Annotated in this window: 43 protein-coding genes (1 of these 43 running past the window's edge); 28 read left to right on the top strand and 15 right to left on the bottom strand. The window is 49.5% G+C overall.

The features are described from left to right. Positions 1–167, bottom strand: the beginning of a protein-coding gene (locus ABEA14_RS17680; RefSeq protein ID WP_345341902.1) for a hypothetical protein. Its footprint begins 244 nt before the window's first position; only the first 167 of its 411 coding nucleotides appear in the window; its start codon is at positions 165–167; its stop codon lies off the left edge, out of view. A gap of 384 nt (positions 168–551) precedes the next feature. Between ABEA14_RS17680 and ABEA14_RS17675 the strand changes: the two genes are divergently transcribed. Beyond that, a complete protein-coding gene (locus ABEA14_RS17675; RefSeq protein WP_345341900.1) occupies positions 552–1409 on the top strand; it encodes a spondin domain-containing protein in 858 nt (285 codons plus the stop codon). Between the two features lie 76 nt (positions 1410–1485). Here ABEA14_RS17675 and ABEA14_RS17670 read toward each other — a convergent pair whose 3' ends face one another. Both ABEA14_RS17670 and ABEA14_RS17665 read right to left on the bottom strand, forming a co-directional pair. Next, positions 1486–4557: an efflux RND transporter permease subunit gene (locus ABEA14_RS17670; RefSeq protein WP_345341898.1), complete on the bottom strand. Its 3072-nt coding sequence runs from the start codon at positions 4555–4557 to the stop codon at positions 1486–1488. A 5-nt stretch (positions 4558–4562) separates the two neighbouring features. Then, positions 4563–5537 carry an efflux RND transporter periplasmic adaptor subunit gene (locus ABEA14_RS17665; protein WP_345341977.1) on the bottom strand — a complete coding sequence of 325 codons (975 nt, stop codon included), beginning with the start codon at positions 5535–5537 and terminating at the stop codon, positions 4563–4565. A 286-nt stretch (positions 5538–5823) separates the two neighbouring features. On the opposite strand from ABEA14_RS17665, the gene ABEA14_RS17660 reads away from it, so the two are divergent. The 4 genes from ABEA14_RS17660 (at position 5824) to ABEA14_RS17645 (ending at position 8713) form a co-directional block, all read left to right on the top strand. Beyond that, positions 5824–6393 (top strand): TetR/AcrR family transcriptional regulator, encoded by a 570-nt coding sequence (locus tag ABEA14_RS17660; RefSeq protein ID WP_345341896.1) that lies wholly within the window; start codon positions 5824–5826, stop codon positions 6391–6393. 110 nt (positions 6394–6503) lie between these two features. Next, entirely contained in the window at positions 6504–7493 is a 990-nt protein-coding gene (locus tag ABEA14_RS17655) for a hypothetical protein (protein WP_345341894.1), read from the top strand. A 34-nt stretch (positions 7494–7527) separates the two neighbouring features. Further along, positions 7528–8223, top strand: coding sequence for a hypothetical protein (locus ABEA14_RS17650; RefSeq protein WP_345341892.1), 696 nt, complete (start codon positions 7528–7530; stop codon positions 8221–8223). A 112-nt stretch (positions 8224–8335) separates the two neighbouring features. Continuing rightward, the gene (locus ABEA14_RS17645; protein ID WP_345341890.1) at positions 8336–8713 is read left to right on the top strand and encodes a hypothetical protein; all 378 of its coding nucleotides are present in this window, start codon (positions 8336–8338) and stop codon (positions 8711–8713) included. 25 nt (positions 8714–8738) lie between these two features. Here the strand turns inward: ABEA14_RS17645 and ABEA14_RS17640 are convergent, their stop codons facing one another. From ABEA14_RS17640 to ABEA14_RS17615, 6 genes are all read right to left on the bottom strand, one after another. Beyond that, positions 8739–9149, bottom strand: coding sequence for a VOC family protein (locus tag ABEA14_RS17640; RefSeq protein ID WP_345341888.1), 411 nt, complete (start codon positions 9147–9149; stop codon positions 8739–8741). Positions 9150–9236: 87 nt separating this feature from the next. Beyond that, positions 9237–9707, bottom strand: a complete 471-nt coding sequence (locus ABEA14_RS17635) for an HAD family hydrolase (RefSeq protein WP_345341886.1) — start codon at positions 9705–9707, stop codon at positions 9237–9239. A gap of 43 nt (positions 9708–9750) precedes the next feature. Beyond that, complete coding sequence (locus ABEA14_RS17630) at positions 9751–14745, bottom strand: C39 family peptidase (RefSeq protein WP_345341884.1); 4995 nt, start codon at positions 14743–14745, stop codon at positions 9751–9753. Positions 14746–14913: 168 nt separating this feature from the next. After that, on the bottom strand, positions 14914–15594 hold the full coding sequence (locus ABEA14_RS17625; protein WP_345341882.1) for a CBS domain-containing protein: 681 nt from the start codon (positions 15592–15594) through the stop codon (positions 14914–14916). Between the two features lie 90 nt (positions 15595–15684). Beyond that, a complete protein-coding gene (gene ovoA, locus ABEA14_RS17620; RefSeq protein WP_345341880.1) occupies positions 15685–17802 on the bottom strand; it encodes a 5-histidylcysteine sulfoxide synthase in 2118 nt (705 codons plus the stop codon). 23 nt (positions 17803–17825) lie between these two features. Next, on the bottom strand, positions 17826–19001 hold the full coding sequence (locus tag ABEA14_RS17615) for a hypothetical protein (protein WP_345341878.1): 1176 nt from the start codon (positions 18999–19001) through the stop codon (positions 17826–17828). 604 nt (positions 19002–19605) lie between these two features. Between ABEA14_RS17615 and pykF the strand changes: the two genes are divergently transcribed. The 22 genes from pykF to ABEA14_RS17505 all read left to right on the top strand — a co-directional run bounded on the left by pykF (position 19606) and on the right by ABEA14_RS17505 (position 52135). Continuing rightward, on the top strand, positions 19606–21015 hold the full coding sequence (gene pykF / locus ABEA14_RS17610; RefSeq protein ID WP_345341877.1) for a pyruvate kinase PykF: 1410 nt from the start codon (positions 19606–19608) through the stop codon (positions 21013–21015). Between the two features lie 893 nt (positions 21016–21908). Beyond that, complete coding sequence (gene recC / locus ABEA14_RS17605; RefSeq protein ID WP_345341875.1) at positions 21909–25379, top strand: exodeoxyribonuclease V subunit gamma; 3471 nt, start codon at positions 21909–21911, stop codon at positions 25377–25379. Beyond that, on the top strand, positions 25376–29053 hold the full coding sequence (recB, locus tag ABEA14_RS17600; RefSeq protein ID WP_345341873.1) for an exodeoxyribonuclease V subunit beta: 3678 nt from the start codon (positions 25376–25378) through the stop codon (positions 29051–29053). Before recC ends, recB begins: the two co-directional genes overlap by 4 nt. Beyond that, a complete protein-coding gene (gene recD / locus ABEA14_RS17595; RefSeq protein ID WP_345341871.1) occupies positions 29050–31008 on the top strand; it encodes an exodeoxyribonuclease V subunit alpha in 1959 nt (652 codons plus the stop codon). Before recB ends, recD begins: the two co-directional genes overlap by 4 nt. Positions 31009–31234: 226 nt before the next feature. Continuing rightward, positions 31235–32824 (top strand): methyl-accepting chemotaxis protein, encoded by a 1590-nt coding sequence (locus tag ABEA14_RS17590; RefSeq protein WP_345341869.1) that lies wholly within the window; start codon positions 31235–31237, stop codon positions 32822–32824. Between the two features lie 279 nt (positions 32825–33103). After that, positions 33104–34693, top strand: a complete 1590-nt coding sequence (locus ABEA14_RS17585) for a methyl-accepting chemotaxis protein (RefSeq protein ID WP_345341867.1) — start codon at positions 33104–33106, stop codon at positions 34691–34693. A 96-nt stretch (positions 34694–34789) separates the two neighbouring features. After that, entirely contained in the window at positions 34790–35200 is a 411-nt protein-coding gene (locus tag ABEA14_RS17580; RefSeq protein ID WP_345341865.1) for an ACT domain-containing protein, read from the top strand. Positions 35201–35493: 293 nt separating this feature from the next. Continuing rightward, entirely contained in the window at positions 35494–35949 is a 456-nt protein-coding gene (gene comJ, locus ABEA14_RS17575) for a competence protein ComJ (RefSeq protein WP_345341863.1), read from the top strand. Between the two features lie 105 nt (positions 35950–36054). Then, positions 36055–36507, top strand: coding sequence for a hypothetical protein (locus ABEA14_RS17570; RefSeq protein WP_345341860.1), 453 nt, complete (start codon positions 36055–36057; stop codon positions 36505–36507). 157 nt (positions 36508–36664) lie between these two features. Continuing rightward, positions 36665–37552, top strand: a complete 888-nt coding sequence (locus ABEA14_RS17565; RefSeq protein WP_345341859.1) for a M14 family metallopeptidase — start codon at positions 36665–36667, stop codon at positions 37550–37552. Positions 37553–37990: 438 nt separating this feature from the next. Continuing rightward, positions 37991–38428, top strand: a complete 438-nt coding sequence (locus ABEA14_RS17560; RefSeq protein WP_345341858.1) for a GNAT family N-acetyltransferase — start codon at positions 37991–37993, stop codon at positions 38426–38428. Positions 38429–38457: 29 nt separating this feature from the next. Further along, positions 38458–38883, top strand: coding sequence for a VanZ family protein (locus tag ABEA14_RS17555; protein ID WP_345341857.1), 426 nt, complete (start codon positions 38458–38460; stop codon positions 38881–38883). 115 nt (positions 38884–38998) lie between these two features. Beyond that, positions 38999–39886 (top strand): TolB-like translocation protein, encoded by an 888-nt coding sequence (locus ABEA14_RS17550; protein WP_345341856.1) that lies wholly within the window; start codon positions 38999–39001, stop codon positions 39884–39886. 81 nt (positions 39887–39967) lie between these two features. Beyond that, a complete protein-coding gene (locus ABEA14_RS17545) occupies positions 39968–40168 on the top strand; it encodes a tautomerase family protein (protein ID WP_345341855.1) in 201 nt (66 codons plus the stop codon). A 327-nt stretch (positions 40169–40495) separates the two neighbouring features. Continuing rightward, positions 40496–41359 carry a hypothetical protein gene (locus tag ABEA14_RS17540; protein ID WP_345341853.1) on the top strand — a complete coding sequence of 288 codons (864 nt, stop codon included), beginning with the start codon at positions 40496–40498 and terminating at the stop codon, positions 41357–41359. Further along, a complete protein-coding gene (locus ABEA14_RS17535; protein ID WP_345341850.1) occupies positions 41356–44385 on the top strand; it encodes a coiled-coil domain-containing protein in 3030 nt (1009 codons plus the stop codon). Before ABEA14_RS17540 ends, ABEA14_RS17535 begins: the two co-directional genes overlap by 4 nt. After that, positions 44382–45917 carry a hypothetical protein gene (locus ABEA14_RS17530; protein WP_345341848.1) on the top strand — a complete coding sequence of 512 codons (1536 nt, stop codon included), beginning with the start codon at positions 44382–44384 and terminating at the stop codon, positions 45915–45917. The genes ABEA14_RS17535 and ABEA14_RS17530 overlap by 4 nt, the downstream gene beginning before the upstream one ends. Before the next feature lie 17 nt (positions 45918–45934). Beyond that, positions 45935–46717, top strand: coding sequence for a condensin complex protein MksE (locus ABEA14_RS17525; protein ID WP_345341846.1), 783 nt, complete (start codon positions 45935–45937; stop codon positions 46715–46717). Positions 46718–46757: 40 nt separating this feature from the next. Beyond that, entirely contained in the window at positions 46758–48035 is a 1278-nt protein-coding gene (locus tag ABEA14_RS17520) for a hypothetical protein (RefSeq protein ID WP_345341844.1), read from the top strand. Positions 48036–48065: 30 nt separating this feature from the next. Next, entirely contained in the window at positions 48066–49337 is a 1272-nt protein-coding gene (locus ABEA14_RS17515; RefSeq protein ID WP_345341842.1) for a hypothetical protein, read from the top strand. Between the two features lie 40 nt (positions 49338–49377). Next, a complete protein-coding gene (locus ABEA14_RS17510) occupies positions 49378–49719 on the top strand; it encodes a hypothetical protein (protein WP_345341840.1) in 342 nt (113 codons plus the stop codon). A 259-nt stretch (positions 49720–49978) separates the two neighbouring features. Continuing rightward, entirely contained in the window at positions 49979–52135 is a 2157-nt protein-coding gene (locus ABEA14_RS17505) for a transporter substrate-binding domain-containing diguanylate cyclase (protein WP_345341838.1), read from the top strand. A 76-nt stretch (positions 52136–52211) separates the two neighbouring features. Here ABEA14_RS17505 and ABEA14_RS17500 read toward each other — a convergent pair whose 3' ends face one another. From ABEA14_RS17500 to ABEA14_RS17475, 6 genes are all read right to left on the bottom strand, one after another. After that, positions 52212–52736: a phosphoribosyltransferase gene (locus ABEA14_RS17500; protein ID WP_345341836.1), complete on the bottom strand. Its 525-nt coding sequence runs from the start codon at positions 52734–52736 to the stop codon at positions 52212–52214. A gap of 88 nt (positions 52737–52824) precedes the next feature. Further along, positions 52825–53718: an alpha/beta hydrolase gene (locus tag ABEA14_RS17495; protein ID WP_345341834.1), complete on the bottom strand. Its 894-nt coding sequence runs from the start codon at positions 53716–53718 to the stop codon at positions 52825–52827. A gap of 22 nt (positions 53719–53740) precedes the next feature. After that, positions 53741–54097 (bottom strand): hypothetical protein, encoded by a 357-nt coding sequence (locus tag ABEA14_RS17490; protein WP_345341832.1) that lies wholly within the window; start codon positions 54095–54097, stop codon positions 53741–53743. Positions 54098–54301: 204 nt separating this feature from the next. Beyond that, positions 54302–54580: a hypothetical protein gene (locus tag ABEA14_RS17485; protein WP_345341830.1), complete on the bottom strand. Its 279-nt coding sequence runs from the start codon at positions 54578–54580 to the stop codon at positions 54302–54304. A 281-nt stretch (positions 54581–54861) separates the two neighbouring features. Then, positions 54862–55923 carry a beta/alpha barrel domain-containing protein gene (locus tag ABEA14_RS17480; protein ID WP_345341828.1) on the bottom strand — a complete coding sequence of 354 codons (1062 nt, stop codon included), beginning with the start codon at positions 55921–55923 and terminating at the stop codon, positions 54862–54864. A gap of 190 nt (positions 55924–56113) precedes the next feature. Beyond that, entirely contained in the window at positions 56114–56704 is a 591-nt protein-coding gene (locus tag ABEA14_RS17475; RefSeq protein WP_345341826.1) for a TetR/AcrR family transcriptional regulator, read from the bottom strand. A gap of 196 nt (positions 56705–56900) precedes the next feature. On the opposite strand from ABEA14_RS17475, the gene ABEA14_RS17470 reads away from it, so the two are divergent. Next, positions 56901–57569: a peroxiredoxin-like family protein gene (locus tag ABEA14_RS17470; RefSeq protein ID WP_345341824.1), complete on the top strand. Its 669-nt coding sequence runs from the start codon at positions 56901–56903 to the stop codon at positions 57567–57569. Positions 57570–57671: the final 102 nt, after the last annotated feature.

Genomic DNA, 57671 nt, shown 5'->3' with positions numbered 1-57671 from the left:
CATAAGCCAGTTTTTAAAGGCTTACCGCTGCAAACAACTGCCTGTTCTTTAAGTGGGATATCCCGACCCAAAACCTCAGAAAACCGCGGATCTGTTGAAATGTCACTAATAGAGCTGCAACCTGACACACACAAGAGTGTCACTAACAAGATGGTTACGTTATTCATACAGAGTCCCCCTTTAGACCGACCTTATCAGCTAGTTTGCTATCGAAACAGGTGGTTAGGTCACTACTATTGAAATTAGTGACTCTCTCAACCGGGAAACTACACGATTGCTTTGGCTGTGTTCTAGTCATCAGTCCGCTATTGATGCTGTATCCAATATCGTTATCCCCTTGTGATACTTCTGCGATATTTGCTCCCTAATCTCAGTTTGGTTTTGCAGTAAACCCTCGTCAGTTCTGTTGTTGCGTGGTTTGCCAGATTGTCTGTGGTGTGGGTACTTCCGATGGTCTGGGTAGCGTATTAGCCGCCGGGTGGTTTTAAGCCCCTCATGCGCGTTTTATCACCTTGGATGGACGCATAGGTTTAAGACTTGGGACAAAAATTATGAACAGGATAAGCAAAACAATTGCGATGACGGCGGTTGCCGGGAGTGTCTGTCTGTCATCGGTAGCCAATGCAGCATATGTAAGAGTGGAAGTGACCAGTTTGTTTGATCAGGGAGGGCTGGCGATCACCCCGGTGTGGATGGGTTTTCATGACGGCTCGTTTGATAGCTTTAATGCCGGCGCAGCGGCATCAGCATCAGTGCAGGCGTTAGCGGAAAATGGCGATACCTCGGGCGTGTCTGGCGACTTTGCGGCCGCTCAGGCGAATGGTGTGCAGGGCACTTTGCTGGCAACCGGTGGTATGGCGCCGGTATTTGAACCAGGTGAGAGCGCCGAGTCGGGTGTGTTTAAATTGGATGCGGTCGACAATGCCTATTTCAGCTTCCTTTCCATGCTGATCCCAACCAATGATGCCTTTATTGGTAACGACAACGCTATGGCATACAGCCTGTTTGATGGCATGGGCAATTTCCAGGAACTGGACATTCTGGTACTGGGCTCTCAAGTTTGGGATTCAGGTACTGAGAAGAATACTGGCTATGGTGCCCCATTTTTGATGGGTGCTGATGCACTGCCCAGAGAAGATGAAAATGGCCTGATAGGCTTTCACCAAGGGCTAGATGTACTGCCCGGTGGCCTGGCGATTATCGGCGGTACTACCGCGACGGGTTACACCATTGATGAGATGGCGGCTGACTTTACCCAACAGGGTTTTGAAGTGGCGCGAATTCAGATCCGTGATGTGCCAGAGCCTGCGGCGTTTGGGGTGCTGGCGCTGAGCGGTTTAGGTTTGATCGCGCTACGTACCAGAAAAAACGGTCGCAGAAGAGATGGCAGTAGCAAGAGCCTTTCGTAAAAGATAACTAATATAAAAAAGCCTTCTCTTAACCTTGTGTTTTTAGCAGAGAAGGCTTTTCCTTTTCGAATAGATCTTAACTCTTAACCGCCTGTGCGCTCGGAGCGGGCTGCTTCCTAAAGCTCACCCTAAACATTATCGCGTACAACACGGGTACGGCGATAAGGGTAAGCACGGTGGCAAAGGCCAGGCCGCCCATAATGGTGACTGACATATCGGCAAAGAACGCGTCAAACAGCAGCGGCGCCATACCCAGAATGGTGGTGATTGCCGCCAGAGATACTGGACGTAAACGACTGAGGCTGGCGTCTACAATCGCCTGCCGAACAGGTTTGCCTTCCTCAATCTGAAGATCGATCTCTTCAATCAGAACAATACCGTTTTTAATCATCATGCCAAACAGGCTAAGGAAGCCGAGCAGTGACATAAAGCCAAATGGCATTCCAGTACTGATCAAGCCAGTGACAACACCTACCACGGCCATTGGCACAATCAGCCAGATAATCAGCGGTTGACGTACTTTGCCAAACAGCAGAATGGTCACCAATAGCATCACCAGGAAGCTGACGGGTAATCCGCCTCCTAAAGCTTTTTGCGCATCGCGACTGGATTCGTATTCGCCACCCCATTCCAGCGAGTAGCCGTCGGGAAGATCCATCGCTTCAATAGCGGGGCGAATCCGGGCCAGCGCTTTGGCGGCGGTTTCATGATCGCCGGGCTCAGCCAGCACACTAATGGTCCGAATTCGATTGCGGCGCTGCAGCAGTACCTCTTCGCTTTGCAGTTCTACCTTTTCCATTACCTGACTTAACGGGATGTAACGTCTTTGCTGCGCGCTCCACACCTGAGCATCACGCAGGCTATCGACGGTAGCGTTTTCAGAGTTCGGCACTTTTGCAACGATGGGGTAGTCATAGTCACCATCACGTAGCTTGCCCAACTCCAGACCATGGGTGTTGTACTGGATCGCATCGGCAAAATCGGCACGCGTCACCCCGGCGACACTGGCGTTGTATTCTTCATATTGCGGTGCCAGCGTGATCGCTTTTTCGCGCCAGTTGTGGCGCTGGTCCTTGAGATACGGGTCTTGTTCAAATAGCTGCAGAGCCTGTTCACCCAACTGTCTGAGTACCGTGGCATCCGGGCCAGAAATACGGGCTTCCAGTTTCGCCGCTGTGCCAGGGCCAAAGATAATGCGTTTCACAAAGATATCGGCTTCCGGATCAACCAAACGCAATTTAGGCCCGATTTCAGATGCATATGCGTCGATATCGGCAGGATCTTTCATCCGCACCATAAACAAGCCGTAGCTTTCGTTACTGGATTCCGGTGCGTAGGTGAGGGTGAATCTATCAGCGCCGCGGCCAATAAACGTGCTTACTGCTTCCACATTCTCGTTGTCACGTACCAGCTTTTCCGCTTCCACCATGAACTGCTCTGTGGTGCGGATATCGCGGTGCTGCGGCCCCCAATAGTGGATATAGAAGATGGGGGTATTAGAGGGTGGGAAGAAGCCCTGTTTTACTTTACCAAAGCTGGCGTAAGCGACCACGGTGATAACAACCAGCAGCAGTACGGTGATCCAGCGAAAACGAAGGGCACCGTTAAGTCCTGCAAGGTAGATGCGGTGGAACACTGAATTAAAACTTTCGTTGGCGCCACTGTTACCCACTTTATAGAAGTATTTTCCAAACAAAGGTGTGGCGGTTACGGCCAGGATCCAGCTCAGCATCAGAGAGATCAGGATCACTGCAAACAGCGAGAACAGGAATTCACCAGTTTGGTCATCGGACAGGCCGATACCGGAAAACGCTGCAATACCAATCACTGTCGCGCCGAGTAGGGGCCATTGGGTGCGTTTAACGATAAAGCTGGCCGCGTCTTTGGCGGACTTACCCTGCTGTATCCTCAGCATCATGCCTTCAGCCACCACGATGGCGTTATCAACCAGCATGCCCATTGCGATCACCATGGCACCCAGCGAGATGCGTTGAAGCTGCAACTTAAACAGCCACATGGTGAGGATGGTGCCCATGACCGTCAGCAATAACACTGAGCCGACAACCACGCCAGAGCGCCATCCCATAAACAGGCAGAGGGTGAGGGTAACCACCATCACCGACAGTTCCAGGTTCAGAATAAAGCCATCTACGGATTCATCGACCACCTTGCCCTGGTCATAAATGGCATCCAGCGTGATACCGGCAGGTAAGCGTTCAAGCAGTAACTTCACCTGGTGATGAACCGCTTTGCCGACCTCGACAATGTTGACGTCGCTCTGGGCTGCAACAGCGAGCGTTATTGCCGGATTACCCTGGTAGCGCACCAAGTTAGGCTGTACATCTTTGGTTTCTAAGCGCAGGTCGGCAAAGTCACTGATGCGAATGGTGGCGTTGCTACCGGGCACTGCCAGCATCAGGTTGCCTATTTCCTGCAGGTGGTTGGTGGCTGACTCCACTGGCACGCGGATCTGGTTGCCTTCAATTAACATGCGACCACTGTTAAAGGGACGCAGGTTGTATTGCAATAGGGCGGCGACATCGGGAAAAGAGAGACCTAACCCAGCAATATGATTGGGGTCCATTTCTGCGACGATCTGTTCCTGCATCACGCCGTTGACTTCCACCTTGGCGACACCTGACACCATCAACAGATCGCGGCGAATGATGCGAGAAAACTCGCGCAGTTGATACGGTGAAAAGTCTGGCGCAGATAGCGCATAGTAGAGGCCGAATACCTCACCAAAGTCATCAACGACTCTGGGTTTGCCTGCACCATTGGGTAGTGTGCCCTGAGCGTCTCTCAGTCGCTTGCGCAGTTCATCCCAGATCTGTGGCAGCTGGTCGGCATCAAAGCGAGTTTTTATCTCTACTGTGATCTCCGAATTGCCAGGTTTTGACACTGAAGTTACTCGGCGAAGTTGTGGCATCTGCTGGATAGCGATCTCCAGCGTTTCGGTGATCTCCTGTTCTACCTGTTCGGCGCTGGCGCCAGGATAGGCCGTCAGCACTTTGGCCTGCTTGATGGTAAATGCGGGATCTTCCAGCCGGCCGATATTATTCAGGCCCACCAAACCACCGATCAGACAAATAAGGATCAGCAGCCAGGTATTGACCGGGGTGTCAATTGAGTAACGAGCGATATCCATGTCGGTTACTCCGCAACGTAGCGTTGAACCAACAAGCCTTCGCTCATCTGCGATGCGCCTGCGGATACAATTTCATCGCCGGCACGCAGACCATTGGCAGTATCTTCTTCGACAATGATTGCGTGTTCGCCGGTAACGCTGGCAACACGCACTTTCTGTTTGTGTACCGTTTTGGCGCCTGGATTAAAGCGCCACACACTGAAGCTGTCGTCGGCTTCCGCCACCATGGCGGTCAGAGGCACGACAATACCGCCCTGATGATGAATGTTGGCGACGCTCACTTCGACGTAGGCGCGCAGTCCTGGTGTCAGGCGAACACCTTCGGGGGGCTCCATCTCAAACAGCACTTTGTATGTTTGGGTTACAGGATCGGGTTCAGTGGTGTGTTCGACGTAGTGGATATCAAAGGTTTGGTTTACGGCGCCATTAAGAAAGGCTTTGGCACTGACGATCTTGTTGTCGATATTGGCGGTCAGAATGCGTTCAGAAACGTTCAATTCGAAGCGTACTTTGGAGATATCCTGAAGGCGCACCACAGCCGTACCAGCACTGATGTAGCTGTCATTCTCCAGTAGGCGCTCGCTGACCAGGGCATCGAAAGGTGCTTCCAAACTGGAGTAGCTGAGATCCTGACGGCTGTTTTCCAGATCGACCAGGGTGATCTCAAACTGGGTTTCAGCATTGTCCAGATCGCGTTTGGCAGCCAGGTTCTTTTCATACAGGGAGCGGATGCGCTCCAGCTCCAGTCGCGCCTGTTTATGACGAGCGACGTTTTCACGAACGCGGCGCTCAAATGGTGCACTGTCCATGGTGGCCAACAGATGACCTTTCTTTACTGCTGTGCCTTGGGGCATATCAGTGAAATTTAAGCGACCAGAGACTTCAAAATTCAGCTCTACGGTTTTTACCGGTTGAACCGTAGCAGGAAACTGGTAGTGACGCTCAGCGGTTGCGGAGATCACTTTTGATAGTTGTACCACGCGTGGTTTTAGTTGTGACTGCTTATTTTGCTCTGCGTCGGAACCGCTGTTATTACAGCCAGTTAAAGTAACTGTTCCAGCCAGGATAAAGGCTAAAGCCAAGGCGGCCGATTTCGATATAAGGGGCGGTCGCTGGATAATCAATGTAACACTCACTGCATGGTTACTATACAAAATTGAAATAAAGTTAACATATTTACAAAAAGTGTAAACATGAAAATTGCACCTTGAGAACGAAGTCGTTAACCTACGCGCCGATTGTTTGATTCAAGTAGTACGGCAGGTTATGTCTCAGTCCCGCGAAATCATTCTTAATGCTGCAGAGCGTTGTTTCTTCCGCCATGGTTACAGTGCGGCGAGCATCGCCATGATCAGCCGTTACTCTGAGATCTCCCGTGTCACCATCCACAAACAGTTCTCCAGTAAGGAGGAACTGTTTCAAACCGTGGTATTGCAACACCAGAAACGCCTACAGGATCGCTTGCCTGAGTATCCCGCTAAATATGCTTCTGTTTGGGATGCAATCAAGGCGTTATTGAACGACTGGGGTCTGCCTATCTTCGAAGAGATTAGTGATTCACTGGTATTGCATGACTTGGTGCAGGCTGCTCAGCGTTATTGTGCGAAAGAGATGGAAGCTCACCGTCAGGTGATGGCAGAGTTTGTTGCTGAGTGCCTGAAACAGAGCGCTGAAAAAGGTGAAATCTCTTTTAGTCGAGTAGGTCTCACTGCTGAAGCGATCGCCAGCAGTTTGATTTTGAGTATCAAAGGCCTGTTTACCTCTGCGACTCAAGAGGAAAGCTGCGAGACCCTTGAACAACTCATCACTATTTATCGCACGGCACTCATCGACTGATGTCTCACAGTCTGAGTAACATCCGCTAAATAAAGCAAAACGTGATATGTCACCTTCCCGAAACGCAGGGCTTTCGGTAGGGTGAATGGCAAGAATGGAACTCGATGCCTATGTACATGATAAAGAAACTGATTGGCTGGGGATTAGCCTACTTCGTTATGCTGGCGTTGGCGCTACTGGCTGTACGTTTCTATTTGGATTATTACCAATCTAAAACACTTGCTCCTCACGACTATAAACTGGTCAAAGCCGTCTCTTCCGACCTAGCCTTTATTGGCCAAGGGTTAGAGGTCAGTGAAGCTGACCCCAAGTGGCAATGGTTGTTACCGGACTTACAGTCTTTGGCTCAGAAAACCGCAGATGAGTCACTTTTCAAGCCCGATCCCATTGCCAGCCAGGTGAAATACAAACGCAGTTACCGAATTAAACAGGATATAGGTTTTGTGTTCTACTGGCTGCATAAGGGCAAACCTGTCTACCTGTTCTATCAGTTCTTGGGCGACAATGGATTTACCCGTGTCATGGCGCTCAATACCGGTGATACATCGCTCGATGACCTTATTATTGCCACCTACTTCACTGACGAGAAAAACTGGCCCGTTAGCAACTTACCTTGGGATGAGACCTACCCTGACGATGACTACTACCCAGAAGCCTTGGGGTTTATTGGAGAAGAAGTGTTTCGGCGCAGCGATTACTTCAACCGATTTCCCGGGCGCATTGCTTCAGTGATGTGGGAGCGTCTGGATATTCGGACAAAGCCTTATGGCATTTGTCGATTGCACTACGACAACTGCTTGCCACTGCCTGGAGAATTCGAACAACAGCTGGAAGAGGCGTTAGACCTGACTGTGCACACGCCGGAGAAAGTAGATAAATACCTGGCCAGCATCAAAGTCCAATATGGTGAAAACGGCAAGTTTGAAAAAGTGATCTCATTGACGCTATTTAATGGTGACTTTGTCTATTTCGAAGATGAACACGGGACAGGGCGAACAGAGATGCAAGGCGAGTTCGTTCTGGCTATGCCCGTGCCTTCCCCCTCATTGGGAGAGGGGAGTGTAGCTTTTCATATTCAAGAGAGTGAGTTTGCTCAATAACAGATGGCAACGGTAGATTTTGGGAGTTAGTAGCGTGAGAAAAGTATTGATGGTTGTTCTGGCGTGTTTCTCTTTGCAAGGGGTAGCACTGGAACGCAAGGAACTGTCTGCGGTGTCAATTAATGAGATAACGGCAGATACGCAGGCGCAGTTTGAAGGTGCAGGTGATAGCCATGTTGCATTCAGCTGGTGGGTCCCTTACGAGTATTGGAAATCGGTGCTTACTCGTGACCCGAATATTACTCAGGCGATGAAGAAACAGATGCTGTCAGTATTGATAGATTACTCTGTCATTGCAGTTGTTCAGGCTGATATTTCCCCTCTCGGTGCGTTTAACTTCTACTCGAGAGAGGAGATGACCAAGAGTATGCGTGTGACATATACCGCTGCCGGTGCAGAAGAAGTCATTCTCAAGCCTGATCTAAATGTCGATCAAGAGATGCAGCTTCTGATGGCACAATTTGGCCCTATTCTTAAAGCGGCAATGGGCCAAATGGGAGCGAACTTTCACTTCTATATTTATCGAGACGTTGACGGCAAAGGTAAACGCCTGCTAGATCCTTATGCCACCGGGAATCTTGAAGTGACAGTTAAAACCAGAGAAGGCATCCCCTTGAACGCTAGCTTTGATACGCCGTTGAATTCGTTGTTTGTTCCGCGTGTGTGTCCGAACGGCGAATTGGCCCATGTGTCCTGGAACTATTGTCCTTGGTCAGGGAAAAAGCTGTAACAAAGCGCTTAAACTAGCTGTCAAATATGCGCGAAATACCTAGGGTGTTTCGCGCATTTTTTGCTAACAAAGAACTGTTTTAAGAATCTCCAAAACGGAGTGTGAGGTAGCAATGTCGTATCGTGCTGTTTGGGAAGAAAATGGCATCTATATCAGGTTTGCCGGCGTTGTCCCTTATCAGGATGTTTGCGGTGCTGACCACGAAGTTTTTGCTAGTCCACGCTTCCCTGATGCTGATTATTGTGTCTGGGATCTATCGGACGTTGACCGTTTAGAGTTGTCAGAAACACAAATCCTGATGTCAGCAGTGAAGGATATGGGACGCTCCATCGACAAGGCGTCTTTTAGAGGCGTTTTTGTTGCTTCAGATAAGGAGGTCCGCGTTAAGATCAAACGTTATATTGAGGCCATTTCCGACCTCGCTACTACCTGGACATTCAACCTTTATTCTAGCCTGGAAGAAGCCGATTCTGCGGTTGGGCGTGCTTAAACAGTTCCTTGCTGTCTGGTCGTTGTTAGAAATCACTTGCTGGTTCAATCAGATCCCATCGGTTGCCATATAAGTCTTGGAAGATAGCAACAGTGCCATAGGGCTCGACTCTGGGCTCCTCTTCGAAGATCACACCGTTTGCTTTCATCTGCTTATGGTCCCGCCAAAAGTCATTGGTTTGCAGCAACATCAACACTAATCCGCCAGCTTGATTTCCCACTGCTTGTTTTTCCGCGTCTGTCGTTGCCTGTGTCAAAACCAGATTTGTGCCAAGGCAATTGGGCGGCGACACCTGAACCCAGCGTTTGCCATCACCTATGTCGATATCCTCAACCAAGGTGAATTGAAGTTGGCTGGTGTAGAAAGCTATCGCATCATCATAATTTTCAACCAGCAGGGCGATATTGCCGATCCGCTGTGTCACAGGCTTTGTCATAAAAGAAAACTGCCCCTCTTTGGGAAAAATTTTTGGGTCGTGTGAGAGGGGGATTCTACACATTTTGCTAAGCAGGGATGAGGGTAATTAGAGTTCAGCCAGACTCTTTATCCTGCGAACGTTTTTAGGTGTATCGATTAGATTGTCACCATTCAACCAAACTACATTTAGGCCCGCGGCGAGGGCGGGCAATACGTCTTTGTCGAGGCTGTCCCCCACATAAATGATCTGCTCAGGCGCAGCATCTAGCTGCTCTATAATCCGCTGCAAAAACTCCGGTTGTCCTTTGCGCGCGCCGATATTGGTGAAACAGAAGTAGCCACTGATATAGCGAGCTAGGTCAACGCGGGAAAAAGCGTGTTCAATATCATCGGGAGTAGATTCGGCCGCATTGGTGGCGATATACAGATCCGCCTGTTGCGACAACTGGGCTAACGTTGTGGCCGCGTCAGGGCAGGCGATGACCTCTGGCCAGTCACACATTTTTCCCGGTTGGCCGGGGATATCCACCATCAGGGTATCTCCCCAATCAAACAGGTAGATGGGTTTAGTTGCCACAGCAATCAATTCCTCGAAAGATAATGGGGAAGCAAAATATCTATCATAATTTCATGCTCAAGCGTAATCGAATCCAGAGTTGTTTAAGTAATCCCCCAGATGCCAGGTTACTTGATGCTGCGGCAATAAAGTGACGGCGAACACGCGCAATGAACTGACAGTTGGGATCTTGTTTGCGGCGTTTTCTTACCTCTTTCATCAGTGGCAGTAGTTGCTCAAACTGCGTATCCAGAGGCGCATCCAGGATCGCCCCGTAAAGGTGGCACCACTGATAGAGGTGCTGCTCCGTGGTCGTAATGTAATCCTGATTCAAGTTAGAGAGTACGTTTTGGCCTTGCTCCTGTCCCGCCATCAGCAGATCCAATGCGCGCCAAAGCAGCGCGCTGTCATAGCAGTTATCCGGTTCGTTCTCTACCGCCAGCAGGTTGATACGCTTGGCATCTGTCCATCGATTCAGGTATCGCAAAGCCCACTGGTATTGATACCAGATGTAGCCAGGCACTTGCTCAGGTTTGCCTGTGGGCAGGTGTTTATACCAGTCGATGGCATCGTAGAAATGACCATTCATTTGTAGCAGGTAGGCGTAACTGCCCGTTAGCCTCACAGAGGCTTTCATCTTGGCCTGATGCTGTTCCAAAAAGGTTGGATGAGGAAGTTGGTGGTTCTCCTCTAAGCGTTCAAAATAACCTTCAACCAGCGCATCCCATACCGGACCGTGCAACTTATCAAACATTTTGAACAAGTTGACGCGATTCTTTCGAGGGTGCTGGCGTTTTGCCCATATATTAGCCGCAACAGGAGCCGCCTGGTTGTCAGATATAGCCGCTTCCAACTGCATAATTGCCTGTTTTGACACCGATGTGTTGGTCAGTGCCTGCAAGCCTGTTTGATATAGCCAGCCTGTGTCTTCGCCGCTTCTAAGAACCTCTTCCCAGCGGGCCAGCGCTTGCTCCGTTTGCTCCGTAGCGCAAAAACGTTTTATCTGTCTGGTCCAGAGCCAGGGATCATCTTCAAACTTGGCGATAACCTGTTCAACTTCCTGTGCCTGTTCATAGGCATTTTGCTCCAGCAGATGGTCAAGCCAATTGAGCGATACGTAGCTTTCCTGAGGCTGAATGGAAAAAGCTTTAGCCAGCCAATCGCCCACCTTAGGGTCACTGGGACGGAATTCCGAGAAGACATCGGCGGCAAAGGTCAGGTCGCTGGCATCATGAGGGTTGGACTTTGCCAGTTGATTAGCAGCATCCAATGCAATCACCTTGTTGTTCATGCGTCGGGCCATGGAGGCGAGCCTGCGCCAACCCGTGCTGTAGTTAGGTGAATCTGACAATATGGATTGCGCTTCGGCGATGGCCTGTTTACCTTGGCCTGTGCGCCAGAATGCCTCAACGCGCTTAAATTTCACATTTACATTGAGGGCGTTTTTGCCGGTCCATTCATCACAGGTGGATAACACTTCTGCGTAGCGATATTGGTCCAGCATCAAATCAAGCAGGGCACTCTGTGCGCTGCTGTATTCAGGGTTCAAAGACAGCGCCTTGCGAATGTTGGCTTCTACTTGCTGTTTATTACCCAGCTCACCAAATCTCGCCAGGTTCAACCAGGTGATCGGCGCGGAGTCGTTCTCCTCTACGAACCTATGGGCCAACTCGGAGGCGAGATTTGGTTTATTAAGCTCGTTGCCCCAGGTGGTTAACTGCTCCCACGCCCACGGGTAATCCATGGTACGTTCCAGCGCTTTCCCGAGGTTGCCAAGCGCCTCTTCACGTATCTCTTTGTTGCCTTCTCGCCATTGCATATCGGCAAGTAACCCATAAAGAATGCCATCATCGGGTTGATAGACGAGTGCACGCTTTAACACCTCGGTTGCCTGGACCAAATCGCCCTGGCTTTCATAAATCTCGCTGAGCTTTTTGTAAGCGGATGTCCAGTGTGGGTTCTGTGCCAGCGCTTCGTTTAGAGCATCTACCGCTAATTTGGACTGCCCGAGGTAAAAGGCGGTTTCAGCAAAGTCATAATGCACCTTAGGTACCAGTGGAAAGCGTAATCTGGCTTTGTTCAGAAGGTCCAAAGAGGTGGATAGATCATTTCGGTCTCTGTGATAAGTTGCGGCGCTGCTCCATGCCTCCCAGCAGTCTGGATAACGGTGCAGCCATAGTCGATGCAACTCTCCAAGTCGTTCATCAGAGAGCGCATTTTGAGCCCAATAACTGATGTTCCATAGGGCATCGCCAAACACTGACTGAGTGTCTAGCAGAGCAATGACCCGCTCCAGCACGTCAGTGCGCTCTTCCATATTGGCGCAGGTGCGCATCAGGGTGTAGATAGCGTCGTCATTGTCGACATTGATGGCCAGTGCCTCCAGCGCTGATTGTTTGGCTTGCTGAGTTTCTGAGTTAGCAAGCAGGGCTTCGGCTAGTACTGCATGAGCCAAAGAAATCTGCGGCATTTGCGCAACAAAATTGCGGGCGTGAGCCAGTGCCTGATCAAGGGCCTGTTGCTTGATCAATGTCCTCACCAGTTGGCTATGGACTTGCTCGCTATCTTCATTTCGCGCTAAAAGCGATTTAAGCGCTTCGATCTGTCGATCGGAATTAGTATGCCAATCGGCTACCAGCCATAAGGGAGTCCACTGGGTTGGGGCGTTTGCTAACTGCTGCTCCAACTCTTGGTCCAGAGTATTTCGGTCTTCACGCTGTGCCATCAACTGGCAGTAGTTATCGCCAAACTCTCGACTCAGCGGGCGTACCTTATGGAGTTCTCGATAGAGCGGTAACAACTCGTTGAACTTGCCTTGATACCTGAGCGCTTTGGTTTGCAGATGCTTCGCGGTGATCTCGTCCAGGTGTTGATGTTGTTCTGAGAAGGCTTTTTCAAACTGTTCAATATTGCCCGCCTGGATCAACTGACCCAGATAGAACGCCTGTAGCTGGCTGTCATTCGGCCTCAGTTCAATCGCATCTTCAAGTAGCGTCAAGCCTTTGTGCTCGTGGCCCATTAATTCATGGGCCTCAAACAGGGTTATCGCAGGGCCTGCGGCTTTGGCACCCAGCCTTTGATAGCGCTTCTTAAGGAATTCCAATCCTTCTTGCTCGCGCTTTTGGCAGCGCAGAGCCTTGAAATAGCTGATAGCACTGGTTTCACTGGTATCTTCCAGTGTGGCAGACCATCGGTAGGCGTTAAGCGCTTGCTCAAACTCTTGCTTTGCCCAATGCCAATGGCCCAGCGACCAGAGCGCCTCTCCCAGGTGCCAGCAATATTGCTGAAGCTGCTGCGTGTATTTAGCAACCTCAGCTTCGTATTTCTTCATGCTGTGCAGTTGCTGGGTTAGCATCAGCAGAAAGCTGGGATCCTTCCTCAACGCCAATTGATTTCGGCCGAAGTTCAGCGCTTCTTCGGTATCTCCCAGATTGAGCATGGAATGAAATGCGGAGCGTGCCAGTGAGCTCTCTTCGGGGTAGCGGTCAAGCAGGGCTTGAGTCTTCACCAACATGGTCCTGTGGTCGACCTGCTGATGAGCCAGCGATCGTTGCGCCAACAGTGTGAGCCTGTGGTCAGAGTGCGCACTCTCTAAAACAGCGAGCCTAGATTCAGCCGCGGTCAGGTCCCCTTGCTCCAGCGCATCAACGAAGGGGTTGTACAGCGCGTAAATCTCAGCTTCAGCCAATTCAAACTTTGCCAGCTGTTCGGCTTTGTCTGCCGGTGCCAGTGCCATTGCCCTCGGGCCGTTGTACTTCATCTGCTCGATGCCGGGATCGGCCAGCATTTCAACTTCAGAAGAAGACGAAGGGTCCATCAGATACAGCACCCGAGTCGTCGCGTTGTAACCGATCACCGCCTGCATATGTGAGCTGGTAGAGTCGTGAGTCACCAAAGCAAACGGGAACCCCGCATCAAGCAGCGTCACCGCCGATTCCCAGGTCATTGCAAAGCTTCTGTGGGGGATCGCATGTTCATTCAGCCACTTACGCTGCAGGTGCTCGGGGGTACCGTCGTAACAGATCTGATCTGCAATCTGTTTTGGACTGTAATCCATACCCCAGTAACGCAGCAATGCCGCCAGGGTGGTGGGCGCACAGGTCAGATATTCTTGGCGAATAAAAGGTACGTTTAGCTGTACTTTGTTCTGGTGATCGTCACTGCTGTTGAGTTGCTTGAGCAATGATTTGTGGTAACTACCGCGGCAAAGGCTTAAATGCACCTTGGCTTTGTCATAGTCGCCAAACTCCAGCGCCAGCCGGGCATATTGCCCCTCAAGATACTGCTCCAGTGACTTGTCGTGACCAATTCGGTATTGCTGGATTTTCGCTAGTGCTGCTTCTCCTTCAGACCATTGGTGATTGTTCAAATAGAGGCTCGCCAGATGACTCCATAAGCTGGCTGATTCAAACCTCTCAATATGTTGTTCAAGCAGGGCGATTGCATCGGATTTGCTGCTGGCTGCCGTGGTGGCATTCGCCCATTGGTTAAGCACTGACTCGACAGGATGAGACAGATATAGAGCGCGGTAGAATTCAGCTGCGCGCTCGAACTCCTGCTGTGACATCAGAATATAGCCTGGCAGTGAGATCACCCAGACGTCATCGGGTGTCATTTCTATTGCCTGTTCTGCCAATGACTCGGCTGTTTCAAAATCCCTGAACCGGATCGCTACCAGCGCGCGCATCACCAACCATTCGGCTCTGTCTTTGGTGTTGTCTCCAGCCAGCGGTTCATGGTCTTCAATAAACCTAAAGGTGGCCAGCGGTCCCTTGCTGTTTTGCAGGTAGATAGCGTATTTGATGGCAGCATCATTGTTATGTGGGAATCTGCGCCAGAGTTTCAGGCATAGGCTATCTGCCAGACGGTCAGCACCGAGTCGGCTAAGCAGGTGGGTTGCCAGAGACAGTTGTTTGGGCGTGTGCCAGTTCTGCAGCGGGCCCCAGCTATCAATCGCTTTCAGGTACGCTGTTTTGTACAGGCCCTGCTTGGCTGTGGCTTTAAGCTCTTTTACAAGCGCATCAATCGGCTGCGTCTCGACTTCACGAGTGACGTCCATGTGTATTCCTTGGAACAACTTCGAGATAACAAATCACCGCCGATGAATCATTGTTCAGACTTCAGTGATTAGGAAAAGCAGCAGCTTCTAATAAATTCGGACTATTTGCGACCAAGGTGGTCACAAAACCATACCTTTTATATGTATTAATTTGGTCCAGACTTTTCTTTAAGTCCAAAGAGAAAGCGGCGGGTCTTTGATGACGCAGTTCAGTATATCTGTGCGAGATAGGATCCCCAGCATAACGCCCTGGTCATTGACCACGGGAAGGGCCTCTATCTGTTCGCTAAGCATCACTTTGGCTGCACGGCGTATATCCGAGACGGGATCAATGCTTAATACCTGTTGTGGGCGTTGGGCCAACAACTCAGCAAGCGTGGTTTCTCGCGACACTGAAGGGTCACTTACCAACATCTGATACAAATGCTGCCGGGAGATGGCAGCGACAAGTTTGCCCTCATCTAGAATTGGGAGAAGTTTGTAGTTGTGCCGGTTAAATACGCCAATGAGTTCAGCTAGCGTAAAGTTGGGCGTGACACTCACCACTTTGCGGCTCATCGCCTGATACGCATGATAGACAGGTTCTCGCTGGCCCTGATCTTCGAGAACTTTTTGATAGGCCTGTAGCTGTGTGGGGCTGGCCTGATAGGGGGCGTCATCACCCGTGATCTTTTCATGCTGTTGTTGCTCAAGGGGGTCAGCGAAATTAGCGGATGCCTCTATCTCCTGCTGGAGAAAATACTCCTCGCGCACGCCCGTTCTCTGAGAGCTTGCGCCGCGGTCTACTTTGCGCAGTTTCTCCAAGGTACCGCTGAAGATCCGCCCTTGGGGCGAATAGATGTAGAACATGACGTCACTCCCTTACCAGAAAAGACTGGTGTATCACCCTATATTTCAACGAGATACACCAGCCACTTTATATATGACCCATGCCGTGAGTTATCGTTTCCTCCAAATGGTCATTTCAGCTTCTGCCACCAAGGCTCTGCGTTTAGAGTGGGGCACAACTAAGGGCAGGTTTTTTACCGACACCAGAGTGAAGTGCGGGATCAGTAACTCGGTGAGGCCATCGAGCGTAGTGAAGTTCTCGCCATTCACTTTAATGCCGCCGATCCAGTTTTCTGGCTTGGTGACTTCACTGTCCCAGTTATAGGTCGACGTGATCACCAGATAACCCTTACTGTTGATACGCTCACGGATCTGCTCAAGAAACCGAACAGGTAGGTTTAGCTTATCGATTAGGTCATTTGCTAACACCAAGTCGTATCCGGTAAAGCGGCTTTTGAGGTTGCAAGGATCGCCCTGAACAAAGTTCACTCGCTGCTTGGCTTCCTGGTAACCGAGCTCCTGCAGATTGATAGTGTTGAAGTTAACCAGTTCACCTTCTGTTGGGCTGGTATATCTGTGCTCACCCTGCTCAACAAGGGCGTAGCCCTGCTGAATATGGCGAGCGGTCATATCAATGGCGTCTACGTGGCCTGCGTATCTGGCTAACTCAAAGCTGGCACGGCCGACGGTACAGCCAATATCCAATACGCGACACTGATTGCCCAGCTCGATCTCTTCGCGCAGTTTATCCACGCTATTGACCTGGAAGTTAGGTAAGCCCAGTCTGGATTCCCCATAATGGGTTTCCAGCTGACGAGTGATCTCAGGATCAGTTTCATAGTTCAATACTGGCGATTGGTTGGGCTCGGCGTGTTGTGCGCGGATATAGCGGAAGCCCGCATGCTGGAAGAAGTGTCTGCGAAACGCATAGCGGGAGCTTTTTATCGCTTCATTGCCGGTGGAGATCCAACTACCGCCTTTAAACAGATTGTGTTTGCCATCGAAGGTAGGCGTAGAGAAGTCATCGTACAAAGGATGCACTTCAAATCCGGCAAAACCATCAATGGGTGATTCTGTCCACTGCCAGACGTTACCAATAATGTCGTAGAAGCCAGCGGTTTCGAACTTATCAACTGGGCAGGAACTGGCGAAGTACTCCAGGTTGACGTTGCCTGGGGCTTCCTGCCAGTAAGGCTGGTCGGTTTCAATCAGTTCGCGCAAACAATACCATTCAGCTTCAGAAGGCAGCCGGATAATCTCGCCGATCTTGTCTGCCTTCCAATTGCAGAACGCCTTCGCTTCCAGGTAGTTCACTTCCACTGGCCAATTCTTTGGTAACGGCACTTCCTCGAGCAGATTACGTTGGTAGTAATTGCCGTTGCGCTTGAGCCAGAAACGAGGCATTTCCGCCTTAGTAAATTTCAGCCAGCCTTGTCCTTCTTCGGTCCAAAACTCGGGAGAGTGATAACCGCCATCTTCGATAAACGCCATGAACTCTTGATTGGAAACCAGATAGGTGGAGGCATCGAACTGCTCAACAAGGGTGGTTTGCTCACCATACTCATTGTCCCAACCATAGGTTGGGTCTTCCTCAGTTTTTCCCTGAACAACAGACTGCGCGGCAACAGGACGCAGCGCATTTTCTGGCGCATCGCCAGCATAGGGGCAGGCTTGCCACGCCGCTTGGTTGTCCAGGTATTCGAGTGGCAACATGCGCATAATCACCGAGGATGTTTCTAAGTGGATACGCTCATGTTCGCTGCCCATCAGAATGATCCATGCCAGTGAGTCCTGAGTGATTGGCAGACTCAGTGGCATCTCATCAATGAGCTTCTCTATTGTTGCTGCGACGCGCTGACGATAACATCGCACTTCATCTGCGCTGGGCCAGTCGTAGTGGCGGCTATCCAGATCGTCCCAGCTCATCTCATCCACGCCAATGGCACACAAGCTTTCCAGTCGCGGGTCAATGCGTTGCTCCAGGTATTTACCCAGGATCAGTTTGTTGACGTAAAACACGGCGGTATGGCCGTAGTAAAAGATAAGCGGGTGACGAAGAGGCTCGGGTCTGAGTAAAAAAGCGTCGTCGTTATTTATCAGGGCAAACAGTGACTCATAGGTATCCCAGCTATTGCGAAAATAAGCTTTTAGTTCCGCTCGTTTTTGCTCTACGTCGGATCCCGTGAGCAAAGGGGTCTTCAACTGCGCAATGCGCGTAGATTGGATCATGCTTCTAACCTTGGTGTTTTCTTTTATATGGTTTCTGTCGGGTTGCCGTTAATGCTTGCCAAATTGGCTGTGGCATCTCCGATAGGTTGACGGCGCGTGAACGAAGCCATTAGCTCCTGTTTCAGCGCGGCGCCTATGTCGTTGTATTCAGTTTCTGGTTTTCTGTGTGACTGTATTCGCCACAGTATGGTTTCCAGCCAATCATCTTGCTGTAACAGTGCCAGGGCCGATGGACCGGGGAACTCGCCAAGACTGCTGTCGTAAAGTGCATGGGGTAATGGCTTGGCGTCTGCCTGTTGTTCGCTACAACGTTTTGCCGGCATGGTGCCGTGTTGTCTTTCAGCGAGTACATCAACCACATTAGCGAGCGCGAATACTGAATTAAGGTACGGATTGTAGTGAGGGCTTGATGCCCCAAGTCTGTGTTCAATGCGTGCACCGCGTCGCCAATCCTGGCGGGTTACCAGCGGTTGCTGTTCGCAGTCGAGCAGGGTGGTTTCTACGCCCATGGGCTGATTGTGTTTACCCCACTGACGATAGAGCGCGATACTGCCTTGATGTCCACCAGACAGATTCACTGGCGAGCTTAGTTCTTGGTCAAGTCCATAATGGCTCTTTAGCCGGATGCGCTCGAACGCTTCCTCTTCCGGCAAGAACAGGGCGCAGTAGTGATAGCTGGTTTCCAGCAGCTTGCATTGGATCTGTTCGGCCAGGGGGCCATCCGCCATTAAGTTGTTACCGTGGCTGTCTATTAAGCTTAGGTTGAGTTGCACCGCGTTTGGTATATGAATATCCCGCGCCGTATGGTGGAAAATTGCGCGGCTGCCTGATGCCATGCCGCCTCTGTCGCCATTCCAAATCACTGGACGGATATAAACCTGCTGCGCGCCATGTTTACAGAGCAGTTCGGGTAATAGTTGGATCGCTTTGTAGAGATTATCTGATTCTTGCAGTGGAGACTGGCCGTTAAATAGTGAAACGTACTCCCACTGACATTGCCAATACTCAGGCTTAAGTTCTGCCTGCAGAGACAACTTTGCCATCGATTTGTTAACAGCTTGGTAATCCAGTTGCTTGCCAGGGCGTGGCTTGTATCCGCCCTCAAGCTCGTAGTGGATCGCAGGTTTAAACCCGTAACTCAACACCTCCGCCTGTAATAGTTTCAGCGCCTCTCTGGCGATATGACTGAGATGGTCCAAACCCGCTTATTCCTCTGTTTTCACTGATGCTTTGTATGGATATACGTTGTCGACAATGCCGATCGATCTAAACGACCTGAATTTTTTAAGTTTTCTTTCGAAAATTCAGCCTATTCGGAGAAGTGTAGATGGGGATTATTGCAGTTGCTCGATTGCTGAACAGAAAGCGATTGGGCTGGGTTACTCAGCGAAAAGAAGTGCCGTAGGCGAGTGTTTGAGCCTCATTCATAAGGAATTCATCTAATCTTGCTAAACCTTGATCGAAATCTGCTGTTTCGATTTGTTATTAATGTTGTAATAAAACAAGAAAAGGACGTGACTACCCCGATAGGAATCGGTTGAATCTGTACCACGAAAGTAATATTACTACGATTGGGTAAAACCTGAGCACCAGGGCACCTCGTCAGATCTGCATTTGTGGTTGAAGCGACTACACTATTGGTTTGCCAATTTAACAATATTTGATCACGCTCATGTAAAACGCTGCAATGTGAGTTATCTCTCACGAAATCAGTGCAATTTTTCAGGAACGTGATAGGGTATCGCGCAATTTTTTGAATCCCTAAATCTTAACGTTAGTAGCCAAGACTACAGAGGCCTCGAAATGAGAAAGACCAAGATAGTTTGTACTATTGGACCTGCTTCAGAATCCAAAGAGATGCTTACCAAGCTAGTAAAAGCTGGCATGAACGTAATGCGTCTGAACTTCTCCCACGGTGACTACGATGAGCACGGTGCACGTATCAACGCTGTTCGCGAAGTATCTGCTGAAACCGGTCAGAAAGTAGCTATCCTGCTCGACACCAAAGGTCCTGAAATCCGCACTATGAACCTGGCTGACGGTGATGTTGTGCTGGAAGCAGGTCAAACTTTCACTCTGACTACTGATCAGAGCGTTGTGGGTGACAAGACTCGCGTTGCTGTAACTTACGAAGATTTCGCTAAAGACCTGAGCGTTGGCAACACTGTATTGCTGGACGACGGTCTGATTCAGCTGACTGTTACTGAAATCACTGGTAACGACGTAGTTTGCCGTGTTGAGAACACTGGTGAGCTGGGTAACAAGAAAGGTGTTAACCTGCCTGGCGTTAGCGTGAACTTGCCTGCGCTGTCTGAAAAAGACAAGAGCGACCTGGTATGGGGTGCTTCTCAGGGCGTTGACTTCGTTGCAGCTTCTTTCATCCGTCGCGAGTCTGACGTTCTTGAAATCCGCGAACTGCTGAACGCTAACGGCGGCGAGACTGTTAAGATCCTGTCTAAGATCGAAAACCAGGAAGGCGTAGACAACTTCGACGCGATTCTGGAAGCGTCTGACGGCATCATGGTTGCTCGTGGTGACCTGGGTGTTGAAATCCCAGTTGAAGAAGTAATCTTCGCTCAGAAGATGATGATCGAGAAATGTGTTGTTGCACGTAAGCCGGTTATCACTGCTACTCAGATGCTTGATTCAATGATCAAGAACCCTCGTCCTACTCGCGCAGAAGCGGGTGACGTAGCTAACGCTATCATGGACGGTACTGACGCAGTAATGCTGTCTGGTGAGTCTGCTAAAGGTAAATACCCAGCAGAAACCGTTGCTATCATGGCGAAAATCTGTGAGCGCACTGACGAAGTTATGGGCGAAGTTCAGCGCGAACTGCCAGAAGTAACTGGTGCTCTGCGTGTAACTGAATCTCTGTGTAAGTCTGCTGTTGCAACTGCACGTAACCTCGACGCTAAAGCCATCGTTGTTTGTACTAACGAAGGTAAGTCTGTGAAGTCTGTACGTAAGTACTTCCCTAAAGCACAGATCCTGGCGATGACTTCTAACGCTAAAACTGCTCAGCACATGTGTCTGACTCGTGGTGTTAGCGCGTCTGTTGTTGAAGATTTCGAAAACAGCGACTGCATCTACACTCGTGCTAAAGAGAAAGCGGTTCAGTACGGCCTGGCTAAGTCTGGCGACAACATCGTTGTTGTAGCTGGCGCGCTGGTTGGTACTACCAACACTATCTCTGTTCACTCAATCGACTAATCTCGATAAGTGAATAAGAAAAGGCGCCGTAAGGCGCCTTTTTTTGCTTTGGTGATCTGAGCGACTTTTTTTGCCTCCCTCGCAAGCTACTCTTGACCATCTTGGTAAGTTTGAGAGTGTCCAGAATCCCTTCTTAACAGTTTGTTTATCAAGCTTTTTCTAAAGAAATTATCTACTAAAAGGATTTAGTTAAATAGATATTAAGACTCTACGTATGGCGTGCATTCAGAGTTTTGGCGTGACATTTGGCATCTACTCTGGCGCATTCCTCTGGGCGTTTTATAAAGGCCGGGATACGGACTACCTTTTGTCTCCAACTATGATTGGTTTTCATATTGGGTTGCTTCTCGTCTGCACTTTTTTGTCCTATTTCAAGCAGCTACCCAGAAAATAGTTTTGGGCGGAGCAGTTTATATAGTGTGGACCAGACCCTTGAATGTTTGAAGGCGCCGAAAGGCGCCTTTTTTGATTCCGCAATACTGCTTTCTCCCTAGATTTCAGGCCCCATTTTTGGCCTTCGTCGATTCCGTTCTTATCTGTTTCCGTCTAACATCTTTCTCTTATACCAATCCGCATAAGAATATGATCTACCAGCGGGAATTTAGAGCACTTCAGGCAAGGCAGGTGATTGAAGGCATAGTTGTTCTACGCCGAAATCAGCTAACGCAGCATTAAGTGATTTAAAACCCGCCCTACGGGGAAGTCTGGGCAAGCCCACTTCTACGTTGCAGCCATTTGCAAGGGAACAACCATTGCTGCATAACTGCGCCTTGAATTGAACTTGCCCAGGCTTCCTGGTTGACCATATCTTTATGCGGATTGGTATTAACTGTTACCAACATATTTTTGGTAACCAGCTTGTTGATTTAACTGCGCTTTCCCAAGAGGCTCATGTGCTGACTGTATATCCTTCCAATCGTCTGGAAGATCTCTCCTTTTTGATTGAAGCAGTACTGGCTACCCGCCAGGGTTCTGTATTGCAGCCAGACACTATTCTGGTTGAAAGCCAGGGCATGCAGCACTGGCTCAATATGCAGTTGGCTGAGAGCCAGGGTATCGCCATGAACCTGCAGTTTCCGATGCCCTCGCGGTTTATCTGGGACACTGCCCGATTGTTGCTGGGACAGGACGCGATCCCCAAACAATCTCCGTATCGAAGGGAAGTGCTGGCTTGGCGCATTGATAGTCTGCTGGAAAGTGACGGCTTCAAAGCGCTTGCCGACGCCTCTGCGGCAACCCACTACTGGGGCGGCGATGGTAGCCAGCCAGATCCACTGAAACGGTTTCAGCTAGCCACCAAACTGGCGGATCTGTTCGAGCAGTACATGATGTTCCGTGCCGAGTGGATCCTGGCATGGGAAGGTCAGCAAACAGCAACAGATAGTGACGAGTTAGAAAACTGGCAAGCCTGGCTGTGGCGGGAGTTAGTCAGGGAAGAGCCTTACCATCCGGTTAAACTGCAAAAGATGGCATTGGAAGCGATGGCTGAAAATGCCTCTAAGCTGCCCAAACAGGTGATGATATTTGCCATCAACACACTGGCGCCGCAGACATTGGCATTTTTTGAAGCGCTGGCCGCTTACAGTGATATTCACCTGTTCCACCTTAATCCGTGTGTTAGCTTCTGGGGGGATGTTCAGAGTGACAAAGCAAAAGCTAAATGGCTACGCGAGGCGCAGGTAGATGCCTGGACCGCAGGTGCCACCAGTGGAGTTAATGGCACTGTCAGTGGAATCAATGGTGAGGGAAACCATCAGGAAGCAGAGCCTTCTAACCCTTTGTTAGCAAATCTGGGCCAACAGGGCAGGGAGTTCTTTAACCTGTTGCAGTCAGTGCAGGGTTACGAGATAAGCGCCTTTGCAGATTCACCTGAGAACCAAGAGCAACAACGAAGTCGCGTTCTTCAACAGTTGCAGAGTGATATTCTTAACCTAAGAGATGCGCGTGAAAACCCGCCAGAATCGGCCGTAGTCGACGATTCGATAGTGGTTAGCAGTGCGCACAGTGCACTCCGTGAAATCCAGTCCCTGCATGACTATCTTCTGCACCAGTTTGCGAATGATCCTGCACTCAAGCCGCAGGATGTGTTGGTGATGTGTCCAGCGATTGAGGATTACGCGCCTTACATTGATGCGGTATTCAGGCGTCCTTGGGACAAACAAAACCCTGATACGCCCAGATTACCCTGTTCTATTGCTGACCGAACCTTGCTGGATTCTGAACCGCTGATTTCGACATTCTCAGAGCTGCTGTTGTTACCTGACAGCCGTTTCGAGATCAGCCGTATCCTCGACTATATCCGTTTGCCCGCGCTGCAGAAAAAGTTTGGCTTTACCGATGATGAGCTATCCACCATCGAATGGTGGTTAAGGGATGCAGCGATCCATTGGGGCTTGGATAGCGCCCATAAACAGGCGATATCGGGTAACGAACAAAGCTCTGACAAATTCACCTGGCAGTGGGGGCTGAGCAGGCTGCTATTGGGTTTTGCTCAAAGCGATCAGGAGCAGATCAGTCACGGCCGATTGTTGCTACCTCATGTTGAGGGACAGCAAGCGATTTTGCTGGGGCGTTTAATGCAACTGCTTGAACGATTGCAAAGCCATGCTGCAACCTTGTTGAAAGCCAGAACTCCCGAGCAGTGGCAAAATTATCTGCTGCAGCTAAGAGATGGCTTCTTTGCGCCTGAACAGGGACATGAACAGGAAGCGTTTGAGCTGATAGGGCAAGCCATCAGCAGCCTGGGGGAATACACGGCGCAGGCAGGTTATGAACAAACCTTAGGGCTGGAAGTGGTCAGGCACTACCTGAATCACCACTTTACCCAGCCTGACGGCGGTAACCACTTCCTTACCGGGCAGATCACCTTTTGCTCCATGGTGCCGATGCGCAGTATTCCATTCAAAGTGATTGCGGTACTAGGGCTTAATGACGGGCAATATCCAAGGCAAAGCGTCCCCCTGAGTTTTGATTTGATGGCGGCAACAGGCAGGAAACCGGGCGACCGCTCCCGTCGTGGTGATGACAGATACCTGTTTCTGGAAGCGCTGATCTCAGCACGCCATTCGCTTTACCTGAGCTATCAGGGCAACAACATTCGCAACAACGCAGAACGCCAGCCCAGCCTGATCCTAAAAGAGTTGATGGACTATCTAACTCATGGCTACGGCTGGCAGTTAGATCCCGAAGCAGAAACCGTGAACGGAACTGAGACCAGAGCTGAAATCAGAGCTGAAATCAGTGGCAACCAGAATCAATTGTTGCTCAGGCCACTACATCCATTCAGCGAACACAACTACACCGGTCGTTTCCCCAGTTTTGACCCGGGGTGGATCCGCCTTAATCAGCCGCAAGCGTCGGTTGATAATCTGATTTCATTACCCGCGGAAGAGCCTACTGAAAAGCGGGTCCAGCTCGAACAACTGGTTAGATTCTTTGATGATCCACTGCGTGGTTTTGCCCAGGAAAGACTGGGCCTGAGGTTAGGTCAGCAGGTGGAAGCCTTGTCAGATCCCGAACCCTTCGCACCTGATGGCCTGACCGGGTACCAGATAAAGGATGCTTTAAGCGAAGCGTTTCTGTCAGAGCACTCTGTCGAAGCGGCGAACCTGATCCGAGAGCGTTATGAGCTTAGCGGGCTTTTGCCTGAGTCTCCGTTAACGCCGCAGTTTTTTGATGAATGCGAACAGATCTCATCGCTATATGCCGAAGCTTACCGTGGCGTTGGCCAAGCCGAATCCGAGCCTGTCACCATAGATGTTGGCGATTGGACACTGGAAGCCAATTTGAATTGGAACACTGCGGACGAGCAGCGTGGTTTGTTGATGGGGCGACCAGCCACCAGAAAAGCAAAGGATGATCTTAGCTTCTGGCTGCATCACTTGGTTGCCACCCTGGTAAAAGGTGAACCAGTACAAAGCCACTTTGTGCACCTGCACTCCACCGACCAAGGCAAAACGTTCAAAGCGCGGCGTGCTCAGTTCGAGGCTACTTTGACGCCGAAAATTGCGGGGGAGTATCTGTTGCAATGGATCTCTACTTGGCAGCAGGCGTTAACTCAGCCTCAGCTGCTGCATGGTGCCCTTGGCAAAACCACATCTCAGGCGCTGCTTAAACTGGCCGCGAAAGCGGGGATACCGCTTGATAACGAAACCGCAGTGGATTTTTATGGACCATTAGCAGGCAGCTTCGAGACAGCCTGGCAGCAGGCGCTTGCGCCCAGCGAACATGGTTTCGGAATTGCTGACAACCCCTATTTTCAGTGGTTTTACCGCCATACGCCTGAATTCTCAGAGCCGCAGCGCCAGCTGCTTTGCTCACTGTATCTGCCTATTTACAGCGAGCTTCAGGAGATCAAGAAATGATGCAGGACCTAAATGCATTGACCTTGCCCCTTGCCGGGCGACACTTGATTGAAGCGAGTGCGGGCACAGGTAAAACTTACAACATCACCCGACTTTATTTGCGTTTACTGCTGGAGCGTGAGTTGCCTGTTCAGCAGATTTTGGTGATGACCTTCACTAAGGCGGCTACTCAGGAAATTAAGGGGCGAATCGATAGCTTCTTGCGTGAAGCGCTGGCGGCGCTTTCTCAGCCTAAGCCCGATGATGACTTCATTGCAGCATTGGTAAAACGCGTAGATGCACAGCGAGCCAGAAACCTGTTAAAGGTGGCATTGCTGGAGCTGGATGAAGCGGCGATTTTTACTATCCATGGCTTTTGTCAGCGGGCCTTAAAACAGCAGGCGTTTGATTCCGGTATCGCCATGGAATTGAACATGGAAGCGGATACCAGTGACCTGCTAATGGAATCGGTCAGGGACTGGTTCAGGCTTATTAATCGTGATGAGCAGGCATTCAATCAACTGGCAGAACATGGCTGGCATACACCCGAAGCTTTCTACGACAAATTCCGTTCGGCGCTGTACAGCCGCCATTCGATCATTGCGGCTGACGAAGCCCAGGTAGGGCAGCATTACGAGTCTCGCATTCATCAGGCTGTTCAAAGTGAGTTTGGTGAGCAGAAACAATCCTGTTTGACTCTATTGCAGTCGGGCCAAGCTGAGATTTTTTCGCTTCTGGTTGATGGTCATAAAGACGCCGCGGGCCGACAGGCTGAATGGGCGCAGATCATTGAATGGTTGGAAGCGCAGGATGCCACCCCATGTCCAAAAGCGGTGGGCGATTTTATTAACGGCAATCGCTACCGAAAAGCGGAAATGAAAGAGGTGTTGCTGCCTTTATTCGAACCGCTGAAAGCCTTACGCACCGAGTTCGGCAAGCTGCTGACAAAAGCCGTATCAAGACGTGATAGCCAACTGTCAAAGGTACCAGCGTATCAACTGGCAGTCGCTGGAATTAGTGAGATACGCCGGCGCTTCAGTGATGCCAAACAACGTGCGGCGGTGATGGACTTCGATGACCTGATCAGTACCTTAAGTGACCAACTGCAATCTGCTGAAAGTCAGAACCTGGTAACGGCACTAAGAGCGCAATACCCGGTGGCCTTGGTCGATGAGTTTCAAGACACCGACCCAAGCCAGTACGCCATTTTCGATACCCTCTACCCGAAGGCTGATCCCCACCATTTGCTGCTGATGATCGGCGATCCAAAACAGGCGATCTATGCCTTTAGAGGCGGCGATATTTTTACCTATCTGAGCGCGCGTGACGGTGCTGACTACCAGTGGAAGATGGACACCAACTGGCGTTCAATAGCTCATGTAGTGACCGGCTATAACCGCCTGTTTTGGGGCCAACCGTTAGAGCAGGAATCACCTGCCGATGTGTTTGGTTATCAGATTGGCTACGAACGGATTGAATACACATATAAGGCAAAAGCCAATGCAACACCACTCACTGACAGTGCTGAGCGTGCGGCGCTCAACTATCTGTGGCTAAGCCAAGAACAGGCGCTGCGATTAAATGGTGTTGTTGAGGATGCTGGTGACAAGAATCAGTCAGTCTCCGTGACGGCCGAGCAACTGATGCAGGGCATGGCGCAAAGCTGTGTCGGTGAGATCGCTAGACTGCTTGCAGAAGCGCGTTTGGGTAAGCAGCTGCTGCAAGAGAAAGATATCGCCATTCTGGTGCGCCGTGGGGCCGAAGCGGAAGTGGTTCAGCAGGCATTGCAGCAGGCTGGTTACAAGTCGGTTTATCTCAGCGAAAAGGAATATATCTTCAGCTCGCCGGAAGCCATGATGTTGCAGGCTGTTTTGAACGGCATCCTGGAATGCGAAAGCGATAGCCTGTTGACGGCTGCGCTGGCGACAGACTTGATGGGGGGCAGTGCCGAGCTGCTGGCTAAATTCCGTCAGCCGGAATACGAAACCCTTTGGGAGCAACAACGAGCCTGGGCAGAATCTCTGAAACAGCTATGGCTGGACCGCAGTTGCATGACTATGTTGCTCGAGTTGATCCACAATAGCTTCAGGCCGCAGCCGGAAAGACATGAGCGAGCGCTGACCAATGTGTTGCATCTGGCGGAACTGTTGCAGCAGGCCTCCCGCCAGCACAAACATCCTCAGCAGTTACTCAAGTGGTTTAATGACCAGTGCCAACAGCAATCTGGCAACGAAGAAGCACAACTGCGTTTGGAAAGTGATGCCAACCTGATCCGCATCGTTACTATGCATGGCTCCAAAGGTTTGGAATACCCGGTGGTGTTTATTCCTTTTGCCAGCCATTACAAGGACCCTGTCAGGTTTAGAGGCGCGCTTTACGATTACTATGAATACCACCAGCCCGACACTGGCGAAGCAACCCGATTGCTGGGGCAGCATGACGAAGCGATCGCTTTGACTGCCAGTGAAGGGGAAGCTGAATCCATTCGTTTGCTCTATGTGGCTGTGACCCGCGCTGCACACCGCTGTTACATCGGTGTTGCGCCGTTCAGAAACAGTGCTCGGTCACCACTGGGATTGACGCTGAAGTTAGAGGGGGCTTCCGCTGGCGACAGCGTGTGGGCCGACAGCTTATCTGAGCTGGTAAATACCAGCCGTGGCAGCAGTGCATGGCTGCCAGCAGAACAGCTGATCAGCGATATGTCTGAATCCACAACAGACAGCGTTGAAACACAATTGCCGCAAGCACAGCGTTTGCAACGAGAGATTGATGATAACTGGAGTTTGAGTTCGTTCTCCGGCTTGGTCCGGAATGCACCTCACCAGAAGCTCAGCAACAAGGAGCGTAGTGATGACGAAATGAGCCCGGTTGTCGCCGTCGACAGAGGGCAGCTGCCGCTGCGTTTTCGACTTCGCAAAGGTGCTGACGCTGGTAACTTGCTTCATGACATTCTTGAGCATACTGACTTTGCCCAGCCCCATTGGGAATGGTCGCTACAAGCGCCAGTGCAGCGCTTTGGTAAGCTCGAAGAGGCCGAAGTTGAAGAGCTACAGGCCTGGCTCGAACAATGCCTGCACGCAGCTATGCCGATTCTTTCTCAAGCGCCATCAGATGATTCCTCGGAGCCTGAACAAAGCGAGCAGTTTTGTCTGGCCGACGTATCTTGGGGGCATACTCTGCGAGAAGCGGAGTTCTACTTCCCGATGGCGGGTGTATCGCTAACTAAACTCGCCGACTGCCTGCAGCAGCACCGAGCCAACCAACTGCCGGTGTTCCTGCCGGGAACAGAACAGTTACAGGGCATGATGCACGGCTTTATCGATCTGATTTTCGAGTATCAGGGCAGGTTCTACGTTGCCGATTATAAGTCGACCCATTTGGGTGACTCCTATGACGATTACCATTTCGACGCACTCAAGCAAAACAACCAGGAGCACTATTACGACCTGCAGTATCTGCTCTACAGCGTTGCCTTGCACAGATACCTAAAGGTGCGACTACCGGATTACGATCCCGCACTGCACCTGGGAGGCGTCTACTACCTCTATCTGCGCGGTATGACAGCAGAGGCAAAGTGCGCATCTGCGGACATAGGCTCTGCGTACCCTGGTGTTTTCTATGCCCCGATAGATATCGAACTGCTGACGCAGATGGACCAGCTATTTGCATCTGATAATCAAGAGGTACCGGCATGAGCTATCAGTCCAGCGAGCAGTGCATGGCGCAACTGAGCGATATTGAGGCCATTGATTATTTCTTTGCTAAACAGATGCTTGATGAACTATCTGCTGAGCTGACGCCTGAGTATGACGAAGAAGAGCAGGCTCTAAGCTTTCATATTTTTCTAGCGCTGCAGTGGTCGTTACGGCAGGGGCATAGTTGCTTGCCGCTATCCGCATTGGCTGAACAAACCTATTGGCAGGACCATGAAAACGATCAGCCTGGCTATCAGTTTCCAGCGTTAGCATTGCTGCAATCACTTTGTGAGCGATTGAACATAACGGGTGACGCCAATCTGCCCGTTGTGCTCGAACAATCAACTAGTGGCCACGTCTTGTACCTCCGCCGCTACTGGCAGTTTGAGCGGGAAGTCGCGCATGCACTGAAGCAACGGATGTTGCTTGATGATGTTAAGCCGGCGCAACTTCAGCGGGTGAAAACACTGTTCCCCAGCCTGTTTCCTAACGTGTTCCAGGCAACATCTGATAGCCAACAACCTGATTGGCAACAGGTCGCTGTCGCTAACGCCATTGGTCGTAAGCTCAGCGTGATCTCTGGCGGCCCAGGTACCGGGAAAACTTACACGGTGGCGCGATTACTGGTAGCGATGTTTGCAGCGGCCGAGCAGGGCGATTTCCGAGTGATGATGGCAGCGCCTACAGGTAAAGCTGCACAGCGCTTAAAAGAATCGATCATGAATGCAAAAGGGCAGATGCTGACGCAAGGTATTGATGCCGCCTTGGTGGCGCAGATCCCAGACGAAGCTTCCACCTTGCATCGCCTGTTAGGTTTTAGGCCACAAAGCCTGCAACTCAAACATGATCAGGAACAGCCGCTGCACTGCGATCTGCTGCTTATCGATGAGGTCTCCATGATAGATCTGCCGATGATGGCGCGGGTGCTACGGGCACTGCCTGAACACGCATCTTTGGTTTTACTGGGCGATTCACAACAGCTGCCTTCGGTCGAAACCGGATGTGTCATGGCCGACCTGAGCCTGTCTCAGGTCACTGGTTACTCTAAGCGCGCTGCCGCTCAAATAGCCGAAATATCTGGTCAAAAGGTACCTGTCAGCGAGCAGGGGGATTGCGCTTATGAAAACGCCTCCGACTATGACTACCTGACCCTGCTTACCGAGAGTCGCCGCTTTGGTGGTGAGATCGGTGAGTTTGCGCAAAAGGTGATTGGCGCCGACGCATCAGCATGTCGTCAGATGTTATTGGCTCGCCAACAAACAATGACCCCAGAACAAAGCAATTTCAGCTTCGCACATAAGCCGGATATTCAGCTGACCTATATCGATAACCCATCACTGGATAATTGGCTTAAGGCAGCCAGTTATCACTACTTCCAACCTATCGCGAAACAATCCTGTTTAGATGATGCCATGAACTACTTGGAAGGTTTCCGCTTCTTGGTGCCTGGCCGGCAGGGCGAGCGCGGTGTTGAAGGTTTGAACCTGCGTATTGAACAGTGGTTGGCGAAACGAAACTCTGCCATTACACCCGGAAGTCATTACCAGGGCAGGCCGGTGATGATTGTCGAAAACAGCTACAGCACCGGGTTGTTTAACGGTGATGTGGGGCTGATTTGGCCCGATGAGACAGGTCGGCTGGTGGCCTGGTTTGAACAGGAAGAGGGTGGTTATAAACGTATCAGTTTGGGCCGTCTGCCGCGGGTAGAAACCGTCTATGCCATGACCATCCATAAAACGCAGGGATCTGAGTTTAAACATGTCGCTATTGTGCTACCTGAGCAGGAGAGCCAACTGCTATCGCCGGAGCTACTTTATACGGGGCTGACCCGTGCCAGGGAACACCTGTATGTGGCGGGGGATTTGTCGATTTGGCTGGCGGCACTGAGTAAATCTGAACAGCGCTATTCTTTATTGAGGCAAAGGTTGTCGCAACGATTGCAACAGTTAATCTGAGGGCGTCGTCAGTCGTTGGTTTTCTTTTAGTTGGTTTTGCTAATTTTGTGAACTCAGCAAAACTATTTATTTACGAATAACCACGCAGATCCCACTATCGCAACATCTTCATATTTAGTGGATTTCTGTGTGGTAATTTGAAGCCAAGTCATAAGCTAGTCGACTGGACGTCAATCGCGCAACGGATCGCGGCAGCGTAACGCCATATAGTGAAGAAGGTCCACCAGTGCGAATAAACAATCCTGTAACTCAGAATAACTACGCCTTCCCAGACAGCGCCAATATCCTCTCTACCACAAACCTGGATTCCACCATCAAGTACGTAAATGCGGACTTTGTGGAGATCAGTGGCTTTGAAGAGAGCGATCTATTGGGCCAACCCCATAACATGATCCGTCACCCAGATATGCCGCCACAGGCGTTTGAAGAGATGTGGCGCTGCCTGAAAGGTGGTGAGTCTTGGATGGGGCTGGTTAAGAACCGCCGTCAGGACGGCGACCACTACTGGGTCGATGCCTATGCCACGCCCATTAAGTCCAAAGGCCAAACGACGGAATATCAGTCGGTTCGTGTTAAGCCTAAAACCAATTGGATTGAAAGAGCGGAAAACCTCTATGCCAAACTTCGTGGTGGCAATGATGCACCTTCAGAGATCCGCGCGGGTTTATCGCTAAAAGCGAAGTATCAAATCGGGCTGTTAGCATCGACCATTGGTGCAGGTGTTATTGGTTCATTGGTTGGTGACAGCAGTGTTGCCTGGACAACCGCGGGTGTCGCCTTGGTTGCCGGTGCTGTGGTTTACCAACTGATCCACAAGCCGCTGTTTGATTTAGCTAAACAGGGCAAAGCATACGCTGATGATCCTGTGGCGCGTTATGTTTATACCGGTCGCCAGGATGAAGTTGGTCAGATCCAGTTGATGATGAAGAATCTACAATCTGAACCTGTGGCGATGGCGGGACGCTTAAACGATTACGCCATCAACTTGTCTCAGGCTTCATATCAAATGGAGCAAAATCTGACTTCGACTATGGCCGATATCCAATCGCAGCATTCAGAAACCGATCAGGTTGCAACGGCGGTTGAAGAGATGAGCGCCAGCATTCATGAAGTGGCCAACAACGCCCAGGTAACAGCAGAATCTGCACAGGAAGCCGACCGTAAGGTGAAAGAGGGCGCATCGCTGGTGACGGATACGGTAGCCAGTATCCAAAGCCTGTCAGGCGAGATTGAAAACACCGCTGGCTTGGTTGATGCTCTGGCCAAAGAGAGTGAAAACATCGGCTCCGTGGTCGATGTGATCCGTGCCATTGCTGAACAAACCAACCTGTTGGCATTGAACGCCGCGATTGAAGCTGCACGTGCCGGTGAGCAGGGCAGAGGTTTCGCAGTGGTTGCGGATGAAGTGCGTACGCTGGCTAACCGAACCCATAACTCCACCGAAGAGATCATGCAGATGATCACACGCCTGCAGAGCGAAGCGAAAAGCTCTGCTGAAGCCATGCTGGCGGCGCAGGATCGCGCTAACAGCAGCGTAGAGTCGGCGCATCTCGCGGAAGAGAATATGGAAGCGGTAAGTATTGCGGTAACGCAGATTAACGATATGAACCTGCAGATCGCTACCGCGGTTGAACAGCAGAGTTCTGTGGCTCAGGAAGTGAGCCGCAATATTGCAAATATGAAGAACCTGGCTGATGAGGTGCTGGCAGATGCTCATACCAGCAGTGAGACCAGCCAACAGGTGACGCAGCTCTCCAACAATATGCGTGAATTGGCTGAGCAGTATTGGGACAACAAGCGAGACGTCCTGGCTTAGGTAATAATCGCTACCCATAACCAAACGCCCCGCAGGTCGGGGCGTTTTTGTATCTATACAAATCCTGTCGTTTTTGACGTTAACTAATCGTTAAGTCCGTACAAATATTCTACTGGTTTAGATCTAAGTCATTGTTATGTGATTCATCTACATCTTTAACAGGTTTGTCACATATTGACACCCTATGGCCGTGGTATTTTAGTCGTTTGTTTAAGGTAAATGGACATCAAATCAGCGAGGGAATTCGCACAAGCAGCATGTAGTTAAGAAGGATTTCCCGTGCGTATCAATAACCCAGTCACTCAAAAAGAGTTTCGTTTCACTGAAGGTGCAAACATTCTCTCTACCACCAATCTCGATTCCACCATCAAGTATGCCAATGCCGACTTTGTCGATATCAGCGGCTATGACGCGTCAGAACTGTTAGGCCAACCCCACAACGCGATCCGTCACCCGGACATGCCCAAGCAGGCATTCGCGGAAATGTGGCGGCGCCTAAAAGCAGGTGAATCCTGGATGGGTGTGGTGAAGAATCGCCGTAAAGATGGCGACCACTACTGGGTTGATGCGTATGCGACACCGGTACAGGGCAAAACCATTGAACCGGAGTATCAGTCGGTCAGGGTAAAAGCCAAAGACGCATGGATCGAACGTGCCGAGCATATCTACGCCAAGCTGCGTAACAGTGATGCGATACCAAGAGAGCTCAAAGCCGGGCTTTCTATCGGTGCCAAGTTCTCTATCACCGCATTGCTGGCAGTCACTGGTGCGGGTGCGATTGGTGCTGTCATTGGTGATGTCACAACGGCGGTGACTACGTCGGTACTGGGGTGGTGTGCTGTGACCGCCAGTTATTTCGCCATGCACAGATCCCTGATGAAGCTGGCCAGAAAAGGTGAAAGCTTTATCGATGATCCGGTCGCTCGATATATTTACACCGGCCGCCAGGATGAAGTGGGTCAGATCCAACTGATGCTGAAAAAACTGCAATCTGAGCCCGTGGCGATGGCGGGGCGTCTTAACGACTATGCGACGAATCTGTCGGCTGCGTCTTACAACATGGAACAGAATATCAATTCCACCATGTCAGACATTCAATCTCAGCACTCGGAAACGGACCAAATCGCCACCGCAGTGGAAGAGATGAGCGTCAGTATCAATGAAGTCGCCACGAATGCGCAATCTACCGCTGATTCAGCACAGCAGGCCGACCTGAAAGTGAAAGAGGGTGTGGGACTGGTTGCCGATACCGTATCCTCTATTCAGCAACTCTCCGGTGAAATTGAGAACACCGCGGGACTGGTCGATGCGCTGGCCAAAGAGAGTGAAAACATCGGCTCTGTGGTTGATGTAATTCGTGCGATCGCTGAACAAACTAACCTACTGGCACTTAACGCAGCAATTGAAGCGGCACGCGCAGGGGAGCAAGGGCGTGGCTTTGCCGTTGTGGCAGATGAAGTTCGTACTCTGGCAAATCGCACTCACAACTCTACCGAAGAGATCATGGAGATGATCAACCGCTTGCAGAGCGAGGCCAAGAGCTCGGCTGAAGCCATGATGGCCGCTCAACAGCGCGCCAATGCCAGTGTCGATTCTGCCAACCTGGCAGAGGAGAACATGGAAGCTGTGAGTGTTGCTGTCACTGAGATTAACGATATGAACCTGCAGATTGCCACCGCAGTTGAGGAGCAAAGTGCCGTTTCACAAGAGGTGAGCCGCAACCTCATCAACATGAAAGACCTGGCTGATGAAGTATTGAATGATGCCTTTGAAAGTAGCAAAGCCAGCAAGAACGTAACTGAGCTTGCTAACAACATGCGTGAGCTGGCTGAACAGTACTGGAACAGCAAGCAGGATGTACTGAGTTAATCCGCAGGCATACATTCAGTACTTGTAGAATGATAAAAAACGCCCCAATAATGGGGCGTTTTTTATCTGAACCTTATCAAATGAAAAGGATTTTCCATGACAGCATCCGGCATATTGGATCTGAAAGCTTTGCTGACAGGTCTCGAGCCAAAACTCCTGAGCGAAAAATATGTGTTTTGTATTGGCACCGAAGGTCAGGCACACAGACTCTCTCCCATCGCCACATTCAGAGAAGTTGAAGGGCTAACACTGGTACTAACCAAAGCCCAAGCCGACGAGGCAGGACTCGCTTACGAAGCAACGTTTCGCTGTATCACACTCACCGTTCACTCCAGCCTTGAGGCAGTAGGGCTCACTGCCGCCGTATCAACTGCCTTGGCAGAGCAGGGGATCAGTGCCAATGTGATTGCGGCTTATTACCACGACCATGTGTTTGTGCCGTCGGAACGAGCTGAAGAAGCGGTAAATGTGCTCCGTTCATTAAGCACAAGTCCCAGCCCCAGCTAAAACTAAGTTATTAAAGTGTGGCTAAAACAGTGTTTTAAGATGTTTTGGCAGGGTATATTGAATCCCAATCGCCGAAAGGAAGTGGCGCTCTCCGTTAGTTACTCTCTTTCCCCTTCCAATTCGGATACAAATTTAAGCCTTGTTATGTTGTTCGCTGATGCCCGCATCGAGTGGTGCGGTAGCCTGCGTGAAAGAGCGGACGCATAACAAGAAAAACCATTGGAACAAGTTATACAGCACGGCTTTGCCGCTAACTTGCTCCCTATTTTAGGCGTTAAACAGAAAGTATTAGTATGTTAGGACAACATCGAATTTTTGCAGACCACTACCAGTTCTACGTTTTTGATTCAGAATCCGACCCTCACGAAGTGGATGAAGAATGGTCTGATGAAACAGTCAAAAAGGGGTTTATAGGCGGTAAGAACTCAGTGCATGTGATTACTTATGGTGATTACAACGACCATTCCGTACGTTTGTTCCTTAGCGCTCCCAAGACTGAACTAGTAGAGAGAGACCACGAAGTAACGACAACAATTGAAGTCGCGTCAGGTAATGTGCGCCTATCTTCACCCGCCTACTCTCGTGAGGACGAGCCAGTATTCAAAGTTCCTGCTGGTAAATATGTGCTTACAGTGCGGTCTGTAAACTTGGGTAGTGAAGACCCTGATGCAGTCGACCTAAATGACAATGAATTTCTTAAACAAGAGCACCTGGAGCGCTATGAGCTCTATTTCCAGCTTGCTGTTTAACAAGCTTAATCAGGACGCTGCAAAACAACGCGACTGGACTCCCTTCGCGAGCTCCGGTCGCCCCTGTTGCGAGCGTTAGGCATCATCAACAAGGAAGTCCGAGAAATGAACAAACTCAAGACAATAGTGGCGTTAATGCTTTTCTTCTCATTACCCAAATATGTACTGGCTGGGTCGCCAGTTTTAGAGCCTGAATCTTGGTCTTTTCCAGATGTCATTGAGCATGCGCGAAAAATAAGCCCAAACAATATTGAAGGCAAACCATTTAATCAATTTGGTCTGGCATATTCATCAGAAGAGGTTTCCTCTCTAACATTATCCACTTTGCCAGCAAAAGAACTTCAAAAATATGCCGATATTGTAACGCATGCGTACCCAGACGCAGTTGCTAAGCAACTGCCAACAAAATGCGACAACTTGCCAGTTGAAAAACTAAATGAAACAGCTGTAGCTGGTGTTGCTTATGTTTCTATCAATGCAGCCGACTCAAATACAAGAAAACGGGCAGCGGAGTGTTTAGTAATTATTCAAAGCAACTTCGCTAAAATAGGCAGATAAAATGCCAAACAGGAAAAACCATTGGGACAAGTTAAACAGCGCGGCGTTGCCGCTAACTAGCTCGCTGTTTTAGGCGCTATGCGCATCATTAAAATCTTTCTGAAAGCGAGGATAGGAATCCTCATTCACAGTACAGGATCCGCAGGATTAACTTTTTATGATTTCTATTACTAGGTTCGAGACACTCACACCCGGCCCACACTTGATTGTCTTAGGGGCTGTTCATGGCAATGAGACCTGCGGTACGACTGCTATTCGCAAGTTAATTGATGAACTCAACAACGGGCTCTCTCTAACCAAAGGGACATTAACTTGTGTTCCGATTTGTAATCCTAAAGCATACGAAAAAGGCACCCGCTTCTTCGAACGTAACCTCAACCGGGCGATGTACATAAAAGAGTCGCCCAGAGATTATGAAGACTTAATCGATCCCGTACTCTGCGGTCTTCTCGATCAAGCTGATATATTGCTCGACATTCATTCGTATGCTTCCCAAGGTGGGCCCTTTGGATTCTTAGGCTTCACGAATGCACAAGAGATTGAATATTGTCGTTCGCTGGGTATCAATGACTTTGTATATGGCTGGGCTGACGCCTTCGGTGAGGTAGAAGAAGATCCAAGAGATAACATGGGCACCGTTGAATACGCAAGATCGGTGGGCTGCATTGCCACAACCATCGAATGTGGCAACCACCTTAACGACGATGCCGCGGATATCGCATACGACACCATTATCAATGCACTTACATATCTTGGTATGGTTGCCTCTGGAAGCGTCGAACAAGCTAAAGCAAAGCCAACGGATCAACAACGGTTCGTACAGATGAAGTCAGTTTTTTATAAAGAAAAAGAAGGCGACACCACTCAGCCCTGGAAGCATTACGATACAGTGGCAAAAAATGATGTGTTGGCAACCTATGCCGATGGTGAGGAACTTGTCGCCCCCGAAGACGGAGTAATCATACTACCGAAACTGCACGCCGAGGTGGGTGGGGAATGGTTCTACTTCGGCGTTGAAACAACTAGCCCTGAACCACAATCTTGATTCCCAAAGAAGGCAGCACTGTTTCATTGTCTGCTGCAAATGCAGTAAACCAGCAGCCCAATGCCAAACTTGTAAACAAAAAAATATGAAGATACCGGTTGGACTTGCAGATCATTCGCTTCTCCGATGAGGGCCGGCGCCTTGTTACTGCAGAGCACGCTAACTAGCTAATTATGGACAATATTCTGGTAAGTGCTTGTGTTCATCAGAGATAGTAAACCGAGTCTATTCAAAATTCTGGTTACTTATTTCTCAGTCTTCTTTTCTGGCGTTCTGAAATTGAAGCTTCGAGCTACTATGCGAGCGAGAGGTTCGGTGTTTAGAATGGGAGACCATGTCAGCTAAAAAATGTCAGCTAAAAAATGTCAGCTAATAAATGCCAGCTAATAAAAACCAGCACTCGAGCTTCATGTGTGGGCATAAGGATTTAGGGTGAATATGGACATTTCACTGGAAGAGATAGATCGTTCAAATTACGAAGCCGTTTGCGACCTTGATGTCACCAAAGAACAAGAGGCGTATGTCGCATGTAACATGTGGTCGCTTGTTGAGGCGCATTACAATCCGGGCCACACGTGCAAAGCCATCTATCACGAAAAGACCCCCGTTGGTTTCTTTATGTGGGTTCAGGAAACTGCTACCAAAGTATCTATATGGCGTTTTATGGTGGATAAACATCATCAAAACAAAGGCATCGGCAAGACTGCTTTAAACCTCGCCATTGACGCTATTAAAACAACCGTTGGACTAAAAGAAATTGAAATATGCTACAACCCAAAGAATCCTGTAGCGAAGGAGTTCTATGCCGGTTTTGGTTTTCAAGAAGTAGGGATGGATGACGAGGGTGAAGATATGCTCGCCCTTATCAAGCTATAAATAACATTCGATTCTGGAGTCGAGCTCAAGTGCAACTTTTATACAAGATTTCAGCTGCCATTGCTGTAATGTTTTTTGCCTTTATTGTTTGGGTTATCTATATGGCAAATACAGGAACCAGCAGTGTGTTTTTCGATTTTATCAGGTCAATTCCCTACGGAGATAAGTATGGGCATGTTGGTCTTTTTGGGTTTTTGACGCTGGTGTCAGTCATAGGTTTTAAGTTCAGGAGCTTTTCTGTTGGTAGATTGGATATCTACTATGGCGCAGCCCTTGTGGTTGCTTTTGCGCTGCTGGAAGAGCTTAGCCAGGCCTTTATCCCTTCCCGGACATTTGAACTCATTGATTTAGCCGCAGATGCCACAGGCATAAGCTGCGCATGCTTAATCTGTTTTGTGGTTAAGAGACAGTTAGCAAAATACGATGCAAATGAGGGTGAAGGCAGCGTTGTTTAGCTACGCCTTTAAGACCGGTTAGGGAGCAGGGACAACGAAGCTGCTGCATCTGCCCAATGCCTTGTGTTATCTGTACTAAGCTGACAAGCCCGTTGCTTATAAGATAGGGAGCTGTATGAAACGTCTACACATATTTATCGCGTTGTTGGTGTTCGTGCTATCCATGGCAAGCAGTGGTTTTGCTGAAGACGAATATCCAGTTCTCGAAGGCCCCTATTTAGGACAAAAGCCGCCGGGTATGGTGGCAGAGCCTTTTGCTCCTGGCGTTATTTCCAAAAGTGGTTGGGAACTCGAGGGCGTGTTTGCTCCCGGTATGAAGGAGTTCTATTTCACCACGGGCTTTAATGAAAAGTATGAACGTCCCACCGTGATTGGGTTTCGTCAGGAAAATGATATCTGGACCAAATTCATGGATTTTAGGCGCGATGGCGAGGTGACGTTTTCACCCGACGGAAAGCGTATGTATATGGCCGAAGGCTACAGGGAGCGCATTGAAGGGGGGTGGTCCGAGCGTAAGAGCCTAGGCCCTATGTTTGACCGAGAGGACTGGGGCATTATGCGCCTCTCGGTGTCTGCAAAGGGCACCTATGTGTTTGACGATTACAAAAGCAATGACGTGATCCGGATATCCAAGCTCAAGGACGGTAAGCGCCAAGAACCCACTCTACTAGGCCCGGTCGTTAACACGGGTAAGTGGACAGCCCATCCCTTTATTGCGCCAGACGAAAGCTATCTGATTTGGGATAGTGAACGAGAAGGGGGCTTTGGTGACTCTGATCTCTACATTAGTTTTCGCCAGGAGGATGGCTCCTGGGGGCCTGCAATAAATATGGGTGAACAGGTCAATTCTGATAAGTGGGATGCCTATGCCACCGTGACCCCAGACGGAAAATACATATTGTTTAATCGACGTATCGATGACGGCAGTGATAGCGAAAAAAGGAACATCGACATCTACTGGGTGGATGCAAAGATTATTGAGACGCTAAGGCCCAAAACATAATGCTGGGTCGCTGATTAATCGCCGGTTTTGTGTCTTTATCTGTCAGCAAACGCTATTCCCACTTTTGAATTCGAGGTCTACATGCCATACGTCAATGTTCAAATAACCCAAGGTGCAACGAGAGAACAGAAGGCAGAAATCGTTAAAGACATAACAGACTCCCTGCAGCGAGTGCTTGGTAAAAAGCCGGAACATACCCATGTCGTTATCCAGGAAATTGCAGAAGAAAATTGGGGATATGCTGGCCTGCTTACCGATGAATGGAAGAAGAGCCAGCCTTAAGCTGGTTACTCGTCCAGCAGCGGTCACTGAGTCCTTCACTCAACTCCCTATTTCAACTTACTTCAACTTAACTAACCTCAGCTCCAAGTGACAAGCCCAAAAAATGGGCTTAACTCCACGACAGAATCGACTAAATCTGGCTACGGATTAACCGAACAGGTGAAACATGCCACATTCTGCTTAATCCCGCGTGGTGTCTGGCTTCAACGCATATTATGATGCTCGCCTGAAATTGGATTTAGGCCCGCGGCCAATGAGCTGGTTTATCCAGTCTGCAAGACACCAGCTCTAGAAACAAAAAGCAAGGAACAAGGAAGCCGTTACCCCATGTCGCTGAGAACCTACCTGCAACAGATTGATGCTGGTAAACCGGTTAACTTTGACCGGCTAAAGTCATTGCTGCCGCCGGAGTACAGCTCTGAGTGGAAATCGATTTTCGGGGTGAAAAAGGTAACGTCGTCTCGCTGGTCGGTGGAAGTGAAAGATCCTGAACGGTTTGAGGCGTTGCTGCAGTTGGCAGAGCGCCCGAAAAATCGATTGGAAGCGACTGAGAAAGGGGACTCTCATCTTTCCGGTACCAGCCACAGTTATCTGTTGGTGTATCACGATGGCCTGCCGGACGTTCGGCCGGGACTGGTGTTGCTCAGTGACCAAGGTGTGGTGCAGGACTTTGAGCCGAAAAAGCGCGTGTTGCTTGTCGAAAACGAAGAGAACTTCTTTCAGCCTCAGAAGATGCTTGAAGCCGCGGCTCAGTTAACCGGGCAAGCGTTTTCTCTGGCGGATACCGATGTGGTGTTGGGTAGTGGCAGCCGTGGATTGTCGGCAGAGCGTGTCGATTGGTACCTGCAGTATGAGCAGGTGGTATGTGCTTTCGATTACGATACTGCGGGGCTTGAAATGTATGCGTCGCTTGAGCGCCAGATACGCCGTTTAAGAGAGCGCCGGGATGATATAACGACCTTGGTCAGTTATCTGCAGCCAGAGGATTACGAATCCTGGTGGCCGCAGTTTAAGTGCCAGCCTAAATCAGAAAAGAACTATTTGCGTGGGCGCAAACTCGCCACCGAGCTGGGCTTTGACAGCCTGGCGCTGGCCTTTGCCAAAACCCGCAAGTTTATGGAACAAGAGATGTTATTAACGAGTGTGACAGTGCAGGGTGCTAGCAAAAACACTTGCAAGGTGAACAAATGAGTCGGGATAGATTTACCATTAAACGTTTGGTGCTGGTGGACTCCGCTGGCCTTTGTTATGTCGAACTGCCGGTCGACTCGCACGCCATGTTGCTGGGTAAAGGCAACGTTGGTAAGTCCAGTTTGCTTAACGCCATTCGTTTGTTCCTGTTGCCAGAAAACAACTTTAAAAGCAGCCGTCGCAAGTTTGCGTTTAAAGTGCCGAAAACAGACGACTATTACAGCAACGACGACAGCTACAACCACTATTTCCCGACACCAAGGAGCTTCCTGATCCTTGAAGTCGAGAACTTTGTCGGTACCCATTGTCAGATCCTGCACGCGACACCAAACCTGGGTTACAGCCGAATCTTCACGCCGCTGCGATATGACCAGATCCGCCATCTGTTCTGGGATGGCTCTGCGCCTGAAACTGCCGAGGGCGAGGCGGTTATCGAAGATGATGGTATTGGCCGTGCGGTGGCAGATCTCAATGCGTCCCGCCTGTTTAATGAACTCAAAGCGGTAGCGCCAAAAACCGAAACCGCCAACGACACCAACAAGCTCAAGCGATTGCTGTATGCCAACAATCTGCTTGATGCGAATTCCATGCGTTACAGCCTGTTCCCACTGGCAGAAACGGATGAAGCCCGTATCGACTCGTTACGTACCCTGATCCTACTGTTGTTTGAAATGAACACCGGCGCAGATACGGTTGCCCGTGCGGTCGCCAGCATTATTGAAGCGGATAAAAAGTTTTCATCCGATGCGCTGGATTTCGATATTCAGCAGTTTCTTAGCAAACATGAAGAGCTTAAACGCGCCCAAGAGAGGCTGGTTCGCATTCAAAATGCACAGCCACGATTTAATCTGTTGCAACGTCAGTATGCCGATTACGTCGGGCTCGCTGATGCCGACAAAGCCTATGCCGCGTTTGCCAAGGGGATTAAAACCCAAACTCAGACACTGAAGTCAGATGCGGAGCAACTCAGCCGAGCGTTGGGTGAGCACCAGGCCGTCAGTAAACAGCAGAAGCTGCAGCTAAAACAGGCGCAGGGCGAAGTTCATGACCTGCAAACCCAGCTGAAAGTCAGTCAACGTCGCTTTGAAAAAGAGCAGAAAACGGTGGATGCGGTTGAGCAGCTAAAACTGCAATACGCCTCCAATTTCTCCATCGACGAGATTGTCGAGATCCTGCAGGAAGAGCTAGCAGAGAGCCGGGAACGCCGTGATGCGCTGGCTAACCAGGAAGCTGCGGCCAGTCGTCAACAAAAACTCACCATGCGCAATGAGCAGGCGAAAGCGCGGGAGCAGCAGCTTAAACAGACCCTGGAAAATCAGGAGTACCTGCTGAGTCAGCAGTTGCCGGATCATATTCTTGCGCCACTGGCTGCCGTCAATGCACAGCTAGTGAAAGCCAACCCGTGTGAGCCGTTGGATGATGACGCGCGCGAAGCGATCGTCAACTTCTCCAACCTGTTTAAACAGAGCGAAGGTGGCCACAGCTATGGCTTCTTCGACCAGAGTTTCCAGGGCAACCCATCGCAGTTCGCTGACGATATCGCTGCAGAATTAGATCGTGTGTTGGACGAACTTTTCGACATTAACAAAGCGTTGAAAGAGCTGAGTGTTGATGGCGATCCTGCGCACCGCAAACATCAGATCGAAAGCCTGGATCGTGAGATTAAGTCCCTTAGCCACGATCTGGAGAAAGTGCAGCGATACCCTGTGGCACAGGGCATTGTGCAGGATGAGCGTATTGAGCTCGATAAACTCAGCGAACAGCTAATGTCAGCCGAGCAGAGACTGGCGATCGCTCAGGAACAGTTTGATGAAGTTGAGCAGCGCACTGTTGCCAGCAAACAGGCTTATGACACCGTCAGCGAACAACTGGTGGTGGCGCTGCGTTTGTCGCAACGCCAGCATGAGCTACAGAACATCTATCCGCGACTCGCGAGAGCTGTTGAGTTGTTCGTAGAGAGCGAGCAACTTGTTGAACAGGATGGGGCTAAGCAGAGTGATGCTAAGCAGGATGAGGCTCAACAGGATAAAGCTAGCGAGCTAACCGAAGCTGCCTATCAGAAGATTGAATCTGATCTGCATAAACTGGAGCAACTGCGCCAGACTATTATCAGTGAACTGCGCGAGTTTGTTCACGAGCGTTTTATTGAAGAGGATCAGGAGATCCGTCAGCAGGCGCCATCCTCAGGTGCCGTTAAACGCTGCATGCAGCGCCTGGTAGATCTGTTTAACGAGTTGGCCCAGCGCGAGCAGGTGCTAACCCACCAGATCCAGGAGCATAATGAATCGGTAGCCAGTTATGCCAAAGTGCTGACCGATAATTACGAACATATCCAGCGTTTCGAAAATCAGCTTAACCGTGACTTCCGCGAGGTCAGCATTAACGACCTCGAAGAGGTGCAGGTACGCATCGATATCAATCCTAAGTTCCGTAATCTGGTTAACGAAATCGCCAAATTGGATCTGCATGGCGACAGCCTGCCTTCTGACCAGTTCTATACCCGACTGCAGGTATTTGTCGGTGAGTTCTTCAAAAATGGTGGCGACAGCCGCCTGACCATGGACAAGATCGTTACCCACTTGAGTTATCGCACTCGTAAAGCGGGTGATAGCGCGCTCCAGAGCAAGCAGCAGTCCAACTCCACCACGGCACTGATTAACTTTGAGATGGTGCAGATCCTGCTCAACCGGGTACTGCACAGTCAGTGCGACGTGGCGATGCCACTGGTGTTTGATGAGGTAGCGACGGTCGACCTGGCGCAGTTCGACTGGCTATTGCCGCACCTGAAACGCCGTGGTTTCAGCCTGTTTGCCGCATCGACCTATAGCGCCAGCCCGGAGCTTATCCATAAGATCGGCGCGCACCATGAAATTGGTGCTATGCGCACTGCCAGCCCATACAGCGCAGGGCGCAATGTGGTCTATTGGGGCGGGGGAGAAGGCTTTACCGGATTGGATGATCCTGAATTGGATGGTTTGCCCCTGGCTGATGTCGACCAACTGGGTCTGCTGGAGCATGAAGCGTGATCAAACGTTTTAGCACTCTGGAAACCATTCGCACGTTGCTGGCACATCCGCAGGTGATGCTCGATTGCATCCAGCAGATGGACAAACTCGGTGAGCGCTTTATCCGTGAATCACAGCTGCTGCTGAGGGTACGTGACTATATCGCTAACCTCGACAGTGACGAGCAGCGCCGCCTGCAAATTGCTTTCTCGACTGACAACCTGTTTCACAGCCAGATCATCGGTGATATCGAAAAAGTCGATGGCGACAAACTGCTGTTGTTTCAGGATGAGGTGCTTAGCCTATTCCGCTTGTGTGATGCTTCATTACATCAGGAACTGACCGATTCTCGCCTGCGTAGCCGTCTAGACAGTTTGCGCTCGGTGCAGGAGCGTCTGAGCCACGCCAGCTTTATTGACAGCGACGATGACTTTACTGAACTGCGTGATGATCTGTTGGAGCAGCTCAGTGGCCTGCTGAGTTTGATCCGCAAACACGTCGCCGCAATGCAGGACTTAAGCGGCCGTTTGGAATCGATGTCAGCAGAAGCGAGCCGTTCACCGGAGCATTTTGTCGCGTTTCGTCGTCAGCTGTTTGAGCGCATCAGCCATATCTATGAGCGTCATATCAAACCTACGCTGATGTTTGTAAACCCGGAATCCCGACTGGCCGATGGCGCCAATCTATTCCGGGTAATGAAGGATTGTCAGCAGTTGCTGGAGCGTCACGGCAAGCCGGATATCGCCGATCAGGTATTTCGCTTTTCGATGAGTTTTACCAACGTCTATAAACCGGTGACGGCGGTATCTCGGGAAGTTGAACGCTTCCTGCGTAAAACCCGTGTTGGCATGTTGGAGTCCAATGCCATGGAGCATTTCTTCCAGCAGCTTAAAACTGACTATGAACACACTCTGGACCATGATCTGCGTAAGACCCGTTTGACCGGCACGCTGGCCCATGATACCGGCTTTGCGTTGGGCCTTAAACAACGGGCGCGTCCAGCACGCTATCGTTTTGGTGATTCCGAAAGTTACAACGACAACCTGCTGCAGGAAATAGAGCTGCGCCTTGGCGACCTGGTACGCAGTACCGACTGGCTACCGAAAGCGGGTGAAGCCAGTAAACAGTCGCTGGCACAGCAGCGCATGATAAGGGCAGAGGCGTTATTTAAATGGCTACAGAGCCTGCCGCTGCGGCCTACGTCAGATATGATCGCCATGCTGCACGAGCGGCTGAAAGATCACCTGCCGGGTTATCAACTTTCGGATCTGTTGGCGGCGTCTATTCGCTTGGGCCATCTCTATGCAGAGCCAAGAAAGGTGCCAGATGCTGTTAACGTAAAAAGTAACGTGAAAGCGGACAAGCAAGAGAGCAAAAAACCGGTTGATGACCATCATCTGCAAGTCGCTGTTACCAATAAACGCACCAAACTGATTTGGCAGGATCATGCTTACATCTACCGTCGTCGCAAACTCAACGCCGTGCATCTGCACTCTGAACACCCTAGCTTTGAGAGCAACAGCGAGACAGAGACAAGCCATAGCGACGACTGAAAGAGTATAAAAGTCTTATGAACGAACACGACAACTCACTCCCATTTGATGATGAACTGCCCGGCTTCTCGGATATAGCTTCCGATGCAGAAGCGGAAGCCGAACCTGCATCTTCACCAGAGTCAGAGCGACAGCAGGCGCCATTGGCCGACAGCCAAGCTGAGTCGCACTCAGAAGATAATCAGGCCTACCTGCAGCAAAACGCGCAAGCCACCTCGACCAATCCGTTTGAACGTATTCCAGCGGCGCTAAGCGCGGCGATCTATCGCGACCTTACCTATGGGCGAGTGATCGGTAAAAACATCTACGACGAGCTGAAATCTGAGCTGATTGGCAATCCTCTGTTTACCTTGCTTTTCAATGAACAGCTCCACTTTACCCAGCTTTATCAACATCTGGGTTATGAGCTGGTGCTGGATGCCTCCGGTGAGTTTTTCTATATCCGTGAGCTGCTCGATGACGGCCTGGATGAAGCCGACGAGAACGCCTTTAAAACTCAGGTTGTGCTGCTGTTGTTAGGTCGTTTTTATAGCCGCAGCGGCCGAGACCTGGCGTTGCTGGCAATGGCCGATGTAGGGCTGGATGAAAACGATATCCGCCAACTGGAGCGGGAGAGTGAGTACCTGGATATCTTGCGTGCCGCCAAGTTTCAAAAGGGATGGAATGAAGCGCTGGAGTTTCTTGTTACCCGCCGCTTCGCATGGCGCGTGGGCGAAAAACGCTACTTTATCTCTGATGCAGGCAACGCATTTCTAAGCCGCTTGCTGGAAGCGTATCAGCGCAGAGAGCAGGAAAGCTGATCACCATATAAACCCAGGACAGTACCAAGGACGAAGAATCATGTCTGAAATAGAGTTGGTAGATCTTAGCCACTTTCCCGAGCCACTTCGCCAACAAATGGCCGTAGTTAACGACCCTCAGTGGCGGCAGGAAAGGCAAAGACTTTGGGAGCGCAAGTACCAGCAAGGCTATATGGAAAGTTATAGCCGAAAGGACTATGAAAAAATCTATAGCCTTTTTATGTTTGGTATGCTTTTCGAGAAACCAAATTGGGGTTGTTTTAGCTTGAAACTGGAACTATTCCCTGTTTTTTCAACATCGGCCATTTGTTACCTGCTCGGTTTTTGCACTGATGAGGAGCTTGCATCCAAGCTATCTAATAAGTTTTGCTATGCGTTTGCTTATAAGCTCATGGGAAGAGAACACGAAAAAGTGACTTATGAAGGCTGCAGTTCAGAAAAGGCTGCTCTGGATGTGTTTGATTGGTTTTGGGGGGAAGAGTTTCAATCAATTTCGATAATCCCATGTCCTATAGGTAAAGACAGGAGTGAAGTGGAATGGAATCACTCTGTAAGGATGATGGCCTACTATATTTTCTCTGCTATTCATAACGATACGCCACTTAGAGAAAAACAGAAACTGCCTTGGCACAAACGTCATAGCTTTATCAAATCGGTATTAAGAGAGCTTGAATCTGAATTTTTTAATTTAGATGGCTATAAAACGCACTTTGATTGGCCACAAGAAAAAGAAATTCAGTCACTAATACACCAGATACTGGTTTTTTCTTATCAAACAGCAACTGCGTCACTTCCTGCTACCGTAACTAAATTAAACGCGGACCGACAGCGGTTTATTGAAAATGTATTTGAACCTCTTCGTAGAAGCATCCCTGAGCTCGATAAAACTATGAAATCTATCAGGCCGGAGGATGTGTTTGAACAGTCTCAGGTAACGCTGCACTTTTCACTTGATGCAGCGAAGGATAATCAATTTTATCAGTTCGCTCGTGCCATTTTTATTCATGAGTTCGGTGAACATCGTATTGATTATTTCGATAATGAAAACAAATGGATGCCAAAACACGCTTTTTGTTTAAATATCGAGAAACTGATTGAAAGCTATTGTCCAGAAAAGTTAACGGATTGGCGGGCATTAGTTGATAGATTTCCAGAGATAGAAAAATCGAAGTTTGAAGCCTTGATAGATGGCCAAGACCGAAGTTTTGTCATCACATGCGAGACCCAAAACCCCAAAGCCGTAGAGTTGGGCATGGTTGGTATTTTCAAGTCAATTGGCGCCCAAAACTTAGAAAGCTGGTACTGCTATACCTCCTAGCGTATTAGATAGTCCCAAGGAAGAATATTCATGTCAGAGATAGAAGACGTTAGCCATTTTCCAGAGACACTAGCTAAACAGTTAGAGATAACAAAATGCGAGGATTGGAAAAAACAGCATCAAGAAGTATGGAATAAACACTATCATGACTTTTTGTCCAAGGAGTATGGACGTCGTGATTATAAAAACTACTTTCACTTCTATATGACTGGGGAAGGGCATGAAAAACTAAAGCACCCTACCACAGGTAGAAAAATTCATTATTTTCCCTTTATCACCAAAGATACTATTAGTTATTTTTATTCACTTGAACAAACTCATGCTTTCAAGCAAAGTGACTTAACTTTTACGTATCTTTCTGAGCTTATGAAATCAGATCCAAAAAAAGAAAGGCCAGAATACTATTTGGATGGTCCATTGGATATTTTTGATTGGATTTGGGGTGAAGGATTTACTTCTCAGATTACATTACCATTTATTATTGCTGATGAAAAATCACCCAGGACACTAGAGCTAAAAGCGAAAGATGTTTTTATGATGATTGTTCGGTCCGTCTATGAACCAATATGGGAGAATCGTGATAAAGTAGATGTGCCACTTTGGTTTAGCCGTCCTAAATATGTTGAAAGTGTATTAAAAGAGCTTGGCGAAGACTTTTTCTATACGCCAGAAACGCCCTTAGAATTGAATGAATCCCCCCAAGCCTCTTTGTGGTTTCTTCTGTCCGACATCTATTCAAGTTGTGTGACAGCTTTACCTCCTCATATTATATGCTTGGAAAGGCTTAGGCAGCGGTTCGTTTCTGAACTGATAAAGCCTGCGTCGAAGAGTATACCAGAACTAGAAAAATTGATGGTTAGCTGTCAAGGTAATGGGTTGAAACTACCTAAACAACTTAATTTCATTTTTAGTTTGCCAGAGGAACTATATGAAAAATGGTACCAGCTTATCAAAGAGTATTTTATTGATAATATTCAAGACTCTTATTGGAAAACGTTTGATGAGTCAGATGAATGGATGCCTGCTGATACTGTTTATGAAGTATTCCCGAAAATTTTATCTACATTCCATCCTGAAATGATTGCTGAGTGGAATAGTATAATTAGTAGTTATCCTGGATTCGCTACATACTTCAAGCTATCACCAGTATTGAATAATGGTTGTTATCATTTTAAAGGTACGTCAATTGAGGATAGGCCAGAAGAATTAGAGAAAAGAATTTTCGATTTTATTAATGCGTTAGGGTGTAAAATTATCTATTGTTGGACTTCTATTAGGCGCCCTTCAGTCTGGGATATTTAAAGTAGATTGTTATCTAAAAGACAAGAAGGCTGTTTATTCTATGACAGATATCGTAAAAATTGTGTTCTTCTGCCAAGAGCAAGATATAGCGACTTGGCAGAAAATTTCTGAGCTGCTCAGTCAGGGAAAAAGCGGCATGATGCTGCAGGATTTTCTGGATAAGCTGGCTCCTGATGCTGGTGATCTTTTGGATGACCTCTTTGAAGAGGTTGATCCCAGTGAGCTTTATGCTGAATACACTGAGCAAAATGAAAACCAATTTATGTTCGTGCTAATGGCAGGAAGCGATGGAGACTTTGTCGCTTCGGAATTTCGCAAGTTGTTCAAGGCATTGCCCGTCACTAATACTCGCGTAGCAGTCGGCTGCGATGATGCGATGTGATGGAGTTACGAACTACCGCTTGAAACAGCTGCAATGGCCTCTGCTCTAAACCGCTTGCTGGAAGCGTATCAGCGCAGAGAGCAGGAAGGGTAATTCGTAGTCCATTTCAACGAGAGGTACATTGGGGTGTTCCGATGTATCTCTATTCCTCTCCTCGATAAAAACCAGACTTCAGCATTCACTTAATACACAGGCCATACTAATATAACTAATAGAAACAGTGTCTTGCCCACCTAAAATAATAAGTAACAAGCAGCCTATGCGAGTAGTTGGTTTAAGCGTATTACTGGTTTGCCACTTGCTGGCCAGTAGTTGGGTTTTCGCCCAGCGTGCAACACTACATCTTACAGAGGAAGAAGTTGCGTTTCTGGCGCATAACAAAACCTTTGTCGTACATATGGAAAAGAAATACGCCCCGTTTTCGTTTATTCAAGACGGCGTGTTTAAAGGGTTTTCTGTTGACTACGCCAACCTGATAGCAGACAAGCTGGGTATCCAGTTTGTATATGACAAAGATACGACCTGGGAGCAGGCGGTAGCAGGTATTAAGTCAGGAAGAGTCGATGTCATTGCCCAGATCGTGGCAACGGAGGAGCGAAAGCAGTTTATCAATTTTACTAGTAACTACATGGCCTACTTTCAATCGATAGTGACTTTGAAAGCACGGCATGAGGAGCTGAACGAGTTATCCAAACTTTCCAACAAGCGTGTTGGTGTTGTTGCTGGTTATTATGTCAACAAGATGGTTTCACAGGTTAATCCGTCTATCGAAATTATTCCCTACGAAAACATGGGGGCGCTGGTAGATGCTGTATTGTCTGCGGAAATTGACGCAGCGGTGGCCAGCCATCAGGTAGTGCAGTACGACATCATGTCGCGGTTTATCAGCGATTTAATTAGTGCGCCGGTGCTTGAGTTCCAAGGGTTAACCAACCCTGAAGAAGCATTCGGTATCAGTAAAAAGTATCCACTGTTACGTTCAGCAATGCAGAAAGCCATGGTGGCTTTGGATAAAGAAAAACGTGAACTGCAGAGAAACTGGTTTGGTAAGAACCATATGGCTTCACTGGTGTTCAGTGAGCAGGAGAGAGCCTTTATCAGTCAGCATGGCGCCATTAAGGTTTGTATTGAGCAATCACTGCCACCGTTTGAATACCTCGATAGAGCTGGTATGCACAAAGGGTTAACGCCTGCACTGATAAAGCTTCTCACTGAAAAGTATCAGTTGAAGTTTAATTTCATCGAAACCAAAGGCTGGCCGGATGCGGTGAACGGATTGCAAACGGGCCGGTGCGATGTGAGGCCTACCATCGCCCATGACGCAGAGGCGTATCCTGAACTGCGTTTTACTCAACCCTATTTCACTATGCCGTTGACGATTGCTACCCGCAGCAGCGAACTATTTGTGGCTGATTTCTCTGAAGTTTCTGACCAAAAGTTCGCTGTTGTTAAAGATTCCGCGCACAGTAAGACGCTCAAAGACGGCTATCCAGAGATACGCTTGATTGAGGTAAGTGATGCTGCTGAAGGTGTGGATATGGTCATCGACGCCGAAGTGTTTGGCTTTATCGATTATCTGGCCAGTATCAATTACCAGGTGATGACTCGTGAATTAGTCAGCATTAAAGTCGCCGGCAGGCTAAACGAGCGAGGAAAATTGAGCATTGTGACGTCGGCTGATAACGAGCGCTTACACAGCATTATGACGAAAGCGATTGCAAATCTGACAGACGATGAATTGCAGGCTCTCAAAAGTAGCTGGCTTGGCATCAACTACGAAAAGACCGTTGACTATAGCTTGTTGTGGCAAGTGACAACCGTTGCGGTGATTATCTTGGCGTTGGTTGTTTTGCGCTATCGAGAAGTTTCCAAGATGAACAAGCAGATCGCCGAAACCAACAAGCAATTGCTTATCACCCAACAGGAATTGGAGCGGTTGAGCAATACCGATCATTTAACTCGAATTGCTAATCGAAAAAGGCTCGATGAAGTATTAGAGCAGGAAACCTATCGCTCTCAGAGATATCAGCGACCGCTTGGCATTATGTTGATCGACATGGACCACTTTAAAAAGGTCAATGATACCCATGGCCATGATGTTGGCGACAAGGTGTTGATACAAGCTGCAGGCACATTTACCGACAGTATTCGTCTTTCTGACACCATTGGCCGCTGGGGTGGAGAGGAATTTTTACTGATATGCCCAGATACAGAGTTAGAAGCTCTGCAAATCCTGGCAGAGAAGCTACGTGACATTCTCGCCAAAACAGCATTCGCTACCAATGACAAACAAACCGCAAGTTTTGGTATTGCTGTTTTGCAGAAGGAGGAAACGCTTCAGTTATTGCTGCAACGCGCAGATAATGCGCTTTATGAAGCGAAAGCCGCCGGACGGAATAGGGTCGTCATAGGATAACGATTGAAGCGTTTATATTCTTGACTTCAATTGGTTTAAAGTGCTGTTGGTGAGAGTCGACTACGCGCTTAGTTTTTTACCTTACCAACTTCGACACATACGGAATATTGCGGTGTTTATCCAGCCAGGGCAGGCCATAGCCTATCAGCATGTCATCGTTTTCCATTTCGTAAGCGAAGTATTGCGTAAACGGGATGTCGACGCGGCCCGGCTTCGCAAATAAGGTGGCGATAGACACGGACTTAGCGCCAAACGCTTCGCTGATGAATTTAGCGACCCGTTTCATTGTGCCTCCGGATTCGATAGCATCATCTACCAGAATCACATGCTGGTCTTTTATCGCGATGTTTTGGTGGTAAACGATTGCAGAACTGTTGTTACTGTCACCGGGGGTATGAGGGCAGGAGACATAGTCCATTTTGATGTCGAATGTCAGCTCTCTTACTAAATCCGCTGTAAACAAAATGCCGCCGGGCACCATAGAAACAATCACCACTTCCTGGTCTGCAAACTGCTTATTTAGCATTGCTGCGACTTTGCTGACACCTGCTTTAATGTCTTGCTGGCTAAGCACCAACTCGCCAATCTGTTTGTTCTGCATGTCGCTCCCGTTTGTTTTGTTACCCATGTTCCCGGTTTGTCGATCTTCTATTTTCCCTATTTGGGGGAGGATTAAGGTGAGGGGTCTCTTACTTGGAATCATTACGTCCAATAAACTCGGCAACCCAGCGCCAATAATTGGGGCCTTCCACAATGGTCAGATCGTTATGGTCCGCACCGGGCACGGCAATAAACAGCTTGTGACTGTCTTCTTCTCCCGGATACGCGTCATACAGCTTTTGGCCCAAAGCAAATGGAACGATATCGTCTGATTCACCATGGATAAACAGGGCTGGCGCTGAGATACTTGAAACCTTGTTGATGGAGTCCAATGGCGAACCCTCACCCAAAGAAAGCGCCCAATTCATCCAACCTAATCCCATAGTCTTGGCCATATCGGTGCCGCTGGAAAAAGGGGTGACCAATATCAGCCCGGCTAACTGTCGGTGTTGGGCAACATGGATGGCCATCGCCGAACCAAGCGAACGGCCGTAAATAAACAGGTTTTGCTCTTTAACGCCTAGCTGCTGCAACAGGTAATCCAGTGCCGTTTGCGCATCGGTATACAGCCCTTGTTCAGAAGGAGAGCCGCTGCTTTTACCGTAACCGCGATAGCTGAGCAGCAATACGTTAACGCCACTTACGCCACTAGCCGCAATTTCCCGGGCGTCGCCAACACGGTAGTAAAGATGCCCTGCATTGCCATGAAGATACAGCAGGGTGGTATCGGACTGTTTATCAAACCAAAGCGCCTGCAGCTGTTCGCCATCAGGGGTGGTCAGTATTATCTCTTCAGCGTCTGAAGGGGCGGGGGCGTCATGGGGCAAAGGTTCTGGATAAAACGCAAACGCATTGACCATAGCGTCGCGGCAGCCGCTAATCAAAACCAAGGCCCCAAGCAAAAGGCAGAGTCGCCCAAGCGACGACATCCATCGTTTCTGTTCCTGATAATTGTCTTTATCGAATGCATCATGAATTCGCACCAATTAGCTCCTTGCTTTGAAACTATTGATTAGTCGCGAGCGCTGTTGGATTGCCTACCAGATAGATATAGCCGATATCTTCCGCTTCGATCTCATTCCATAGGTCCTGGTGGAAGGCATTTATCTCTTCCTGGATGCCATCGCCGATCGCGATAAATGCGTTGTCCATGAGTACTTCAGCATCGGGTGCACCTTCCACACTGGCGATAACACTCGCGCTGGTCAGCAGAAGGTCCTCGGGTGTTGTTTGTCGTCGTCGCTGGTCCCAGGCAATTCTTTCCTGAAGGTAGGCCCAGGTGACCGCTTCATCCCACAGCTGTTGTTCGGCGAGAAAGTTGGAAATAACGCCACAGTAATAAGCTCTGTCTCTTGGCTTCATTAAGGCGAGAAACGGTTTGGAGTATTCAAGATAATTGTCGTAATCGCCCGTTTCTGCATAGTAGCTTCTTAGAAACGCGATGGCTCTGGGGATCCCTTTGTCTGCTTGATTCTTGAGCTCAGAGAATCCACCTTTTTCAATCGCCTGGTACCACTCAAGTTGGTCATTTTTGCGTTCGTCAGTGAGAAAATAGATGATTTCATCTCACTCTGGATTTTCCAGCCATGCCTTACCATCCAGCATCAGTTTCATCAGGGTCTGGTTACTATCACCATCTGGTATTTGCTCTTCTTCAGGTACAGAGACTTTGAGCTTTTTCGCTTCAAGTTCTTCTTCACTCGGGTTGTTTGGTTGCGGTTGAGAGCCACCTACGGCTAGTGAGAAAGTAGCTTCTGGCTGGCTGCTAGGTGCGTACTGCCACCATAGCAATGCGAGGACAGATATGGCGACAAGTAGAATTGTGATTATTCGGGATGGGTTCACAACGCACTCCTTTGCTAACGCGTAACTGCCCAAATAGTAACCTACCGTGGGTAGCGTTGCTGTGGGAGCGGATCAAGATTTTCGAACGTACGTCCTGTACATCGCCGCTCTTACACATTTGCATGCCCCACGTAGTGTTTTGGGTACCATGTGTTCGCGTTTGGTATACGACCGCCATGGATGGTGGAAATGCCGAAAATGCAGGAGCAGTTTTCGGCCGTACGTCCTGTACATAAAAACCGCCCGAAGGCGGTTTTTCTAATCAACAAGTAGGAATGCGTTTACTTGTATTCGTGGAATCGCTGCGCCAGGTAGGGGTCCCACATCGCGGCGGTTGCGCTCATCACCATATCTGCACCCATCTCCAGACGGCGGTGCAGGTCTTGCGCTGTCATCATGCCGCCGACGGAACAGATAACAAAGTCGTCTTTCCATTTGGTTCGCAGGTCGATCAGGTTGCTGGTGACCTCTTCAGCTAGCTCACCAATGGCAAAACCACAGGTACCACTTTGCAGGCGGCCTTCACCCGGCAGCGCTGATCCGCCCTGGTCATTAACTATTTTACGAGGAATGGTGTTGATTGCGGCAAAACCATCGACATATGGACGGTTAGCTTCAATCACTTTTTCCAGCTGGTCTGCAGGCATCCAACCTAACTTGATCATCAGTGGCGTGTCGCCGATAGACTCTCGGATTTTCTTTGAAACCAGCGCTGAGTTTTCCGGATCAGAGAACAGGGCACCTTCTTTACTGCCACCCAGGTTAGGGCAGGAGTAGTTCACCTCAATGATCTTACCGCCAGCTTCTTTCGCCATGGCTGCGACATAACCGTAGTCTTCCACCAGATCGCGCTCAGCCAAACCTGGCGTGCCGTTTACGGACACGATCATCAACTGGCCCGGTCCCATCTTCTTGTTACCGGCTTCGATATCTTTCATCCACACTTCGGGTGAAAGCGAAGGCACACCAAAGGAGTTGGTGATGGTGATCTTCTCGTCCAGTTCAGGACGCTCACCCGGCTTCATCTCGGTATTGATATCGCGGTTAGTGAACTGGTCATCTGCATTGAGGAAGATGCAGTTAGGCGCAGGGTGACAGGTGCGCTCAACACTGCGAACCGTTTTATAAACCGGCAGGTCGAAACCCAATTTGGCGTAGACATCACACCAATGGCTGTTTAGCAGCGGACCTGCAGGTACACCCAGGCGAGAGTTCACTTCAAAATCGAACACCTTTTGCATCTGTTTGATAGCAGGGCGGGTCGGCATTTCACCTTCAAAGAAAGGGCCATCCTGGTAATTCTCTTCGTAGGTTTTGCTAATGTCGTAAAGTTCAAATTGCATAGGTGCTACCTCAGCCATGGTCATGAGTGGCGGCAACTTTAGCCGTTATTGTGCCGAATGAGTACCTTTAAAGTAGGTCATGATCTGAGCCGGATCAGGAATAGGGCTATTAGCCAGTGAAACCGGTCCGTAAAGAAGAGGTGAAACCCCTTAAGAATGATTGTGTTGAGTGCCTGGGACGGCTTGGTAGTTAGTGTTTGGTTTCGATGCTATCCCAAGGCAACCAGGACAGCCCCAATTGCAGTGTCTCCAATAACTGCTCGGCAGAATTATGCTTGTAGCCATACACCCGTAACCCGAATATATGCAGCATAATGCTGCGGGCGAGAGCTTGCGCTTTCTGCTCACCAAAGTCCCGGCTAAGGGCATTTGCATAAACCACTTCAACCGCGGCCAGCTCCTCTTGCACCAGCTGTAAAAGCGCAGCATGGGTATTCCCTTCCGTGGCCAGCTCTAGTTGTGCCTTGACCAAGAAACAGCTGCAGTAATCTTTCGAAATCGCTTCCGAAATCATACCGCTAAAGATCTCGCAGATGCTGCGGCCTATTGAGTCGGTGCTGGCAAACAGAGCCTGCAATTGTGCGCGGCCGTTAGCGCCATAGGCTTTGATCGCTTCAGCAAACAACCCCTGTTTATTGCCAAACGCCAGGTACAGGCTACCCGGTTTTAAGCCTGTGCATTGCACTATCTGCTGCATAGATGCGGCCTGGTAACCTTGCTGCCAGAACAAGCCTGTCGCGGCATCAATTACCTGTTGTTTGTCAAACTGTGCACGGCTCATACGTCACTCAGACCTGCATTCATCGAAATCGGAATGGGCTTAGCTTACTTGAGCTTGAACAGTCATTCAAATTTAACTTGAACGATCATTCAATATTTGTTTGAATGACATTTCTTGAATGATTGTTCAAGAAATGGCTTAGATAGAAAACTCGCAAGCCTAAAGACGCTTAACATCTCGATTAAGGAGAGAAACCATGTCGTTAGAAACAACGTCATTACATACCGAACTCGAAGCATTCAAATCTCAATTCCAGGCCCAAGCCCCGCAAGATGTTCAAGCGTTAATGGCCAATGCGACGCAGGCGTTACAGGATTCGGGCTTAGCTGATCGCGCACTCAATGTCGGTCAAACGCTGCCTGATGCAGAGCTTATCAATGCTAAAGGGGATACCGTACAGTTGAGCGATCTTCTGAAGAGTGGCCCCTTGGTGGTGACTTTTTATCGCGGTGGTTGGTGCCCGTATTGCAACCTGGAGCTACGTGCCTACCAGCAGCATTTGGCAGAGATCCGTGATGCCGGTGCAACGCTGGTCGCGATAACACCGGAGTTGCCTGATGCCTCACTGAGCACTTCGGAGAAGAATGAACTGGCGTTTGAGGTACTGAGTGATGTGAACTCAGCCTATGCCAAGCAATTAAACCTGGTGTTTGACCTGCCAGAAGAACTGCGTCCAATCTACAAATCGTTTGGCATTGATGTTGAGGCCCATAACGGTGACGGGCAGTTTGCGCTGCCACTGGCGGCCACCTATGTAGTAGGCAGTGACGGCAATGTTGCCAGCGCATTTATCGATGCCGACTACACCAAACGCCAGGAACCCAGTGAAGTAGTTGCTGCGTTGAAGCGTCTGGTTACGTCATAGCCAATAGACAGATTTTGGCTGTGCCGTCCTAAAATAAGTTGACGGTTTTCTATTAAGCCAGCGCCAATTCAGCGCTGGCTTTTTTGTGCACTTCTTCAGGCG

This window comes from Corallincola platygyrae (genome assembly GCF_039544265.1).
In the GTDB taxonomy this organism is placed as follows: Bacteria; Pseudomonadota; Gammaproteobacteria; order Enterobacterales; family Neiellaceae; genus Corallincola; species Corallincola platygyrae.
The sequence above is the reverse complement of the archived record's forward strand: the minus strand, read 5'-3'. Positions and strand labels throughout refer to the sequence as shown.

Excerpts from the sequence above, each read along its gene's own strand:
- ABEA14_RS17675 (WP_345341900.1), top strand. The coding sequence starts at position 552 with ATGAACAGGATAAGCAAAACAATTGCGATGACGGCGGTTGCCGGGAGT.
- ABEA14_RS17670 (WP_345341898.1), bottom strand. The coding sequence starts at position 4,557 with ATGGATATCGCTCGTTACTCAATTGACACCCCGGTCAATACCTGGCTG.
- ABEA14_RS17660 (WP_345341896.1), top strand. The coding sequence starts at position 5,824 with ATGTCTCAGTCCCGCGAAATCATTCTTAATGCTGCAGAGCGTTGTTTC.
- ABEA14_RS17655 (WP_345341894.1), top strand. The coding sequence starts at position 6,504 with ATGTACATGATAAAGAAACTGATTGGCTGGGGATTAGCCTACTTCGTT.
- ABEA14_RS17645 (WP_345341890.1), top strand. The coding sequence starts at position 8,336 with ATGTCGTATCGTGCTGTTTGGGAAGAAAATGGCATCTATATCAGGTTT.
- ABEA14_RS17640 (WP_345341888.1), bottom strand. The coding sequence starts at position 9,149 with ATGACAAAGCCTGTGACACAGCGGATCGGCAATATCGCCCTGCTGGTT.
- ABEA14_RS17630 (WP_345341884.1), bottom strand. The coding sequence starts at position 14,745 with ATGGACGTCACTCGTGAAGTCGAGACGCAGCCGATTGATGCGCTTGTA.
- ABEA14_RS17625 (WP_345341882.1), bottom strand. The coding sequence starts at position 15,594 with ATGTTCTACATCTATTCGCCCCAAGGGCGGATCTTCAGCGGTACCTTG.
- ovoA (WP_345341880.1), bottom strand. The coding sequence starts at position 17,802 with ATGATCCAATCTACGCGCATTGCGCAGTTGAAGACCCCTTTGCTCACG.
- pykF (WP_345341877.1), top strand. The coding sequence starts at position 19,606 with ATGAGAAAGACCAAGATAGTTTGTACTATTGGACCTGCTTCAGAATCC.
- recB (WP_345341873.1), top strand. The coding sequence starts at position 25,376 with ATGATGCAGGACCTAAATGCATTGACCTTGCCCCTTGCCGGGCGACAC.
- recD (WP_345341871.1), top strand. The coding sequence starts at position 29,050 with ATGAGCTATCAGTCCAGCGAGCAGTGCATGGCGCAACTGAGCGATATT.
- ABEA14_RS17580 (WP_345341865.1), top strand. The coding sequence starts at position 34,790 with ATGACAGCATCCGGCATATTGGATCTGAAAGCTTTGCTGACAGGTCTC.
- comJ (WP_345341863.1), top strand. The coding sequence starts at position 35,494 with ATGTTAGGACAACATCGAATTTTTGCAGACCACTACCAGTTCTACGTT.
- ABEA14_RS17570 (WP_345341860.1), top strand. The coding sequence starts at position 36,055 with ATGAACAAACTCAAGACAATAGTGGCGTTAATGCTTTTCTTCTCATTA.
- ABEA14_RS17565 (WP_345341859.1), top strand. The coding sequence starts at position 36,665 with ATGATTTCTATTACTAGGTTCGAGACACTCACACCCGGCCCACACTTG.
- ABEA14_RS17560 (WP_345341858.1), top strand. The coding sequence starts at position 37,991 with ATGGACATTTCACTGGAAGAGATAGATCGTTCAAATTACGAAGCCGTT.
- ABEA14_RS17550 (WP_345341856.1), top strand. The coding sequence starts at position 38,999 with ATGAAACGTCTACACATATTTATCGCGTTGTTGGTGTTCGTGCTATCC.
- ABEA14_RS17545 (WP_345341855.1), top strand. The coding sequence starts at position 39,968 with ATGCCATACGTCAATGTTCAAATAACCCAAGGTGCAACGAGAGAACAG.
- ABEA14_RS17540 (WP_345341853.1), top strand. The coding sequence starts at position 40,496 with ATGTCGCTGAGAACCTACCTGCAACAGATTGATGCTGGTAAACCGGTT.
- ABEA14_RS17535 (WP_345341850.1), top strand. The coding sequence starts at position 41,356 with ATGAGTCGGGATAGATTTACCATTAAACGTTTGGTGCTGGTGGACTCC.
- ABEA14_RS17525 (WP_345341846.1), top strand. The coding sequence starts at position 45,935 with ATGAACGAACACGACAACTCACTCCCATTTGATGATGAACTGCCCGGC.
- ABEA14_RS17520 (WP_345341844.1), top strand. The coding sequence starts at position 46,758 with ATGTCTGAAATAGAGTTGGTAGATCTTAGCCACTTTCCCGAGCCACTT.
- ABEA14_RS17515 (WP_345341842.1), top strand. The coding sequence starts at position 48,066 with ATGTCAGAGATAGAAGACGTTAGCCATTTTCCAGAGACACTAGCTAAA.
- ABEA14_RS17510 (WP_345341840.1), top strand. The coding sequence starts at position 49,378 with ATGACAGATATCGTAAAAATTGTGTTCTTCTGCCAAGAGCAAGATATA.
- ABEA14_RS17505 (WP_345341838.1), top strand. The coding sequence starts at position 49,979 with ATGCGAGTAGTTGGTTTAAGCGTATTACTGGTTTGCCACTTGCTGGCC.
- ABEA14_RS17500 (WP_345341836.1), bottom strand. The coding sequence starts at position 52,736 with ATGCAGAACAAACAGATTGGCGAGTTGGTGCTTAGCCAGCAAGACATT.
- ABEA14_RS17490 (WP_345341832.1), bottom strand. The coding sequence starts at position 54,097 with ATGAAGCCAAGAGACAGAGCTTATTACTGTGGCGTTATTTCCAACTTT.
- ABEA14_RS17480 (WP_345341828.1), bottom strand. The coding sequence starts at position 55,923 with ATGCAATTTGAACTTTACGACATTAGCAAAACCTACGAAGAGAATTAC.
- ABEA14_RS17475 (WP_345341826.1), bottom strand. The coding sequence starts at position 56,704 with ATGAGCCGTGCACAGTTTGACAAACAACAGGTAATTGATGCCGCGACA.
- ABEA14_RS17470 (WP_345341824.1), top strand. The coding sequence starts at position 56,901 with ATGTCGTTAGAAACAACGTCATTACATACCGAACTCGAAGCATTCAAA.